The sequence below is a fragment of the Actinomadura sp. NPDC049753 genome (genome assembly GCF_040674655.1).
Taxonomy (GTDB): Bacteria; Actinomycetota; Actinomycetes; order Streptosporangiales; family Streptosporangiaceae; genus Spirillospora; species Spirillospora verrucosospora.
This window is the reverse complement of record NZ_JBFARL010000025.1, coordinates 1-56,278: the sequence shown is the minus strand read 5'-3', so window position 1 is coordinate 56,278 and position 56,278 is coordinate 1. Positions and strand designations below refer to the sequence as shown.

Below are 56,278 nucleotides of genomic sequence, written 5' to 3'. Positions count from 1 at the left end.
GTCCGCACGCTGACCCCGACGAAGGTCCCGATCCAGGCGAGGCTGAAGGCGAACACCTGGAGGAACAGCAGCGCGAGCACCACGCCGCCCAGGCCGCCGTCGGGGCGGAACCCCAGCGCCAGGCCCAGCAGCAGCGGCACCACCGACGCCACCGCGTACCGGACCACGTCCCCCAGCATCGCCCCGACCAGCACCGACGACTGCCACACCGGCAGCGAACGCACCCGGTCGAACACCCCCTGGTCGACGTCCTGGTTCAGCACGATCCCGGTGTACGCCGTGGTCAGGGCCACCGCCATGACCATGACGCCGGGCAGGAAGAAGTGCAGGTAGCGGCCGGGCGACCCGGCGATCGCGCCGCCCACCAGGTAGGTGAACGAGAGCGTGAACATGACCGGGAGCATGAGGGCGTCCACCAGCTGGTTCGGCGAGTGCTTGATCTTCAGCAGCGCACGCCACCCGAACGTCATGGACGCCGACAGCGCGCCGGCCCTCGGCGGGCGCTCGCCAGGCGCCGCCAGCGGCCCCCGCGCGCGCGTCATCGGCTGGGACGTCGTCATCTCGCCCTCCACCTCACTTGACCGTCTGCGTCTGGTCGTCCGCGGCCTCGTCCTTCTCCGCTCGCCCGCCGTCGGCCACCGGGCGGCCGGTCAGGGCGAGGAAGACGTCGTCGAGGCTCGACTGGGCCATCGAGAAGTCGTCGAGGGCGATCCCGGCGTCGGCCAGCGCGGTGACCGCCCGCGCCGCCTGCTGGGCGTCGCCGACCCGTACCGACAGCCGGTGCGGATCGGAGTCCGCGCCGGGCTCCACGGTCAGCTCGCGGGAGAGCATCTCCGCCGCCAGGGCGCGCTGCCCGGGATCCTGGAGCCGCAGCTTCAGCGCGCCGGTGCCGACCTGGGACTTCAGTCTCCCGGGCGCGTCCTCCGCGATGACCCTGCCGTGGTCCAGGACCGCGACCCGGTCGGAGAGCCGGTCGGCCTCGTCGAGGTACTGCGTCGTGAGCAGCACGGTCGTGCCCCCGGCCACCAGGGCGCGGATGATGTCCCACACCTGGTTCCGCGCCCGGGGGTCGAGGCCCGTGGTCGGCTCGTCCAGGAAGAGCAGATCCGGGGTGACGATGATGCTGGCGGCGATGTCGATCCGGCGCCGCTCGCCGCCGGAGCAGGTCTTCACCGGACGGTCCGCCACCTCCGACAGCTCGAAGGCCTCCACCAGGTCGTCGGCCCGCTGCCGCGCCGCGGCCCCCCGGTGCCCGAGCAGCCGCCCCACCATCGCGAGGTTCTCCCTCCCGGTGAGGTCCTCGTCGATCGAGGTGGACTGGCCCGTGACGCTCACGCGCGAGCGCACCGCGTCGGCCTCCCGGACCACGTCGTGGCCGAGCACCCTGGCCGTGCCCTCCGTCGGACGCAGCAGCGTCGTCAGGATCCGGAGGAACGTGGTCTTGCCGGCGCCGTTCGGCCCCAGCAGGCTGTGGACGATGCCGGTGGGGACGGCCAGGTCGACGCCGTCCACCGCCCGGGTCTCGCCGAAGGTCCTGACCAGCCCGGTCGTCTCGACAGCGAGGGTCGAATTCGATCCCACGGTTGTGCCTCCCGTCGCCACCAGAAGATCAAGCTCATCCTAAAGCAGCAGCTTATATAAGTCAATGCCTAAGGACTCGGTCGGATGGCGCGCGCGTGCCAGGTGATCACTCCCTTGCTAACTTGAAAAAACCATAGTAGTGTCCGTTTTCATGGCTCATCTCGCCCGATCCGGGGAATCGTGATGCGACCACGCCACATTCTTTTCGCCGTCACCGGCGGGTCCGGGCACATCCGCCCGACCTACGGCGTCCTCGACGAGCTCTCCGCCCGGGGGCACCGGCTCAGTTTCGTGACCTCCGGCGACTACGTCGACGACCTCGCGGAGGTCGGGGCCCGGCAGATCCGCCACCGGTCGATATTCGAGGACGGCGTCGACCTGCCGGAGATCGTCGAGCAGGAGGACGCCGAGGCGCTGACGGTGAGCGCCTTCGTCAACGAGAACCTCGCGATGCTCAGGGCGGCGGAGAGCGCTCTGGACGACGATCCGCCGGACCTGGTCGTCTACGACATCTTCCCCTTGATCGCCGGGCGCCTGCTGGCCGCCAGGTGGCGGCGGCCGGCCGTGTGCATCAACGGGGGCTTCGCCTCGAACGAGCACTATTCGGTGTGGGAGGCGCTCAGCGCGGTGCACGGGCACCGGCCCATAGTCGAGACCGAGACCTTCCAGCGGATGATGTCCGAGCTTCTGCCGGAATATCGCATCGACCGTTCCCCGACGGAGTTCTGGAACGCGATCGAGGATCTGAACGTCATCTTCCTGCCGCGGTCGTTCCAGGTGAAGAGCGAAACATTCGACGACCGTTTCGTCTTCGTCGGGCCGAGCTTCTCGCAAGGGCGGCTCCGGCCGGGATGGCGCCCTCCCCGCGAGGACGCGAACGTGCTCCTCGTTTCCCTGGGCTCGACGTTCAACGGGCATCCGGAATTCTTCCGCAGTTGCGCGCAGGCGTTCGCGGGCACGCCGTGGCATGTCGTCATGGTGACGGGCGACGGCACCGACCCGAAGGCGCTGGAGCCGTTGCCGCCCAACGTCGAGGTCCACCAGTACATCTCGTTCATGGAGGTCCTGCGTCACGCGAAGGCGTTCCTCCTGCAGGGCACCCTCGGCGCGACCATGGAGGCCGTCCACTGGGGCTGCCCGATGCTCTTCTTCACCGAGTACGCGGTCGAGGCCAGGCCGTTCGCCGAACGGTCCGTCGAGCTCGGGCTGGGCCATGTGCTCCGGCCCGAGCAGGTCGACGGCGGCGGCCTCGTCTCGGCGGTGGAGAACCTGGTCGCCGACGACGGCGTCCGCCGGCGGATCTCGCGGATGCGCGCGGAGGCCCGCGACGCCGGAGGCGCCGCCCGGGCCGCGGAGGCGATCGACTCGTACGCGCGGCGGGCCGGGACCCGGTCGGGCGGCGCGTTCGGCGCCGTCCGCTGACAGGACGATGGCCGCCCCGTGCGAGGCGGCCGTGGCGAAGGGCGGAGGACCGATGGCGGTCGTGGTCACCGGCGGCTGTGGCTTCATCGGCAGCCACCTCGTGGAACGCCTCGCGCGCCAGGGCGAGGACGTGGTCGTCTACGACCCCGCGGCGCCGCCGCCCGACCTGGACTGCGGCGAGGGCTCCGTCCGCCACGTCAGGGCCGACATCCGGGACGAGCGGGCCCTCGCCGGCGCCATCGGCCCGGACGTGCACACCGTCTACCACCTCTGCGCGCTGGTCGGGGTCGACCAGTACCTCGACGACCCGCTCGAAGTGATCGACGTCGCGGTCTCCGGCACCCGCAACGTGCTGCGCGCGGCGGCCGCCGCCGGCGTGAAGGTCGTGGTCTCCAGCACCAGCGAGATCTACGGCAAGAACCCGGCGGTCCCCTGGTCGGAGGACGCGGACCGGGTGCTGGGCAGCGTCGCCGCCGACCGGTGGTCCTACTCCGCGAGCAAGGCCGTCGCCGAGCACATGGTCGTCGCCTACGCCCGCCACCGGGGCCTGCGCGCCTCGGTCGTGCGGTACTTCAACGTCTACGGGCCGCGGCAGCGCCCGGCGTACGTGATCAGCAAGACCGTCCACCGGGTGCTGCGCGGGCTGCCCCCGCTGCTGTACGACGACGGCGCCCAGACGCGCTGCTTCACCTTCGTCGAGGACGCGGTGGACGCCACGCTGCGGGTGGGCGCCCGCGAGACCGCCGACGGCCAGTGCTTCAACGTCGGCAGCGACCGGGAGACCTCCGTGGCCGACGCCGTCCGGCTGGTGACCCGGCTGGCCGGGACGGACTTCGCCCCGATCCGCGTGAGCACGGACTCGGCGCTCGGCAGCGCCTACGAGGACATCCCCCGGCGGGTCCCGGACGTCGGGAAGGCCAGGGAACTGCTCGGCTGGCGCAGCCGCACCCCGCTGCGGGCGGGCCTCGCCAGGACGATCGCCTGGGCGAGGGAGAGCCCGTGGTGGCTGGACGCCGTCGCGGGCGCGCCCCGGCGGTCGCTGGTACCCACAGGCGTCACGACGGCCGCGGACGGCCGGAAAGCGAGGGGACATGACATCGGGTGAGACGGCGGAGACGGCCGCGGGCACCGGCGCCCTGCCCGCCCCCGCCGCCTACATGTGCGGGCTGACCTGGGACGGCGCCCTGCTGTGGCATTCGGACCAGGACGCGGAGAAGATCTTCGCGATCGACCCGGCGACCGGCGGGGTGAGCAGGACGTTCGGCTGCGACAGGGTGCGGGCGGACCTGGCCTACGACGGCGCCCGCCTGTGCCAGGTCGGCGGCCGCCCGAAGCGGATCGTCCTGATCGATCCGGAGGACGGCCGGATCACCGGGGAGAAGGAGGTGCTCCCTGCGAGCGGCAGGCTGACCGGGATCGAGCACGGGCCGGAGGGCATGTACATGTGCCTGCGCGGTCCGACGGTGGTGCAGGTCCGCGACTACGACACCATGACCGTTCTGCGGGAGTTCCCGGCGGCGGGGGAGTCGCCCTCCGGGCTCACCTACGCCGACGGGGTGGTCGTCTACGGCGACTTCGACGACGCCGTGCTCCGCGCCATGGATCCGAAGACCGGGGAGCACCTGGGGGCCCTGCCCGTCCCGGGCCGTCCGACCGGGCTGACGTGGGACGGCCGCAGACTCTGGTACTGCGACTTCCCCGCGCGCGCGATCCGTCCTCTGGAACTGTCGGCGGTCCTCGCCGGCTGAGCGGGGCCAGCGCGCGGACTTCCTACTTCGCCTTCTTCCTGCCCACCACTTCGTTGATCCAGATAGGCACGTACGGAGACGTGCAGTTCGGGGGAGTGGGGTAGTCCTTGAGCACCTCCAGGCGCTCGCCGATCTCGATCGCGCGGACGCGGTGCTCCTCGTGCTTGATCCCGATGTTGCCCAGGCAGTCGTTCATCGCCCACTGCAGGCGATCCGGGGCGCCCTTCATCTCCGCCTCGATGACGTCGAGCAGCTTGCCGAGGTCGAGGCCGCCGGGCTTGCGCATCACGCGCTCGGTGGTCAGCGCCCATCCGGCGCTCGCGATCACCGGATCCGCGTCGTCGAGCCACGCCAGGCGCAGATCCTCGGAGTGCGGGCTCTTCTTCACCACGTAGTTCACGAGCCAGTCCTGCACCTTCGGGGTGCGCGCCTCGCGCAGCATGGCGTCCAGTTCGTCGCGCTCGAACTCCTTGGGGCGGCAGACCAGGGTCGCGAGCAGCCGCGCCGAACTGTCGCCGGTCTTCCAGAGCTCGCGCGCGAGGTCCTGCTGCGTCTTCAGCCGCTTCGCGAGCGCGCGCAGCTTGCCGAGGTTCACGCCGTGGTCGTCGCCGCGCTTCTCGTTCACCTCGCGCGCCTTGGGGTCCTCCAGCTCGGCCAGCTCGGCCATCACGTCGGCCACCGCGGTCCCGGCCATCTCAGCCTCCTGTGCCTCGAATCACGAGCGTCTGAGAATATATGCTTAGTTGACTAATTGTCGCAATAACGAGCTTAACATGCGGCGTGTTTCCATTCAACTCTCCCGGACTCCGTGGAGAGGAATTTCGCCTTGCTTATGCGAAGCGGTTGCTATGCAGTGGATCGCGGCGTATCTGCTGATCTCATGCCGTTTTGGGAACGGCGAGGCGGCCGAGACGGCGCGTGCTCCCTGACCGCCGCGCCCGCCGGATGGGACCGAACCGCGCGCGCCGGCGGGTTCATTATCGTAGAGTCCGATATGGAATTGACCCATGCCGCCCACGGACTCGAAGGGGCCAGTGATGAGCGACGACGAGCCGGAGATCGCGCCGATGTGGCCGGTCGGCACGAGCCGGGAGTACATCGACGCGCGGATCGAACTGGCGAAGGCCGAAAGGCGGCTACGCGACCGGGTCGAGGAGGTCGCCGCCGCGCGGCGCCGGATGCCCCGGGGCGCCGAGCTCGGCGACTACGCCCTCACCGAGGGGCCGGCGGATCCGGAGAAGGACGAGCCGACCGCTTCGGTGTCGCTGCGCGACCTGTTCGGCGACCGCGAGACCCTCGTCGTCTACCACCTCATGTTCCACCCCGACGACGAGGCGGCGTGCCCGATGTGCTCGATGTGGGTGGACGGCTTCAACGGCGTCGCCGCGCACCTGGCGCAGCACACCGCCTTCGCCGTCGTCGGCAAGGCGCCCCTGCCGAAGCTGCGCGCCTGGGCGCGGCGGAGAGGGTGGGACGCCGTGCGCGTCCTGTCCAGCCACGGCACGACGTTCAACGCCGACATGCACGCCGAGCGTCCGGACGGGGCGCAGCGGCCCATGATCAGCGTCCTGGTCCGTGAGGGCGGGCGGGTCCGCCACTTCTACACGCTTCCGGCCGACTTCCTCGACGGCGCCCAGCGCGGCATCGACCTGCTCTCCCCGGTGTGGAACGTGCTCGACCTGCTGCCCGGCGGCCGCGGCGACTGGTACGCCGGAAACGCCTACGCCGGGCGCGGCTGAGCTCCGGCACCCCGCCGGTCGATCGGAACGCCCCCCGATTCTCGGGCCAACTCGGTATATGTTTTCATAGTACCGAGCTGATCGGGGGTCCCGATGACGAGTCAGCCCGCGCCCGACGCCGGCGTCTTCCCCGTCCCGCGCGCGTGCCCGTTCGCCCTGCCGCCGGAGTACGAGCGGCTGCTGTCGGGGAGGCGCGCTGCCCGCGCCCGCATGGCCGGGGGGAACTCGGCGTGGCTGGTCGCGCGGCACGAGGACGCGCGGAAGGTCCTCAGCGATCCGAGGATGAGCGTCGATCGCCGCCGCGAGGGCTTCCCCCGGTTCGCCCCCGTCACCGAGGAGGAGCGGCAGGCGTCCTTCCGCGGCTTCCGGCCGCCGATGAACTGGATGGACCCGCCCGAGCACACCGCCGCCCGGCGGTCCGTCCGCGCCGAGTTCTCGCCCGCGCGGACGGAGGCGCTGCGCCCGCGGGTCCAGGAGATCGTCGACCGGCGGCTGGAGCTGATGGCGGCCGCCCCGCGCCCGGTCGACCTGGTGCGCGAGCTGGCGGTCCCGGTTCCGTCGCTGGTGATCTGCGAGCTTCTCGGGGTGCCCTACTCCGCGCACGGCCACTTCGAGGAGCGCACCGGGCGGATGTTCAGCCACGCCACCCCGGCCGCGGAGCGCACCCGGGCGGCGCACGAGATCCGGTCCCTGCTGGCCGAAGTGGTGGCGGACAAGGAGCGCGACCCGCCCGACGACCTCCTCGGCCGCCTCATCGCCCGGGGGCGCCGGGAGGGCGCGGCCGACCGCGAGGCGGTCGTCAGCATGGCGTTCGTGCTGCTCGTCGCCGGGCACTCCACCACCGCCGACATGATCGCGCTCGGCGCCCTGACCCTGCTGGAGCATCCGGACCAGCTCGCGTCGATGCTCGCCGACCCCGCCAGGACACCGCTCGCCGTCGACGAGCTGCTGCGGTACCTGACGGTCGTCAACGCCTCGACCGCGCGCACGGCGCTGGCCGACGTCGAGGTGGGCGGCGTCACGGTGCGGGCGGGGGAGGGCGTGGTGGTGCTGGGCCCGGCCGCCAACCGCGATCCGGAGGTGTTCGAGCGGCCGGACGAGTTCGACGTCGGGCGCGGCGGCGGGCGGCACCTGGCGTTCGGCGCCGGCCGGCACCGGTGCCTCGGGCACCGCCTCGCGAGGATGGAGCTGCAGATCGTGTTCGACGCCCTCTTCCGGCGCCTGCCGGGCCTGCGGCTGGCGGTCCCGTTCGGGGAGCTGTCGTTCAAGGAGAAGGCGAACATCTACGGGGTGCGCGAGCTCCCGGTCACCTGGTGAGCCGCCCCCGCCTCCGCACCGCCGCGGATATTGAACGAGCGAAGATCGTAGTTTAAGTTCATATAGTGAAGTCCGCGTGCCGCGGCGCCCGCTCCGGGTGCCGTCCGGTCCCGTCGCGGACGGGGGCACCGGTAGAAGGGATCTTCCGGATATGCGCGTGATGTTCTGCTCTCACCCAGGTCTCGGTCACTTCTTCCCGCTCGTCCACCTCGCCTGGGCGTTCCGTACCGCGGGCCACGAGGTGATCGCCACGATCGCGGGGCCCACCGAGGGCGCGGCGGGCTCCGGCGTGGAGATCGTCGACGCCGCTCCCGGCTTCAGCATGGAGGCCGTCAACGAGCGGCTGGCCCGCGAGCACCCGGAGTTCGTCCGAACGGTCGCCACCAAGCCGGCGATCAACCTCGACGAGTGGGGGCCCGGGTTCGCCGCGATCAACCGTCCCCTGATCGACGGCATGGTGGCGCTGGCCGACGACTGGGGCCCGGACCTGGTGGTCTACGACCAGGGCACCACCGCGGGCCTGTTCGCGGCGGCCCGCGCCGGGGCACCCGCCGTGCAGCGGAACGTGAGCGCCTGGCGCACCCGGGGCATGCACGAGGCCGCCGAGGCCTACCTCCCCGACGTCTGCGAGCGGTACGGCGTGTCCATCTCCAAGCCGGCCGTCACCATCGAGGAGTTCCCGCCCAGCATGCTGGCCGGCGAGCAGCCCGAGGGATGGTTCATGCGCTGGCTGCCGCACAGCGGAGGATCGGTCGTCGGAGACCGGCTGCCCCAGCCCTCCGGGCGGCCGCGGATCGCCGTGAGCATGGGAACGGTCGAGCTCCAGATGCTGGGCACCGGGACCATGCGCACGATCATCGACGCGGCCGCCGGCGTCGACGCGGAGTTCGTGCTGGCGCTCGGCGGGGTCGACATCGGCTCGCTCGGCCCGCTGCCGGACAACGTCAGCTCCGTCGGCTGGATCCCGCTGCACTTCCTGCTGGGCACGTGCACCGCCATCGTCCACCACGGCGGCGGAGGGACGGCCCTGACCGCGATCGACGCCGGCATCCCGCAGCTCATCACGCCCGACCCCAGGGACCTTTTCCAGCACACGACCCTGGAGGCGGTGCGGAAGCGGGGCATCGGGTTCGTGAGCGAACGCGAGGACGTCGACGCCGACCTGCTGACCCGCCTGATGACCGACGAGGGCGTCCGCGCCGCCACCGCGGAGGTTCAGCGGGAGATGGCGACGCTGCCCACGCCCGCCGCCACCGCCCAGCGCATCATCGAGTACCTGTTCTGAGGCCCGGAGAGCTCGCGGATTCCAGGTCCGCGCGCAGGTCGGACGGCAGCAGCGGCTCGTCGAGAAGCCTCTGGTAGCGCTCGACGAGGGACGTCCGGCCCGTCCCGGCGCCGAGCCACGCGCCCACCAGTCGCGGGCCCTCGATGTAGGTCACCGAGTAGGCGCGCCAGAGCGGGTCGGTGAGGAACCGCGTCATCCGCCGGGCGTGGTCCGGAGGCACCAGGAGCCACCGTTCCAGATAGTCGGTGACCTGGTCGGGGTCGGCTCCGCGGTCGTGGAGCATGATGGCCGCGTCCTGGCGGGCGGGCATCAGCAGGCGGATGAGCCGCAGGATCTCCTCCACCAGCTCGCCCTCGACCCGGACGCCCTCGCCGGCCAGGATGTCGGCGGTCCAGCGGCCCCAGCCCGGGCCCGGCACCGCCGCGTCGGCCATCTCGGCGGTCCCCTCCGCCATGAGGCACTGCGGGGTGTTGACCAGCGAGATCAGGTGCTCGTCGTGGCCGGCGCCGCCGACGAGGCCGGCCTCCTTGCGGCAGTGCTCGGTGTGGTGCCCGGGGTAGGCCTCGTGGATCGCCAGCAGCGGCAGGGCGGCGACGGTCCGGCCCGCCTCCGCGTTGAGCTCCACCCTGGAGCGGAAACCGCCGAGGTAGCGGTTGAAGGCGTTCCACGGCTTGTCGTGCACCACCACGTACTCGACGCTCTCCTGCTCCGGCAGGCCGAACACGGTGCGGGTCATGGCGCGCAGCTCGCCGGACACCGCCTGGACGGCCCGTGCCAGCCGGTCCGGGGGGACGGCGTTGCGCTCGTAGAACGCCGCGGTCCGGGCACGCAGGTCCCCGGAGCCCGGCAGCAGCGCGCCGATCGCGTCGTGGATCTCCGCGTAGCGGTCGGGTTCGCCGGGTTCGATGTCGACCTCGAAGTACGTCCGGACCTCGTCCCGGAAGGGGATCTCCTCCCCGGCCATCCGGCGGGCCGCGCAGTTCAGCGCGGCGAGCTGCGCGGACAGGAACCGGCGCCGCGGCTCGGCCAGGCCGCTGTCCGGGAGGGCGGCCAGCAGCCGGGCCGACCGGGCCGCCAGCCCGGACGCGTCGGGCCTGGGTTCGGCGTCCACCCGGCGGGCCAGCTCCGGGTCGCCGTACCAGGAGTCGACGAACCCGTCGGCGAGCCGGCCGAACCGCAGCCCGAGGCTGAGGTACTCGGTCACCACCTCTTCACGCATTGCGCGCTCCCTGGATCGCCGCCGTGCGGTCCGCCACTGTCATCCCGCAGGGGTGTCCGGCGGGTCGGCCGGCGGGTCGAGCCAGACGCCGGCGAGGTCGTAGGCGTGGCCGAACGCGGGCATCGGGACCGCGCCCCGCACCCGCGGGCCGCGCAGGCACGGGACGGCCGGCCGCTGGAACAGGATGGGCACGACCGCGGCGTCTTCCAGCACCGTCCGCTCGGCCTGGTTCCAGGCTGCCGTCGACCGCGCCGGCTCCTCGATCGTGGCGAGGGCCCGCTCGATCAGGCGGTCGACCTCCGGACGGCGGTAGCGGCCGAGGTTCGCGGAGTTGCGGGAGTCGCCCGACTGGAACATCGGCTGCAGGAAGACCCGGCCGTTGGCGGGGTACCAGTCCGGCGACCATGACGCGGCCGCGAGGTCCCACGCGCCCGCCGCAGCGCGCCGCGGATCCCCGAGAAGGGCGTCCCGGGCGTCGTGGTCGAGCGCCATCAGCCGGACGGTGACGCCGGCCTTCTCCAGGTCGGCGGCGTACGACCGCGCGACCGCGGCGTCCAGGCCGGTGTCGAGATGGACCGCGGTGAGCGCCAGGCCGCTCCCGTGGCCCGCCTCGGCCAGCAGCGCCCGGCACTTGGCCGCGTCCCCCCGGCTCCCGGGGGTCGCGTAGAGGTCGAGCTCCTGGCGCGCGTCGTTGCCCGGCGGCACGACGGAGCCGGCGATCCGCACCAGCGCACCGCTGCCGGACCGCCGGTACAGGTCGGCGATCGCCGCCTTGTCGATCGCGTACGAGAGCGCCCGGCGCACCCGGACGTCGGCCAGCGCGCCGCCCGCGGCGGGGCTCTCGACGTTGAAGACGAGGTACGGGTCGAGGGAGAGGCCGAGGCCGTCGCCCGGATCGCCCGGCTCGGCGTCGTGCGGCTCGGCGATCCGCACGCCCCAGGGCAGGTCGGCCGCGCCCGACGCGACCCGTGCGGCGACGTGTTCGGGCGCCGCGTCCCCGACCGTGATCTCGATGCCGTCCAGATGCCGGCGCCGGAGCGGGTCGGACTCCTGCCGCCAGACCGGGTTGGGTTCAAGCCGCAGCTCGCGGCCGGGGACCAGATGGACCGGCCGGTACGGCCCGTTGCTCCGGAGGTTGCGGTGCAGTTCCGGGCTGCCGGGCAGGAACGCGTCGTACTCGACCGGCACGGGCGACGCGCACGGCAGGGCCATGATGGCGGCGAAGTCGATGGCCGGCCGCATGAGCTCGATGACCAGCGACTCGTCGTCCAGGACGAGGACGCCGGGGATGTCGTGGGAGTTCTGGAAGGCGGCCAGTTCCTCGGCGGTCGGGTCGTCGCGGCGGATCGCCGCGGCGTAGTCCTCGCAGTACCGCGCCATGCCCCTGATCGTGCTGGTGAAGTAGGGCAGAGCGGCGGGCCTCGTGAGCGGGTTGGCCAGCCGCTTCAGCCCGCGCACGACGTCGTGCGCCGTGACCTCCCGGGCGGGCGCGGTGTCCCAGAACACGCCGCGGCGCAGGTGCACCACGTAGTTCGTGTGCCGCGCGCCCATCCCGGTGTTGTAGGTGGACGGGACGTCGGTCGCGAGGTCGGGCGCCGGGGCGATGGCCCGCCAGTCGCGCAGGTCCGGCGCGGGGGCGTAGCCGAACAGCTGCCGGGCGAACAGCCTGATGACCTGGTCGGCGGGCGCCTGGTGGGAGGCCGAGGGGTCGAGGCGGTGGACGGGGGCCGGGCCGTGGAGGCGGAGCGTCCCGCCGGGCCGCGGCAGGTCCTCGCTCCACCGGGCGGCCTGGGGCCGCTCGGACACGGTCATGACATCTCCTCGCCGAGGCGGGCCATGATGCCGATGGCCCGGTCGATCTCCTCGCGGGTGTTGAACAGGTGGGTGCAGACCCGCGCCGCGTAGTGCTGGTGCGGCGAGCCCGGGACGTCGAACTCGGTCCACCGGATCCAGATGCGGTGCTCCCGCTCCAGCCGGTCGGTGAACGCGGTGAACTTCTTGATGTTCCAGGCGGCCTCGGGGTCGCGGAACGGGTTGAAGGCGATGAGGGGGGACTTCAGCAGCGGGTCCTCGCCGGGAGAGAAGATCGACTCCTTGCCGAAGGCCTCCACGAGGCGCCCCCGGGCGTGGTCGCCGAGCTCCATCGCCCGCCTCTCGATGCGGTCCCGGCCGATCTCGTCCCAGATCTCGCAGGCCCGCGCCAGCGCGGCGCCGCGGGCGATGCTGGCGCTGCCGGCGCTCTGCACGTACAGGGCGGTGTCGTCGCTCTCGACCCTTGTCCTCGTCCGCGGCGGAGGACTGCCGATCATCGGGTACCAGGTGGAGATCACCGGCCAGAACGTCGGCAGCGGAAGCGGGTTGTACTCCGGGAAGACCTTGTTGCGGAGGTAGAGGATGCCGGTTCCCAGCGGGCCGCACTGGAACTTCGACCCCGAGCACGCGATGAAGTCGGCGCCGAGCGCCCGCATGTCCAGGTTCACGAGGCCGGGCAGCAGCGCGCCGTCGATCACGGTGGTCAGGCCGTGCCGCTGCGCCAGCTCGCACAGCCTGCGCATCGGCATCATCGTGCCGGTGAACAGGGTGATCCCGGCGAACGCGAGCACCTTGGTGCGCGGGGTGATGGCCGCCTCGAAGAGATCGACGATCTCGTCGGCCGTGACGCCGTAGCCGGTCGGCATGGTCAGCGTCTTGATCGTCAGGCCGTACCGGTTCCGGACGAGGTTGAAGTTCGAGAGCACCGAGTAGCACTCGTGGCTCGTGGTGACCACCTCGTCGCCCTCGTGGAGGTCGAGCCCCTGGATGATGCGGGCGACGCCCTCGGTGGCGTTGTGGCAGATCACGATCTCGTCCTGGTCGACGCCGAACGCCCGGCCGATGAGGGCGCGGTGCTCGTAGTACCCGGACGGCTTGTAGACGTCGGCGAGCCCGCCGGTCCACTCGCGGGTCACCCGGTCCATCGTGTCGAGCACCTCGTAGGGCATCGCGCCGACGGTGCCGGTGTTGAGGTGGATGGTGGTCGGATCCAGGGCGAACATCTCGCGGATGCTCTCCCAGGGCGCGTCGCGGAGCCGCCGCGGCGCTCCGCCGTCCGCCGCCCCGGCCGGGTCCGGGACGCTGCGCTCGCCGGGCTTCACGGACTGTGTCACGAGTGACCCCCTCCACGTGCGGATGACCAGTCTCCCTCACAATACAATATGTTTTTGAAGTTACTCGCCCAATGAACCCCGGATGAGGGCATTCCGTCCGCTGGAGCCCGGGGACTGCACCTGACTTCGTCCGCCTGGGCGATGGCCGCCATGAACGGAGGTGAGCGCGGAGGCCGGGTGGTGTGGGGGAGGGCGATCGGCCCGGTCCAGGGGGAGCGGGGGAGAGGCGTGAGCGGGGGATGACCTCCCTATTGTGCTTTAAGAAACGATGGTAATCTCCGGCGTGGGACAGGTGGGGCGCCGGCGTCGGCCGCGGGGCCCGGTGACGCGCAGGGAGGGTGATCGGTGTGGAGCCTCGTTACGGCGGTACTCTCCGCTACTTCGGACCGGGCGGAATGGACCATGTCGATCCGGCCTGCGCCTATTACGCCTTTTCGCATCAGATCATCAGGCTGTTCGCCCGGCAGTTGTTCGGCTATCCGACGGCCGTGGACGAGAGCGCCCTGACCCCGGTCCCCGATGTCGCCGCGGAATCGCCGACGGTCGCCAACGGCGGGATGAGCCCGGACGGGCTGGTGTACCGGATCCGCCTGCGCCCGGGCGTCATGTGGGACACCGACCCGCCGCGCGAGGTGACGGCGGAGGACTTCGTGCGCGGCTTCAAGCGGATGTGCAACCCGGTGGCCGGGGCGGGGGCGATCGCCTACTACACGAGCACGATCAAGGGGATGGCCGAGTTCGCCGAGGGCTACCGGCGGGAGTTCGCCGGACGGACCCCGTCGGCCGCCGACCTGGCCGGTTACCAGAACGCTCACGAGATCGCCGGGTTGCGGGCCGACGGCGACCGCACCCTGGTCGTCGAGCTCGTGCGGCCCGCCAACGACCTGCTGAACCTGCTGTCGATGATGTTCGCGTCCGCCGCGCCGCGCGAGTATGACCAGTTCATCCCGGACAGTGACGAGTTCATCGCCAATATTCGCTCCAACGGCCCGTACCGCCTCACCGGCTATGAGAACGGCCGTTTCCTGACGATGGAGCGGAACCCGGTGTGGCGGCAGGACACCGACCCGCTGCGGCACCAGTACGTCGACGGCCTGGACGTGCGGATGGCGCGCGTCGACGACGACCGGGTGCGGGAGGCGATCCGGAGCGGGGAGGCCGACCTCTCGTGGGGCGCGCCGGTCATCAGCGAGGACCGCCGCCCCCCGGACGCGGACCGGCATCTCGGCTACGCGATGAACCCGTATCTGGTGTTCAACATGAAGAGCCCGAACGAGGGCGGGGCGCTGCGCGACGTCAGGGTGCGCAGAGCCGTCGCGTACGCCGTCGACAAGGCCTCCATGGTCAGGCTGCTCGACGACATGGACCTCGGGACGGTGACCCAGACGGCGCACACGGCGATCCCTCCGGGCAACTTCGGGCACCGCGAGTACGACCGCTATCCCACGCCGGGCGACCACGGCGATCCGGCGAAGGCGCGGGCGCTGCTCGCCGAGGCCGGGTACCCCGACGGCCTCACCCTCAGGGCCCTCTACCGCGCCGACGCCCCCCACGCCGACATCGCGCGGTACTACGCCGCCGACCTGGAGAAGGCGGGGTTCACGGTCGAACTGCGGTTGATCAGCCAGCCCGACGAGTACTACCGGTTCCTGCAGAACCCGGCCATGGCCGAGGCCGGCGAGTGGGACATCACGGCGGCCGCGTGGACGCCCGACTGGTTCGGCAACAACGGCCGTGCCTACGTCCAGCCGATGTTCCAGTCCAACTTCGCCGCCGGCACCAGCAACTACGGCGGCTACCGCAACCCCGAGGTCGACCGCCTCATCGAGGAGGCCCTGTCCGAACAGGACCCGGCGCGGGCGGAGGAGCTGTGGCACCGGATCGACCGGCAGGTCATCGAGGACGTCGCGATCGTGCCCGTCCTGGCGTGCGAGCCGACCATCCCCCACATGACCAGCGCGCGCGTGCGCAACGGCCTGCCGCTGCCGCAGGTGGACCGCTGGCTCGACGCGGCCTGCATCTGGCTGGACCCGCCCGACTGACGCCCCGGGCGGCGGTCAGCGCGGCACGCCCTCGGCGATCGACATGACCGAGGCGGTGGGCAGGACGCGGGCGAGCCGCAGGCCGGCGGCCTCGAACAGCGGGTGCAGTTCCGCCTCGGTGCGCTCCTGCCCGGTGCGCGCCGCGAGCATCATGAAGTCCATCGGCTTGCTCTGGTGGGCCTCGTTGCCGGCCGGGATGATCGCGTCGACGGCGAGGACCCGCCCGTCCGGCTTCATCGCCCGGCGGCAGTTGCGCAGGATCGCCACGCACTTCTCGTCGTCCCAGTTGTGCAGGATCCGCTTGATCAGGTAGACGTCCCCGGTGGGGACGGAGGCGAAGAAGTCCCCGTCGGCGATCTGCCAGCGGCCGGCGATGTCGTCGCCGCCCAGCAGGTGGTGGCCGAGCACGTGCTCCTCCCGGTCGAGCAGGACGCCGTGCAGCCCCGGGTGCTTGCGCAGCACGGCGCGCAGGAACCCGCCCTTCCCGCCGCCGACGTCGACGACCGTGCCCGTCGGGGGGAACGCGTAGCTTCCGGCGACGAGGGCGTTCTCGGCCTCGGAGACCGTCGCCATGCCGTCGTAGAAGAGCGCCTCGGTGTCGGGGTTCTCCGCGAAGTAGCCGCCGATCGTCGTGCCGAAGAGCTGTTCGAACGTCGTCGCCTCGTCCCGGGCGACGGTCGCGGCCTCGTGGGCGACGCTCCAGAACATCCGGTCGGTGAACATCAGGATCCCGGCGCGGGCGGACATCGGCGCGCCGGCGCGCAGCGCGTCGCCCCTCGCGGTCAGCCGGAACCGCCCCGGCTCGTCCTCGTGGACCACGTCCCGCGCCGCGAGCAGGCGCAGGATCCGGTACAGCGCGCCCTGCCCCGTCCCGGTGGCGGCGGCGAGCTCGGCCGTCGTGCACGGGCCTTCGGCCAGGTGGTCGGCCACACCGAGTTCGGCCGCCGCGCGCAGCGCGGCCGAGTAGGTGAACCCCATCGCCTCCTCGAAGAGGAAGAGCGCGGACTGCTGCGCGTCCATCGGCCTCTGCTCCCTTCCGACGGCAGCCCGCCGTGGTCCGTCCTCGCCAGAGAGTTACTCTATGAATATAAAGTAACTTGGGACGTGTGCAACGGGGGTGGATCAAGGTTGACGCCAGGAGACGCACCGATGGGCTACGGAGCGGCGCACGCCGAACTCTACGATCCCGTGTTCCGCAGCCGCGGGAAGGATTTCGAGGCGGAGGCCGAGGGGCTGAACCGCCTGGTCCGGTCCCGGCTGCCGGGAGCGCGGTCCCTGCTCGACGTCGCGTGCGGCACCGGAGCCCATCTGGAGAACCTCGCCAAGCACTTCGACCACGTGGAAGGCCTCGACCACTCGCCCGCCATGCGGGAGGTCGCGCGGGGGCGGCTGCCCAGCGTCGCGGTGCACCCCGGCGACATGCGGGATTTCGAGCTCCACCGGACCTTCGACGTCGTCACCTGCATGGGCAGCGGCCTCGCCGAAGCCGAGTCGCCCGAGGAGATGGCCGGCTCGGTCGCCCGGATGTCGGCGCACCTCGCTCCGGGCGGGGTCCTCATCGTCGAGCCGTGGTACTTCCCTGACAACTTCCTCGACGGGCACGCCGCCGGGCACCTGTTCCGGGAGGACGGGCGGGTGGTCTCCCGGATGACGCACTCGGCGAGACGCGGGGACAGGAGCCGCGTGGAGATCAGGTTCATGATCGTGGACTCGTCCGGGTTCCGGGAGTTCACCGAGGTGGTCGTCAAGTACCTGCTTCCCCGGGAGCGGTACGAGGCCGCCTTCGAGCGGGCCGGCTGCACCGTCGAGTTCGTGCCCGGCTTCTCGCTGGCCGACGGCCGCCCGAACAGCCCCGGGCTCTTCGTCGGAGTCCGTGCGGGGGAGCCGACCGGACCCGACCGTCACGCTTGACTTTCATATAGTCAAAGCTTGATGCTACCGCCATGCGGAGCGCAGCGGCCCACCGAATCGCCCTTGTCAACGTCGCCAACCACGGCAGCGTGCTTCCCACCCTTCCCGTGGTGGCGGAGCTGGTCCGGCGCGGCCACGACGTCGGCTACGTGACGTCGCCGGAGTACGTCGGGATGGTCGAGCGGGCCGGCGCGACGGCGATCCCCTACGAGTCGGGGGCCTCCGGCGCGGCCGAGGCGTTCGCGGACGACGACCCCGCCCGGCCGCACCTGCTGTACCTCGCGGAGAACGAGGCGATCCTGCGGGCGGCGCACGCGCACTACGGCGAGGACGCGCCGGACCTGGTGCTGTACGGGGAGGTGCCGATCATCGCCGGCCAGGCGCTGGCGGCCGTCTGGAAGCGCCCCGCGTGCCGGATCAACCCGGGCTTCGCCTCCAACCACGCCTACTCCTACTCGCGGGAGATGATCGAGGAGACCGGCGGCGTCGACGAGCGCACGCGGGGCGTCGTCGACGCGAAGCTGGCCGGCCTCCTCGCCGGGTACGGCCTGCGCGACCGGGCGGGGGAGTTCGCCGAACGCGTCGAGGGCCTCAACCTGGTCCTCATCCCGCGCGAGTTCCAGATCGCGCGGGACACCTTCGACGAGCGGTTCGCGTTCGTCGGGCGCTCGTCCGCGCCAGAGGACCGGCCCGGTGCGTGGCGGCCCCCGGAGGACGGCTCGCCGGTGGTGCTGATCTCGCTGGGGACGACCTTCAACGACCACCCCGACTTCTACCGGCAGTGCGCGGAGGCGTTCGCGGGCACGCCCTGGCATGTGGTGATGGCCCTGGGGGACCGGGTCGGGGCGGGCGATCTCGGCCCCCTTCCCCCGAACGTCGAGGCGCACCGGTGGGTCTCCCTCCCCGCCGTGCTCGAACACGCGAGCCTGCTCGTCACCCACGGGGGCATCGGAGCCGTGATGGACGCGCTGACCGCGGGCCGGCCGATGGTCGTCGTGCCGTTCACGTTCGACGTCAAGCCGATGGCCCGGCGGGTGGGCGAGCTCGGGCTCGGGACGGTGGTCCCCGCGGCGGAGTTCACCGGCGCGCGGCTGCGCGAGGCGGTGGAGGACCTGGCGGGCGACCGGGCCGCGCTGGAGCGCGTGCGCCGCATGCGCGAGCACGCGGCCCGGGCCGGCGGCGCCGCCCGCGCCGCCGATGTGCTCGAGGCCTATCTCGCACGGGAGCGTTGACCGGGGCGAAGGCCGCGCCTTAACTTTAAAATTAGGTACTAAATACGGCCGGGCGTCGTCCCGAAGAGAGGGAGTCCGCGATGATTCCGCTGTTCAAGGTCGCGATGGCGCCGGACGCGCTCGGCCGGATCTCCGAGGTGCTCGACAGCGGCCGCCTGGAGCACGGGCCCAAGGTGGCCGAGTTCGAGAAGGCCCTGGCGCTGCGCCTCGGCAACCCGCGCGTCCTCGCGGTCAACTGCGGCACCTCCGGTCTCCACCTCGCGCTCAGCATGGTGGCCGACCCCGACCGGTTCCCCGCGACGGCCCAGCCCTCCAGCGACGACGGCGGGCCGGGCGAGGTGCTGAGCACGCCGCTGACCTTCGAGGCGACGAACTGGCCGATCCTGGCCCACGGGCTGCGCGTGCGCTGGGTCGACGTCGATCCGGGCACGCTGACGATCGACCTGGACGACCTCGCCGCGAAGATCTCGCCGGCCACCCGCGCGATCGTCGTCGTCCACTGGCTGGGCTACCCGGTGGACCTGAACCGGCTGCGCGAGATCGTCGACCGGGCCGAGGAGGCCCACGGGTTCCGCCCCGTGGTGATCGAGGACTGCGCGCAGGCGTGGGGCGCGACCTACCGGGGGGCGCCGCTCGGCAACCACGGGAACGTCTGCGTGTACAGCTTCGGCGCCATCAAGATCCTCACCGCCGGGAGCGGCGGGCTGATCGTGCTCCCCGACGACGACCTGCACCGGCGGGCGCGGCTGCGCCGCTGGCTCGGCATCGAGCGGCAGGCCGACCGGGTGCACGGCGACTACGACGTCGCCGAGTGGGGCTACCGCTTCCCGATGAACGACGTCTCCGCCGCGATGGGGCTGTCCAATCTGGAGATCGTCGACGGGCTGCTCGCGCGGACGCGCAGGAACGCCGCCTTCTACGACAAGGAGCTGTCGGGGATCGCGGGCGTCGAGCACACCGAGCGGGCCGACGACCGGGAGCCCTCGTTCTGGGCGTACCCGCTGAAGGTGGAGGACCGCACGTCCTTCATGCGGAAGATGGCCGACGCCGGGATCATGACGAGCGTCATCTCCCGGCGCAACGACGCCCACAGCTGCGTCGCCGCGGCCCGGGAGGAGCTGCCGGGCCTGGACGGCGTGCACGACCGCGTGGTCTACGTGCCCGTCGGCTGGTGGCTGTCCGAGGAGGAGCGCGCCCACATCGCGGACACGATCAGGTCGGGCTGGTGACCGCCGCGGCGGGCCGGGCCCGGCGGGAGGCCTAGCCTCCCGCCAGCGGCGGAATGATCTCGACGCGGCTGCCGGGCGCCAGCTCGACGTCGTCCGGCGCCGTCGTGCGGGGCACCTGCTCGCCGTCGACGAGGAACAGGTGGTAGGGCAGCAGGTCGCCGGCGGGGGAGTAGAGCCGGTAGCCGGCCTCCGGGTGCGAGCGCACGAACGTCTCCAGGAGCTCGCGCAGGTTGGCCGCGGGCAGCTCCGAGCGCACCTTGCCGGAGGTCACGTTGTGCCAGCTGCCGGGGACGATGAGATGGGGCATGGGGCATCCTCACGGGTCGCGGACGCATCGGAAACCACTGGCGAAGCAGGCCCATCCGGTGGGGTCGCCGTGCAGGCGCTCGCTGGTGCGGGCCTGGAAGCGCAGGTTCATCCAGGAGCCGCCGCGGATGACGCGGAACCGGCCCATCACGCTCAGCAGCGACTCGTCGCAGTCGGGCGACGGGCCGTAGAGCCGGCTCGGCGAGGCCGTCCACTCGTAGACGTTGCCCGCCATGTCCGCCACCCCGTAAGGGCTGTCGCCGTGCGGGCTGAAACTGCCGACCGGGGTGGTCAGGGGGATCGGGCCCTGGTCGTTCTGGAGCTCCTTCCACCACGCGCGCCATTCGGCGGCGCTGCGGGCGGCGTCGCCCAGCCGCAGCTCGGTGGTGTTGGTCAGCTCGCGGGACCACTCGTCGCCCCACGGCCACAGCCGGTACTCGGGGCCGCGTGCGGCCAGCTCCCACTCCGCCTCCGTCGGCAGCCGTCCGCCCGCCCACGCGGCGAAGGCCTCGGCGTCCTCGACCGCGATGTGGACGGCGGGGTGGTCGTCCGGCGGGACGTACCCGGAGTCGCGCCCGGCCGGACGGCGCCAGGACGCGCCGGGAGTCCCCTCCCAGTAGTCGGCCCCGTAGACCAGGCTCCAGCCGCGGCGCTCGGCGACCGTTCGGTACCCGGTGGCCTCCACGAAGGCCGCGTACCGGCCGGAGGTGACCGGGTGGCGGTCGATCACGAACGGCGCCACCTCCACGAGCGTCTGCGGGGTCTCGTCGCGGAACCAGGGCGTGGGGAAGGGCTGGTTCTGTTCGGCCAGCCAGTCGAGGACCCACTCGGGTGATCCGAGCCGGAAGGACGCTCCCTCGATGAGGACCGACTCCCCGGCCACCGCCCCGCCGCGCAACGCCGCCTCGTGGTCTGCCACAGCGCCATCCCGTAGATCAGGGTTCTCATCGAGCAGAAACTATATAAACATATAGCATTTGGACACCGCTCGCGTCACGGCTCACCGCCCGATCCCGCGGTAGCCGAACCCGAGGTCGCGGAGCCGCTGGATCGTCTCCGCCCGGTAGTGCATGCGCCCGTCGAAGACCAGGCACGGCATCGCGACCAGCCGCCGCAGCCTCTCCAGGTCGATGCCGTGGAACCGCCGGTGCCCGGCGAGGAAGGCGACGGAGTCGGCGCCCTCCACCGCCTGGTCGAGGTCGTCGGCGGGGGAGCCTCCCACCTCCGCCCGGATCCGCTCCCTGTCCGCGAGGGGGTCGAAGACCCGGACCTCCGCGCCGGCCGCCTGGAGGGCTCGGACCACCCCCCTGGCCGGGGTGTTGCGCAGGTCGCCGGTGTCGTTCTTGAAGGCGGCGCCGAGAACGGCGATCCTCGCCGACGCCAGGTCCTTGCCCAACTTGGCCAGGCCGTCCCGGATGACCTCGTAGGCGTATTCGGGCATGGCGTCGTTGACGTGCCGCGCCGTCTCCACCGTCCGCAGCCGGACGCCGCGGTCGCGGGCGGTGCGCCAGGTCATCGAGGGGTCCTTGGTCAGGCACGGTCCGCCGACGCCCGGGCCGGGCCGCAGGATGTTGACCCGCCCGTCCCCCTTGGGGAGCGAGTTCGCCGCGGCGATCACCTCCATCACGTCGACCTCGAACAGGGCGCAGAACCGGGCGAGCTCGTTGGCCATCGCGACGTTCGCGTCGATCCACCAGTTGTTGGCCAGTTTCACGATCTCGGCGATGTCGGCCGTGGGCACGATCCTGACGGGCACGCCGAGCGCCGCCTTCCAGAACCGCGCCGCCGCCGCCGTGCCGCCGGGGCCGCACCCGCCGACGACGACAGTCAGCTCGCGCAGCTGGGCCAGCGCGTCCCCCTCGGCCAGCCGCTCCGGGCAGTAGGCGAGTCCGAAATCCCGGCCCTCGACCAGGCCGCCGCTCTCCAGCAGCGGAACGACCACCGTGCGCGTGGTCCCCGGGGCGACGGTGCTCTTCAGGATGACCAGCTGGCCGGCGCGCAGCCGGGGCGCGAGCTGCCGGCACGCCTCCTCCAGCTGCGCGGTCATCAGGGCGCCGTTCACGTCGACGGGCGTGCCGACCGTGATGAGCACGACGTCGGCGTCTCCGAGGACGTCGTAGTCGGTCGTGCACGCCAGCCGCCCGCTCGCGACCAACGGGGCCAGCGCCTCGGCGAGTCCGGGCTCGGGGATCGCGCACCGGCCGGCCCGCAGCCCGGCGATCATCGACGCGTCGCTGTCGACGCCGACGACGCTCATGCCGCGCTCGGCCAGCGCCGCCCCGAGGCACGTGCCGATGTAGCCGAACCCCAGGATCGCGATCCGCGGGCTCGGGGAATCAGACAGGAATTCCATGGCCGCCTTCCTCGCCGTTCTCCGCGCCTTCGGCGCTGCCGGGCATAGTTACAATATATTACTGAAGTGATGATGTCCCGGGCTGGCCTGCGAGACCACCGGTCGGCATGCTCGTTCTCTGGGGGCTTCCGGACGTGGTCGTTGGAGTCGTCCGATCAACTGCTATATGATAGTTAAGTGAGTGACCTCGCGCTCGTGACCTCCGGAACGGGAGATGGTGACCGAGGAACGCCCCGCCGGCGTCGACCTGTCCTCGCTGGCACAGCGCCATGTCGACCAGTGGGCCCCCGCGGGCGGGCGCGGCCCCTCGATCGCCCGGCTGGCCCGGACCGCCGTCCGGCTGGACGAGGACTACTGCCGGGCCGTGGCGGCGTACTACGACCGCGCACCGCTGCGCGGCGGCGACGCGGGGCTGCGCCGCCGCTACGACCGGTTGAAGCGCCAGAACCTCCGGCAGTTCCGGTCGATCGTCGAGGCCGGCATCGAGATCGTCCCGTGGCTCGGAGAGGGGCAGCCGTACAAGGGATCACGCGACCTGCGCGAGAGCGTGCACCGGACCGGACGTCTCCACGTCTACCTGACCAGCGCGGGCCACGGGCCGTCGCCGGCCGCCGGCGACCACCCGCTGTCCGGGCCGTCGGGCATCGTGGTCGACGGCGTGGAGTTCTGCCACAACGACCTGTTCCGGGCCGTGCACGACATCTTCGGGCACGTGATGCTCGGCAACGGGTTCGGTCCCAAGGGGGAGTTCCTCGCGGCCTTCTGCCACATGCACACGTACTCCCGGGACGTGCATCCGATCCTGTTCACCGAGCAGATCGGCCAGATCTGCTGGTTCTTCTACGGCCCGCACCTCCTGGACGGCGCGGGCAGGCTGCCGGGACCCGGCGACCCCGGCCACGTGCCGCCGGCCCGCCGCCCGTACCCGGAGCAGAAGGTCTTCGCGTTCCCGGTGCGATTCCTCGACGCGTTCACGAGCCTGTTCCAGCTTGAGAGGAGTCCGGATGACTGACCTGATGCCGCAAGGAGGAGGACCTCCCGTACGGTTCGCGGACCAGGCGTTCCTTCCCAGATCCGTCAGGGACGACTTCCCGATCCTGGCGACCTCGCGGGGCGGCGGGCCGCTGGTCTACCTCGACAACGCCGCGACGGCGCAGAAGCCGCGGGCGGTCCTCGACGCGATCGTCGACTACTACTCGACGGCGAACAGCAACGTGGGCCGCGGGTACTACCGGCTGAGCATGGCCTCCACCGACCGCTACGAGGAGGCGCGCGAGACCGTGCGGCAGGCGCTCGGCGCCGAGCACGCCGACGAGATCGTGTTCACCCGGGGCACCACGGACGCGGTGAACATGGTCGCGGACGGCTTCGGCGCCGGGCTCGTCGGCAGGGGGGACCAGGTCGTCGTCACCGGCATGGAGCACAACTCCAACCTGCTGCCGTGGCGGCGGCTCTGCGAGCGGGCGGGGGCGGAGCTGGTGGTGGCCCCCGTCGACGAGCGGGGCGCCGTCGACGCCGCGGCCTTCGCCGCCGTCCTCGGGCCCCGCGTCCGGATCGCCGCCGTCGCCCATGTGTCCAACGTGCTGGGCACCGTCAACCCGGTGCGCGCGATGGTCGCCGAGGCGCACCGGCGCGGTGTCCCGGTCGTCGTGGACGGAGCCCAGGCGGTGCCGCACGCGCCGGTGGACGTGCGCGGTCTCGACGCCGACTTCTACTGCTTCTCCGGGCACAAGGCCTACGGCCCGATGGGCACCGGGGTGCTGTACGGCAGGCGGGAGCTGCTCGCGGAGCTGCCGCCGTACCAGGTCGGCGGGGGGACGGTGAAGGGGGTGAGCCACACCGCGCCCGTCCGCTACGTCCCCGCGCCCGCCCGGTTCGAGGCGGGCACCCCGAACGTCGCGGGAGCCGTCGGCCTGGCCGCCGCGCTGCGGTACGTCCGCGATCTCGGCTGGGACGCCGTGCGGCGGCATGACGAGGCGCTGGTGCGGTACGCGGTCGAGTCGCTGCGGCGGATCGACGGCGTGCGGGTCGTCGGCGACCCGGCCGCGGCCCCGAGCGGGATCGTGTCGTTCGTCGTCGACGGCGTCCACCCCTACGACGTCGGCGGGCACCTGGACCGGCACGGTGTGGCGGTGCGGAGCGGCGTGCACTGCGCCAGCACCTTCCTGGACGAGATGGGCCTGCTCGGGACCGTGCGGATGTCGTTCGCCGTCTACAACACCGCCGACGAGATCGACGTCGTGGCCGCCGCACTGCGCTCGGTGCGGCCGGGCACCTGGACCGCCGACCACCCGACCACGCGTTTCCTCTGACATGCGCTTCGACACAAGGCTGGTCCACCTCGGCCAGGAATCCGACGCCGTCACCGGGGACGTGGTGCCGCCCGTCCATGTCGCGGCCACGTTCGAGCGGCGGGTCCAGGACCCGTTGCGCTACTTCTACTCGCGCGGCGAGAACCCGACGCGGGAGGCCCTCGAACGCTGCCTGGCCGGACTGGAGGACGCGCGCTTCGCCCTCGCCTTCGCCTCCGGGCAGGCGGCGGGGACCACGGCGCTGTCCCTGCTGCGCCCCGGCCGGAGGCTGATCGCCTCGGACGACGTGTACGGCGGCACCCGGTCGCTGTTCGCGCTGCTCGGCCGGCACGGCATCGCCGTGGACCACGTCGACCTCACCGACGCGCGCGCGCTCGACGCCGCTCTCGGCGACGACGTGGACATGGTCTGGGTGGAGGCGCCGACCAACCCGCTTCTGAAGGTCGCCGACCTCGCGGTGGTGTGCGAGCGGGCCCGGCGGGCCGGCGCCCGCGTGGTGGTGGACAACACCCTCGCCGGCCCGGCGCTGCAGCGGCCGCTGCGGTTCGGCGCCGACATCACCCTGTACAGCACCACCAAGTCGATCGCCGGCCACTCCGACGTCATCGGCGGCGCCCTGGTCTACGACGACGAGGACCTGCACCGCGAGCTGTCGTCCCACCGCACCACCACGGGGAGCGTGCCCGGCGGCTTCGACTGCTTCCTGGTGCACCGCGGGCTCAAGACGCTCTCGCTGCGCACGGCCCGGCAGGTCGGCAACGCGGAGGCGATCGCCGCCGCGCTGCGCGGGTGCGGGCGGGTGGGCGCCGTCCACTACCCGGGGCTGCCCGAGCATCCGCAGCACGAGGTGGCGGCCCGGCAGATGTCGGCGCCCGGGTCGATCCTGAGCTTCGAGTACCTCGGCGAGCCGGAGAAGCTCCTGGACCGGGTGCGGCTGTACGCGTGCGCGGTCAGCCTCGGCGGCGTGCGCTCGCTCATCGAGTGCCCCGCCATGATGACGCACGCCTCCGTCCCCCGCGAGGTCCGGGGGCGGCTGGGCGTCTCGGACAACCTCATTCGGGTGTCGGCGGGCATCGAGGACCCCGCCGACCTGGTGCGGGACCTGATGGACGCGCTCTGAACTGCGGAGGGATGGACACATGAACGACCTATCCGGGGCACGCCGGTCCGGAGGCGGCGGGCCCCTGTGGCTGGACGGCGCGACCGCGACCGAGCTGCAGCGCGCCGGCATGAGCGTCGACGGCCCGTGGTGGACCAACCGGGCCATGAACACCGAGGCGGACCGCACGCGGTTGCGCGGGATCCACCAGGGCTACCTGGGCGCCGGAGCGCAGGTGATCACCGCCAACACCTTCCGGTGCAACCTGCGGGCGCTCAGCCGCCTCGGCCTCTTCGACGCCGGCCTGGCCTGGATGGTGCACGCCGCCGTGGGCGTGGCCCAGTCGGCGGTCCGCGCCGTCCAGGACGGGCGGGCGGACGGGCCGCAGGACGCGGACCGCCCCCTGATCGCGGGCTCGGTGGGGCCGGTCGAGGACTGCTACCGGCCCGACCTGGTCCCCCCCGACGACGAGTTGCGGGCCGAGCACCGCTGGCTGGCGACGGAGCTGATGCGGGTGGGCGTGGACCTCGTGCTCGTCGAGACGATGAACTCCGAGCGCGAGGCGCGCATCGCGCTGGAGGAGGTGCGGCGGGCGGGCGCCCGCGCCTGGGTCGGCTTCGTGTGCGACGCCGACGCCCGGCTGCTGTCCGGGGAGAAGCTGGCCGACGCGGCCGCCGCCGCCGAACGGGACGGCGCCGAGGCCGTGCTCGTCAACTGCACCGCTCCCGCCGACAGCGAGTCGGCGCTGCGGGCGCTGCGGGACGCGTGCTCGGGCCCCATCGGCGCCTATCCCAACATCGAGGACCGTGCCGGCATCCCCCGTTCGGCGCACGTCGACCGGCACGTCCCCGCCGCGATGGGGCCCGAGGAGTTCGCCGATCTGGTCGCCCGCTGGGACGCGGAGTTCTCCCTCGACGTGGTCGGCGGCTGCTGCGGCACGACGCCGGACCATCTGGCCGCGGCCCGCGACCGGCTGCTCCGGAGCGGGCGGTGAGGGTCCGCGGCGCCCCCCGCCGGGCGCGGACCGGCTCATGAGGATCCTCGTGACCGGCGGCGCCGGATTCGTCGGGTCCCACTACGTGCGCCGGCTCCTCGGCCAGGACCGGGCCGGAGGCGGCGCGCACCAGGTCACCGTCCTGGACAAGCTCACCTACGCCGGCAACCCGGCCAACCTCGACCCGGTGCGCCGCGCGCCGGGCTTCGCCTTCGTCCACGGGGACGTCGCGGACGCCGCGGTGGTCGACGACCTCGTCGGCGCCCACGACGCGATCGTCCACTTCGCCGCGGAGTCCCACGTCGACCGGTCGATCCGGTGCGCGCAGGACTTCGTCGTCACGAACGTCCTCGGCACGCAGACGCTGCTGGAGGCGGCACGGCGCCACGGCACCGCCCCGTTCGTGCACGTGTCGACCGACGAGGTGTACGGGCCGATCGGGACGGGGCGGTGGAGCGAGCGGGACCCGCTGTCGCCGGGGAACCCGTACGCGGCGTCCAAGGCGGCGGCCGACCTCGTCGTGCTCGCCTGCCACCGGACCTTCGGGATGGACGTCCGGATCACCCGGGGGTGCAACACCTACGGCCCGTACCAGTTCCCGGAGAAGATCGTCCCGCTGTTCGTCACCGAGCTGCTCGACGAGGGGAAGGCGCCGCTGTACGGCGACGGGCTCCACGTCCGCGAGTGGCTGCACGTGGACGACCACTGCCGCGCCGTGCACCTGGCGCTGACGAGGGGCCGGGCGGGCGAGGTCTACAACGTCGGCGGCGTTCCGCTGACCAACCGCGAGCTGACCGGCCGGCTGCTCGCCCAGTGCGGAGCGGGGTGGGACGCGGTGTCGTACGTGGAGGACCGCAGGGGCCACGACCGCCGGTACGCGATGGACTGCACGAAGATCGCGAAAGAGCTCGGGTTCCGGCCGCGCCGGGACCTCGCGGCCGGCCTCGCGGAGACCGTCGCCTGGTACCGGGACAACCGCGAGTGGTGGGAGCCGCTCACGATGCACGTGCCGCGGGACGTGGAGGTGAACTCGTGACGGCCGCGGACATCGACCCGGCCGCCGTCAAGCAGGCGCAGCGGGCCTCATGGGACGCCCTCAGCGCGAACTGGGCGGCGGCGCAGGAGAGGTTCGAGCTCGGAGCCGCCGCGGTGACGCGGCGGCTGCTCGACCTCGGCGGCGTGCGGACGGGCCACGCGGTCCTCGACGTCGGGACCGGCCATGGGGAGCCCGCCCTGACGGCGGCCCGGCGGGTGGGGCCCACCGGGCGGGTGACCGGAGTGGACATCTCCCCGGCGATGCTCGACCTGGCCAGGCGCCGGGCCGAGGGCACGCCGAACATCGCGTTCGCCGAGGCGGACGTGGAGTCCATCGACCTGCCGGCGGGCTCGTTCGACGTCGTGCTCAGCCGCTGGGGGCTGATGTTCGCGGTGGACCGCGTCGCCGCCTTCCGCGGCCTCGCCCGGCTCCTCGCCCCCGGGGGCGTGCTCGCCGCGGCGGTCTGGAGCGAGGCGTCGAGCGCGCCGGCGATCTCGCTGGGCTTCCGGGTGCTGAGCGAGCGGCTCGAACTGCCGCCCCCGCCGCCCGGAACGCCGGGCCCGTTCAGCATGGCCGACCCGGAGCGCCTCGCCGCCGAGGTGGCCGCGGCGGGGTTCACCGACGTGTCGGTGACCGAGTTCGTCGTGCGGTTCCCGTTCGACTCCGTCGAGCAGTGCGTCGCGTTCACCAAGGCCGTGACGCCGCCGATGCTGCTGCGGAAGGTCGCGGAGCGCTTCGGGTCCGCGGACGACCCGGGCACGTGGGGGGCCTTCGCCGACGCCACCGGGCCCTACCGCTCCGACGGCGAGCCGTTCACGCTGCCGTCGACGGCGCTGATCGTCCGGGCCGTCGCGGCCGCCCGGGACTAGCCCGCCGGCTCCGCGCCGGGGCCGGCGGTGTCACGGTGCGGGCGGCGGGCACCGGCGGGGCAGCACGACCCTGCCCGGGGCGTGCTCGAAGCTCGACATCACCAGCCACTCGTCCAGCTCGGGGTCGTACAGGTTCTGGACGCCGAACTGCAGCACCTGCCAGAAGGTCGTCGGATCGCGTTGGTCGACGTAGACGTCGCCGAGCGCGATCGGGAGCCTGAGGTACTTCCCCGGAGGCAGCTGCGGAGCGACGACACCGACCCGCCAGTGGTCGACGTGCCGCTGCGGCCTGCGCTGCAGGATCTCCCGGCCGACGAACCGTGCCGTCCGGAGTTTCCGGTTGAGGACGCCGAGGTCGAACCCCGGGATCCGCGAGCACCGGTGGTCGCGGAGGCCGGGCCATTTGTAGGTCAGGGTGTAAAGGGAATTCTTGTAGATGAGGTTCGTGAACCAGATCGGGTATCGCGGGCCGCCCGCGATCATCTGGCTGTTCCCGTCGCTTCCCGTCCAGGTGAACGGGACCGTGATGCCGAGATCCCGGACGATCCATTTCCCCTTCCCGTGGAAGTCCCGCGGGAGTTGAGGCGGCGAGGGCGTGTGCGGGCCGGCCTGCTTCGCGGCCGTCGCATCGCCCGACGGGCGAGGCCCGACCGGGGAGGCGGCCCGGGCGGGTCCCACGGCCGCCGGGGCCACGGCGATCGATCCGGCGAGCGCCCCCAGCGCGGCCGTCCGGCGCGAACGTGTCCAGTTCATGATCCTCCTGGCGCCGCGTCGCGCGCGGGTTCCGGCGCGGCATGTCGAACGCGGCGATCATCCCGCTCCCTCCCCGGCGCCGGAAGGGCGAAGACCACAGGCAGGTCAGGGTCTGTTCCCGGCCCGGTGAGGGAGCGGGCGGCGTCGCGGCGGGGCGGTGGCCGGGCCCGGTCAACCGGCCGGGCGGTCGCGGCGGGCGTGGCCGCCCGGGGACGGCCGGGCGCCTGACATGGGGTTTTCGAGGAAACGGCGGTGTCAAGGGCGAAGACCGCCGCACGGCGGCACTTCGTAAATGTGGTGATTCGCCATAGGTGAGTGGTGTAAGCGCTGATTGTCTCTAGAGCGGCCGGGCGTCCCCTCCGGCCATCCCCCGAGAACGGGCCGTCGGCCCGCCTCCAGGAGGCAATGGTGCCCAGGACGCGCTGGACCGCCGTGACCGCTCTGGCGGCCACCGGAACACTCCTCACCGCCGGCCTCGCGGCCCCCGGACGGGCCGAGCCGCCGCCTCCCCGACCGCGGCCGCCGGGAGAGCAAACCGAACCGGCCGACAAGGACGCGCGGCCGGGGCGGCTGGCCCCGACGAACCGCCAGGTGGGCGCCGCCCGCGGCGTGACCGTGCGATGGAACAAGCTCGGCACACCCGCCTCGGTGACCGATTCCGGGCCCTTGGCCGGCGGCCTGCCCCGGGATCCGGAGAAGGCCGCCCGCGCGTACCTGGCCGGGCACCGGGACCTGTTCGGCCTCGACGCCGCCGCCGTCGGCGCCCTGGAGAAGGTCGCCGTCAACCCGGTCGGCGACGGCGCGGCCGTGCTGCTGCGCCAGCGGTTCGGCGGCCTTCCCGCCGGCCACGACGGGCTGGTGGCGGTCGGGGTGACCGGCGGCGAGGTCGTCTCGGTCACCTCGACCCTCTCCCGGGACGGCGCCGCCCCGGCGCCCGCCACGCTCTCCCCGCGGGACGCGGTGGCCGCGGCGGGGCGGGACGCGGGAATCCCCGCCTCGGCCGGCGACCCCCGCAAGGCGCGGCTCGTCGCGGTGCCCACGGCCGAGGGCGTCCGCAGCGCGTACCAGGTCACGCTCATGGACGCCTCCGGGGCGGAGCCGAAGGCCGTCACCTCCCACGTCGACGCCCGGACCGGCTCGGTGCTCGTGCGGGAGAACCTCGTCGACCACGACAGCGACGACCCGCGCTGGGCGGTGTTCCCGGCGACCCCGCCCGGCGACTACTCCTCCCGCGACACCCGGGAGGCCTGGTGCTTCGCGCCCGCGGCGGGGTGCCGCACCGTCGGCGGCGACCCCTCCAGCGGGCGGCCCTGGGACGTCGACCCGGCGATCGGCGCCTCCAGCACGACGACCGTGGGCAACGCGGCGAGGGCGTACGAGAACCGCGCGAGCAGCGACCCGTTCACGGTCGGGACGCGCACCAGCGCGCCGAGGCCCGACCGGAACTACACCTATCCGTGGACCAACCAGTGGCACACGAGCAGGTGCGACCCCGCGACGCTGGACAGCCCGCAGGAGGCGGACCTGGAAGCGGCCATGTCCAACCTGTTCGTCCAGCACAACCGGATGCACGACTGGTCGTACCGGCTCGGCTTCACCGAGTCGGCCTGGAACATGCAGTCCGACAACGGCGGGCGCGGCGGGCTCGGCGGCGACCCCGAGCAGGGCAACGCGCAGGCCGGCGCGCGGTTCCCGGCCGTCCGCGACAACGCCAACCAGATCACCCCGCCGGACGGGATTCCCGCCATCACCAACATGTACCTGTGGCAGCCGATCGCGGGCTCGTTCTACCCGCCGTGCGCCGACGGGGACTTCGACATGAGCGTCATCGGCCACGAGTACACCCACGCCATCTCCGGCCGCATGATCGCCGGACCGGACGCCGGGTGGAGCGGGCCGCAGGCGGGCGCCATGAACGAGAGCACCTCCGACCTGTTCGCCATGGAGTACCTCAACGAGTACGGGTTGCGCCAGCCCGGCCGCACGCCGTACGTCATCGGCGGGTACGTCACCGGAGACCGGCGCGCCGGGATCCGCAACTACGACATGAGCCGGAGCCCGCTGAACTACGCCGACCTCGGGTACGACCTCGTGGGAACCCAGGTCCACGCCGACGGTGAGATCTGGAGCGCCACCCAGTTCGACCTGCGCGAGGCGTTCGTCCGGCGGTACGGCGACGGCGGCGCCGCGTCGCAGCGCGCGTGCGCCGACGGCGCGGTGCCGGTGGCGAAGTGCCCGGGGAACCGGCGGTGGGCGCAGGTGTCGTTCGACGCGCTGCTGCTCATGGCCGGCGGCGCGGTCAGCTACGTCGACCACCGCGACGCCCTGCTGGCCGCCGACACCCTCCGCTTCGGTGGCCGGGACCACGAGATGATGTGGAAGGTCTTCGCCGAGCACGGCCTCGGGAAGGACGCCGCGAGCAACGGCCCCGCCGACGCCGACCCGACGCCGAGCTTCGCCTCGCCCCTGTCGCGCAACGCCCGCGTCCGGCTGACGCCCCTCGGGGACGCCAGGGGCGGCAAGGTGCGCCTGTACGTGGGCGACTACGAGGCCCGCGCGGTCCCCGTCGCCGACACCGACCCGGCGACCCCGCTCGGCGACACCGTCGCGCTCACCCCGGGCCGCTACTCCTTCGTCGCGGTGGGCGCGGGCTTCGGGCACCGGCGGTTCACCGCCGTGATCGGCGCGTCGCAGCGGACGCTGCCGGTGGCGATGTCCCGCAACGAGGCCGCGGGCGCCAACGGCGCGACGGCGACCGGTGACGGCGCGTCCCAGGCCGCGCTGCTCGACGAGACGGAGGCGACGAACTGGCAGTCGGTGACGGCCCCGGTCGCCGGACGCCAGGTGACCGTGGACCTGGCCGGCGATCGCCCGGTCAGGGTCGGCCGTGTTCAGGTGAGCGCGATGCTGCGCCCGTCGGTGGCGGGCGATCCGGAGGGCGCGGGCGGCACGCAGAACCGGTTCACGGCGCTGCGCGCCTTCCGGCTGCTGGCCTGCGACGCCTCCAAGGCCGACTGCGCTCAGAACGCCTCGTACCGCACCGTCTACACCAGCCCGTCCGACGCGTTCCCGGCCGACCGGCCGCGGCCCACGGCGCCCGACCTGATCATGCGCTCGTTCGACCTGCGGGACGTCACCGCGACGCACCTGCGGCTGGAGGTGGTCTCCAGCCAGTGCACCGGCGCGCCGGCCTACGCGGGGGAGCAGGACGACGACCCGCGGTCGGCCACCGACTGCGGCACCGCGAGCCCGAGCGCGGGCATCGTGCGGACCGCCGAGCTCCAGGCGTTCGCCCGCTAGGAGGGGCCGGGCCGGGCGGGGGGCGGAGAGCATCCGCCCCCCGCCTCGTTTTGCGCCGCGGGCCCCGCCGGGCCCGCGGCTTTGCCATGCCTGCCAGGGACTTGTCTCCGCGTGCCCGACCCCGGGCGGTCCTGTTGACGGAGCGGCACGGCGACGCGACCTTCTAAAAGGAAAGTTTCCTTAGAGTTGGCCTCCGGGCCGGCTCCCCTCCGCCTTCGGGTACGCCGTACCTCCCCCCGCCAAGGAGACGCAGGATGCCAAGGAAGACCAGCCTCGCCGTGGCCGCCGCCGTGACCGCCGGGCTGCCGCTGGCGCTCGCCGTGCCGGCCTGGTCCCACGGGTACACCACCTCGCCCCCGAGCCGCAGCTACCTGTGCGGGACGCACCAGGTCCGCAACTGCGGCCAGGTCCAGTGGGACCCCGACGGCGTCGAGGGGCCGAAGGGCTTCCCCCAGCGCGGACCGGGCGACGGGAAGATCTGCGCCGGCGCCGACGGGCGCTGGGCGCCGCTCGACGACCAGCGCGGCGGGACGGGGTGGCCCGCGACGAAGGTGACGGGCGGCCAGTCGTTCAGCATCAGCTGGCGGTTCACCGCGGCGCACGCCACCACGTCCTTCCGCTACTTCCTCACCAAGGACGGCTGGGACGCCGCCAAGCCGCTGACCCGCGACGCCCTGGAGCTCACGCCGTTCCTCCAGCAGAACTACAACGGGCGGCCGCCGTCCGGCCAGACCACCCACACCGGGACGCTCCCGCAGCGGCACGGCCGGCACCTCCTGCTCGCCGTGTGGGACATCGCCGACACCGGCAACGCCTTCTACCAGTGCTCTGACCTCGACTTCGGCTGACCCGCCGGCGGGCGGCCGGCCCGCGGCGGGCACGCCTCCCCGCCGCGGGCCGGCCGGTGTTGTCACCGGGTAACACCCCCGGATACCGTGCTGTCATGACGAGTGCGGCGGGCCGGCCGGGGCCCGGACCACGGCGAGACCCCGGCCGCCGCCGTGCCCTGCTGGAGGCGGCCGACCGGGTCATCCAGCGCGAGGGGCCCGAGGCGTCCATGGCCGCGATCGCCGCGGAGGCGGGGATCAGCAAGCCGATCCTGTACCGCCACTTCGGCGACAAGAGCGGCCTCTACCAGGCGCTGGCCGAGCGGCACACGCGCAAGCTGATCGAGGGCATCCGGGACGAGTTCTCCCGCGGCGACCCGATCCGCGACCGCACCCGCTCCACCATCGACACCTACCTGGCGACGATCTCCAAGAACCTCAACCTCTACCGGTTCCTCATGCACCGGGCGAGCGCCGAGGACACGGCCACGCACAGCGCGATGAGCACCATGATCCGGGACGTGAGCCGGGAGCTGGCCGAGGTGATGATCGCCGAGGGGGAGATGGCGGACCGGACCCGCGCCTACGTGTGGGGGCACGCGATCGTCGGCATGGTGCAGACGGCCGGCGACTGGTGGCTGGACCACGCCGACGACGTGCCGCGCGAGGCCGTCGTCGACGGCCTCGTCGACCTCGTCCTCGGCGGGCTTCCCGCCGCCGCGTCCGAAGCCCGCGGCCCCCGCCCGTCCGACGACCCGCGATCCCCGAGGTGACCGTGCAGACCGACGTGCCGACCGGCGCGCAGCCCCAGGCCCACGGCGACCCGCGGCCCGCGCCGGCCGTGCGGACCGAGCGGCGGCCCTGGGGCCGCTTCGAGCGCTTCACCCTCAACGAGCCGTCCACCGTGAAGATCATTCACGTGGAGCCGGGGCAGCGGCTCAGCCTCCAGCGGCACCGCGACCGCGACGAGCTGTGGGTCGCGCTCGACCCCGGCGCGGTGTTCGAGGTGGCCGGGCGCCGCATCCTCCCGGAGGTGGGGGAGCGGGTGCTGATCCGCGCCGGGGAGACCCACCGGCTCGGCTCGGACGGCCCGGCCGTGCGCGTCATGGAGATCGCCTTCGGCCGGTTCGACGAGGACGACATCGAGCGCCTCGAAGACGCCTACGGACGCGCCTGACCCTCGCGGGCCCCGCCCTCCGGCGCCCGTCCCCGCGCGGGCGGGGCCGTCGTCCCGGCGCCGTCGGCGAAGTGGCAGGCCACCGCCTGGGGCAGCCCGTCCCGCGGGACGAGCGCGGGCGTCTCCCGCTCGCAGACGTCGGCGGCCATGTAGCAGCGGGTCCGGAACCGGCATCCGCTGGGCGGCTCGGCCGCCGACGGCACCTCCCCGCGCAGTACGATCTCACCCGCGTCGTCGCCGGGCCGGTCGTGGACGGACGGCGCCGCCGACAGCAGCGCCCGCGTGTAGGGGTGCTGCGGGTCGCCGAACACCTCGGCGGCCGGTCCCCGCTCCACGATCGTGCCGAGGTACATGACGGCGACGTCGTGGGCGATGTGCCGGACGACGTCCAGGTCGTGGGAGATGAACAGGTACGCCACGCCCAGCTCGGACTGCAGGTCCGCCAGCAGGTTGAGGATCTGCGCGCGGACCGACACGTCCAGCGCGGACACCGCCTCGTCGCACACCAGGAGCTTCGGCCGCAGCGCCAGGGCGCGGGCGATCGCGACGCGCTGGCACTGGCCGCCCGACAGCTGGTGCAGGTGCCGGGGGCCGTGCTCGGGGCCGAGGCCCACGAGATCGAGGAGCCGGGCGACCTCGGCGTCCTCCCGGGCGCGCGGCACGATCCCCCGGTGGACGCGCCAGCCCTCGGCGACGACGTCGGCGACGGTCATCCTCGGGTTCAGCGACGTGTAGGGGTCCTGGAACACCATCTGCAGGTCGCGGCTCATGCGGCGGCGCCGGCGGGGCGGGACGGACGCCAGGTCCGCGCCCGCGAACTCGATCGACCCGGCGAACGCGGGGCGCAGCCCCACCACGGCCCGCGCCAGCGTCGACTTGCCGCAGCCCGACTCGCCGACGACGCCCAGCGTCCGCCCGGCCCGCACGGTCAGGTCGAGCCCGGCGACGACGGGCACCCGCCGCCGCCCGAACCCGTGGCGGCCGGGGCGCTCGTACCCCGCTTCCAGGCCGCTGACCCTGAGCACGACCTCGGTGTCCTGCGCGGTGGCCGTCATCGGGGCTCCTCGCTGTGCTGGGAGGCGACGACCTCCGCGGAGTGGTGGCAGGCGACGGCGCGGTCGCCGTCCCCGGTGAGCGGCGGGTCCTCGGTGCGGCACCGGTCGGTCGCGAACGGGCAGCGCGGGTGGAACGCGCAGCCGCCGGGACGGTGCCGCGGGTCCGGCGGGACGCCGTCGATCGGCTTGAGGCGACCGCCGGACCCGGCGTCCGGCATGGCCTCCAGCAGCCCGAGCGTGTACGGGTGGGCGGGGCGCGTGTAGACGGCGTCCAGCGGGCCCCGCTCCACGATCCGCCCGGCGTACATCACCGCGACGTCCTGCGCGACCCGCGCCACCACACCGAGGTCGTGCGAGACCAGCAGTGTCGCGAGGTCCGCCTCGCGCTGCCGCCGCGCGAGCAGCCGCAGGATCTGCGCCTGCACCGTGACGTCGAGCGCGGTGGTCGGCTCGTCGGCGAGCAGCACCGACGGGCCGAGCGCCAGCGCCATCGCGATCACCGCGCGCTGCCGCATGCCGCCGGAGAACTCGTGCGGGTGGTCGCCGTAGCGGGACTCGGCGGAGGCGATGCCGACCTCGCGCATCAGCGCGACCGCCCGCTCCCGGGCCTCCCGCCGGCCGAGGCCGAGGCGCCGCCGGAAGGGCTCGGCGATCTGCGGGCCGACGGCGAAGCCGGGGTTCAGCGCCGCCATCGGATCCTGGAAGATCATCGCGACGCGGCCGCCGCGGGTCTCGCGCCAGCGCCGGGCCGAGAAGCCGCCCGTGTCCTCGCCCTCCAGGACGACGGCCCCGGAGGTGATCTGCGCGCCGGGCGGCAGCAGCCCGATGAGCGCGAGCGAGGTCAGGCTCTTGCCGCTGCCCGACTCGCCGACCAGGGCGAGGACGCGGCCGCGCCGCAGCCGCAGGTCGACGCCCCGCACGACCGGCGTGACCTGCCGGCCGGAGCGGAACCCGATGTGCACGTCGCGCAGCTCCGCGGCCACGTCCCCGGAGGCCGGGGCGTGCGCGTGATCGACGGCTGGAACGGTCATGTGCGCCTCCATGGGGATGTGCGCCATCAGATCTGCGAGCGCGGGTCGGACAGATCGCGGAAGGCGTCGCCCACGAGGCCGACGCCGGTGACGACGGCGGCCAGCGCGATCGCCGGCATCGTGGAGATCCACCAGGCCGAGCCGAGGTAGTCGCGGCCCGCCGAGACGGTCGCGCCCCACGACGCCTGGTCCGGCGGGATGCCGAGGCCGAGGAAGCTCAGCGACGCCTCCGCCACCATGACCAGGCCGATCTGCACGGTCGCGGCGACCAGCAGCGGCTGCCAGCACGACGGCAGCACGTGCCGGAACAGGATCCGCGCGTGCCCGGCGCCGAGCACCCGCGCCGAGTCGACGAACTCCAGGTCACGGGTCGCGAGCGCGGACGCCCGCACCACCCGGGCGAAGATCACCCAGCGGGTCACCGCCAGCGTGATGACGATGTTGGTGACGCTCGGGCCGAGGACGCCCGCGATGAGGATGGCCAGCAGGATCGACGGGAACGCCAGCTGCACGTCCCCGAACCGGGACAGGACGGCGTCGGTCCAGCCGCCGAAGTAGCCGGACACGAGCCCCGCCACCAGGCCCACGGCGCCGCCGATGAGCACGGTGGCGGCGCCGACCAGCAGCGACACGCGGCTTCCGGCGAGCAGCGCGGACAGCATGTCGCGCCCGACCTGGTCGGTGCCGAGCCACGCGACCGACCCGTCCCCGAGCCGGGCGCCCGGAGCCAGCAGCCGGTGCGGCAGGTCGGTCGCGGCCGGGTCGTAGGGCATCAGCATCGGCCCGAACACGGCCGCCAGGACGAACAGCCCGACGATCGCGAGGCCCGCCCACGCCCGCGCGGGCAGCCTCCTGCGCCGCCGGGCCGCGGGGACCGCGACCGCGGCGGGTGCGATGGCACTCATGCTTCCTCCTTGCGGGGGGCGATCCCCCACGCCCACTGCTTCGCTGCGCTCATGCGTTCTCTTGGTGGGGGGGCGACCCCCCACGCCCCCCGGTTCGCTGCGCTCATGCGTTCTCCGGGGTGAGACGTGGATCGAGGGCGACGCACAGGACGTCCACGAGGAGGTTCAGCGCGATGTAGGAGACGGTGATCGTGACGATCGCGGCCTCGACGACGGCGTAGTCGCGGTTGGTGATCGCGTCCACCATCAGCGAGCCGATGCCCGGCCACGAGAACACGACCTCGATGATCACCGCGTTGGCGATGAAGTTGCCCATCAGCAGCCCGAGGACGGTGACGACGGGCAGCGCGATGTTGCGCGCCACGTGCACGTACATCACGGCGCCCTCGCCGGTGCCCTTCGCGCGGGCGGTGCGGACGTAGTCCTTGCCGCTCTCCTCCAGCGCGCCGTTGCGGACGAGCCGGGCCAGCCATCCGACGAACGGCAGCGCCAGCGTCACCGAGGGCAGGATCACCGCCTCCGGGCCGCCGCCCGCGGTGCTCGGCAGCCAGTTCAGCTGCCGGGCGAACAGCAGGATCAGCACGATGCCGAGCCAGAACGACGGCACCGCCTGCCCGACCAGCGAACCCGTGGAGACCAGCAGGTCGAGGATCCCGCCGGGCCGCCGCGCGCACATCATGCCGAGCGGGTAGCCGGCGGCGAGGGTGATGACCAGGGCGAGCACGGCCAGCGTCAGGGTGGCGGGGAACCGGTCCAGGACGGCGCCCATCGCGCCGCCGCCGAGCCGCCACGAGTCGCCGAAGTCGCCGCGCAGTATCTCGCCCATGTGCGCGAGGTACTGCCGCCACAGCGGCTCGTCCAGCCCGAAGTCGGCCCGGACGGAGGCGAGCTGCGCGGGACTGGCGTCCGGCCCGAGGATCAGCGTCGCGGGGTCGCCGGGCACGACGCGCACGACGAGGAACACGACCGTGACGGCGCCCCAGGCCACGATGAGGGCCTGACCGGCGCGCCTCAGCAGGAACCGTCCCATCAGCGGCCTCCGTTCGCGGTCCGCGACGAGGCGCGGACGACCAGTTCCGCCGGCAGCAGGGTCTGCCGCGGGGAACCCGCGCCGGACTCGCCCGACATCCGTTCGAGGAGCCGGTCCACCGCGGCGGCGCCGACGTCGGCGGCCGGCAGCCGGACCGTGGTGAGCGGCGGCGCGAGGTAGGCGGCGAACGGGTGGTCGCCGTGCCCGGCGACGCGGACGTCGCCGGGGATGCTCAGCCCGTGCTCGGTGAGCGCCCGGTACACGCCGAGCGCGAAGTAGTCGTTGCCGGCCAGGACGGCGGCGCCCGGCCCGACGCGCGTGGCGAGCTCCCGCCCGATCTCGTAGGAGTCCACCGGGTCCCACGGCTGCGAGCTGGCCTCGCGGCGCCGGGTCGGCACCTTCACCATGTGGTCGTCGCGGACCGCGATGCCGTGCTCGTCGAGCACGGACCGGAACCCCCGGATGCGTTCCGCGACGGGCGAGATGTCCAGGTCCTCCTCGACCAGGTACAGGTCGCGGGCCCCCTCGGCGACGAGGTGCTCGGTGGCGCGCCGCGCGCTGTCGTAGTAGTCGACGCCGACGAGGTCGGTGTCGAGCCCCGGCAGGTCGCGGTTGACCAGGACGACCGGCGTCCCGGACTTGCGGAGCCGGTCCCAGTGGTCGATCCCGTGCTGGACGGGGACCGCCAGGACGCCGTCCACGCCCCAGCGCATCAGCTCGTCCACGACGCGCCGCTCGTTGTCGACGCTGTCCTCGGTGACCATCAGCATCAGCGAGTAGCCGCGGATCCGGCCGCGCTCCTCGATCGCGCTGATCAGACGCGTGTAGAAGGGGTTGGACGGGTTGGTGATGACCAGCCCGAGGGTCATCGCGTTGCCCTGCACGAGGGACCGCGCCATGGTGTTCGGCACGTACCCGAGGCGTTCGGCCTCGGCCCGCACCCGCTCGCGGGTCTCGGGGCTGACCGCGTCCTTGCCGGCCAGGGCGCGGGACACCGTGTTGACCGACAGGTCGAGGGCGGCGGCGATGTCCCGCAGGGTGGCCCTGCGGCGGGGTGTCATGGGTTCCTCCTGACCGTGGACAGGTCCGGCTGGTTGTTCGCCGCCGGGGTGAAGCCGGAGAGCCCGGTCCGCAGCCCGTAGGCGGTGGTGAGCGCGGCGGGGAAGATCCCGACCGCGTCGTCCCAGATCGTCTTGCAGGCCCGCGCGTACAGCTCCTCGCGCCGCCCCGGATCGGCGGCCTGCCCGGCCTCGGCGAGCACCGCGTCCAGCCCGGGGTCGCGGTAGCCCATCCGGTTGGCCTTGGACGTGTAGAGCCGCCCGAGGGTGAACGCGGCGTCGCCTGTGGTCACGGTGTTGGTCTGCAGCTCCATGTCCCAGTCGAGGGAGTTGAGGCGCTGCAGCCACTGGGCCTTCTCGATGCTCTGCGGCCTGACCTCGACCCCGATCCGCGCCCACCCCGAGATCATCGACTGGGCCAGCTCCCGGGCGAGGGGACCGGTGGCGTCGAACCACATCATCGTGGTCTCGAAGCCGTCCCCGAGGCCCGCGGCGCGCAGTGCCGCGCGGGCCGCGGCCGGGTCGTACCGGTAGGGCGCCTGCTCGGCGTAGCCGAAGACGGTCGAGGGGATCGGCGCGCGCATCCGCTCGGCGCCCGCGCCGAACAGCTTCCCGACGATCTCCTCCATGTCGAGCGCCTGCCACATCGCGCGCCGGACCCTCGGGTCGGTGAACGGCTTGCGGCCGCAGTTGAACCAGGTGAGGTAGTAGGTCCAGCTCGGCACCGTCCGGACGCTGACGCCGCGCCGTCCCCGCACCTCGCCGAGCTGGTCGGACGGGACGGGCCACAGCAGGTCCACGTCCCCGTTCCGCAGCGCCGTGATCGCGCTGGAGGTCTCGGCGATGAACGGCATCGAGATGCCGGGCAGCCCGGCGCGGCCTCCCCAGTACCCGTCGAACCGGGCCAGCTCCACGTTGGTCGACGGGGTGAACCCCGTCACGCGGAACGGGCCCGAGCCCACCGGGCGGCGCTTCTGCGCCGGGTCGGCCACGCGCCGGGCCGGCACGATGAACAGCAGGGTCAGGTTCACCGGCAGCGTGCCCATCGGGCCGTCCGTCACGAACGTGACGCGGTGGTCGCCGTCGGCCCGCGCGGACTTCACGGTGGCCCACAGCGCGGACTGCGCCGACTTCACGGCCTTGGTGCGCTCCACGCAGGCGACGACGTCCCGCGCGGTCAGCGGGCTCCCGTCGTGGAAGCGGACGCCGGGGCGCAGGTCGAACACCCACGTCGTGTCGTCCGTCCGCCGCCACGACGTCGCGAGGCCGGGCGCGAGCCGCCCGCCCTCGTGGCGGACGAGCGTGTCGAACACCAGCCGCTTGACGATCAGCGACGCCTCGTCGACCGCCGTCCCCGCGTTGTAGGGGTCGAGGTCGGTGACCGGCTGCCCGAACGCGGCGCGCAGCGTTCCGTCCGGCGCGGCCGCCGCCCCCGGCGCCGCGCAGCCGCCGAGCGCCACGGCGGAGGCGGCCAGGCCGGTCAGGGCGAGGAACTCGCGCCTGCGCACGTCCATGACGGCTCCTCTCAGCTCTTCAGCGCGAGGTAGATCATGACCTTCGCCGACGCCTCGCCGCCGTCGGCCTCGCCCTCGACGGAGCCCTTCAGCCGCAGCCAGCCGCCGAAGCCGGACGACTCCCAGGTGGCGAGGTCGCCGGTCACCTCCCGCTCGGGGTCCAGGTCGCACCAGTGCAGGCCGTCGGGGGAGACCTGCGTGGTGACCCGCATCAGGGTGCCGGTCCCGGTCCGCTCCAGCGTCCGGACGAACCAGCGGGCCTCCGCGGCCCACGCCACCTCGTACGGTTCCGTCGCGAAACCGCCCGCGAGGGTGCGGTTGCGCTCCAGGACCGCCGTGAACGACTCGCGCATGTTCCGGGGGCTCCTCACCAGTCGACCGAGATCAGGACGGAGTCCAGGTACAGGAAGTTGCGCACGTCGGTGTGCGTCCTGACCGAGACGTAGAAGTTCAGCAGGTTCTGCAGGGAGCCGTACTCCTCGTCGTACGGCGGCACCGGCACGTCGCGCATGTCGTAGACGGTGTCGTTGACCTGCAGCTCGATGTTCGAGCGCGTGCTGGTGTCGATCATCCAGCGCACGTAGTGCCAGTTCACCTTGGTGGGCACTTCGTTGTAGCAGAGTTCCTGCGGGCCGCCGAACGGCTTCCAGTCGTCCGGTTCCGGGGCGGTGAAGTCGGCGGTCGGCGGCAGCTTGATCTTGCCCTCGAAGTGCTCGCGCGGGGTCGGCTCGGGCACCGTCGGGTACACCCACTCGCGCCGCAGCCGGTTCTCCAGGTCGGTGTTCAGGTAGCGGGCGACGCAGTGGTAGCGGACGCCGTCGCAGATGTCGGTCGCGATGGTGAACGCGCCGAACTGCTGCTCGGACGGGTGCAGGTTCGCGTCCCACTCCCCGGCGCCCGCCTTGTGCGCCGCCTGGTTCTCCTCCGACGCCGCCTCCGTCTTGAACGTCAGGTACGCCTCGAACTGCACGCGCCCCCGGCCGGCCATCGTGAGCCGCCGGATGGCGACGCCGGTGTGCCCGGCCACCGGGCGCGTCGCGACCTTCAGCGCGTACGTCCCGGACATCGCGCCGTGCGTGCCGACGTCGAAGAAGTTGCAGGAGCTGAGCTGCGGCGGCCGGAAGTCGCGCATGTGGTCGTCGACGGTGTCGAGGTTCCCGTGCCCGTCGTAGTTGCCGAGCAGCTCGATCCAGCCGTGCGTGCCGGTGTTGAACTCGTCGTGGACGAGGATCCGGTCGAGCGGGTTGAAGCGGGACAGGGCGGGGTCGGCCCGGCGCAGTTCGGCGGCCAGCGACCGCTCGCTCGCGGGGGAGGTCATCGAGTGGGCTCCTGAATCCTCACGGTGGCGTGCACCATGTTGTGGTCGGACCGCAGCAGGTCGCGGGGCTCGCCGGCCTGGGCGGTGGTCTGCGGGACGAGCGTCCACTGCAGGACGCGCGTGCCGTTGCGGACGAAGATGTGGTCGATCTTGTCCTCGGACCTCGGCAGCGGGATCCTGCCGCCGTTGAACGAGGCGTACTCGGCGCCGGTGCGGCGGTTCGCGGGCGCGGCCTCGAACGAGTCGGCGTAGCCGGCGTCGGAGAAGGCGTCGTAGGCGCTGTGGCCGTCCTCCTTCGACGCCGAGTTCATGTCCCCGGCGAACACGATCGGCAGCCGCCGGGTGTAGGCGTTGTCCCGGGTGAGGTACTCGGCCGTCCGGCGCGCGTCGAGGTAGCGGACCTCGTCCCAGTTCTTGGTCCAGCCGTTGGGGTCGGTCGCGCCGTTCTTGCGGTACTCCAGGTGCATGTCGACGACCACGAACCGCAGCCCGGTGCGCAGGTCGCGCAGGGTGTTCCAGGTCATCGTCTTGCCGTAGATCTCGGTGGAGTCCGGCAGCCACAGCAGGTCGTGGGGGAGCGCGCGGCCGCGCTCGTCCAGGTGGGAGAACCTGCGGGCGTCGTAGTAGGTGAAGCGCCCCGCGCCGGACTTCAGCGGGTAGCCCTCCTGCGGATGCCTGGTCCCGGTGTAGTCGGCGGGGGCCTCGGCGTACCCGCGGGCGGCCATCGCCTCGGTCAGCGGGGCGCGGAACGACTCCACGTCCACGCCGGGCTGCGTCGGGGTGGCGTTGTTGCCGATCTCCTGGGTGACGACGACCCCGGCACGCGCGCGGACGATGTCGTCGGCGACCCGTGCGGCCCGCCGGTCGGCCCAGGGCTCGAGCTTGGTGGCGCAGTCGCGTCCGATGGTGTCCACGCAGGCCTGCGTGGTCGGCAGGCATCCGTGCCCGCAGGTGTTGTAGGTCGCGATCCGCAGGTCGATCTTGCGGTGCGGGCCCTGCGCGGCCTGCGCGCCCGCGGCGGGCACGAGCAGCGCCGCGGCGGCGAGGGCGGCCGTCAGGGCCGCGAGGGGGCGGGCGGGGGGACGCGGTGTCCTCATGCGAGGAGGCCTTCCGTTGTCGGGGGCGTCACATTAACGTTAACGTGATCGTTCACACACCTTCGATGTTCACCTATTCGCCTGTCAAGAGCCGAAAAGAAAACGACCCGGCCGTCCGCGTGAGCGGACGACCGGGCCGTCGCCGTGCCGGTCGGGAGGCGATCGGGTTACTGGAGGGGGGCCCAGTGGCCGGGGTCGCGGCCGGGTTCCCCGCCGGAGCCGTCGCGGGTCGCCCGGAAGAGTTCGCCCTGGTGGCTCACCAGCGCCCCCGCCTTGTAGCCCGCGCGGTTCCGCCAGGCCGGGACGCCGACGGGGGAGATGCGGCTGGTGCGGCCGTCCGCGCTTCGGGTCCGGGTGAGCGCGGACGCGCCGACCCGCACGGGCCCCGTGTACGGCCGCCAGTTCGCGCCGTCGGTGGAGTACTCGACCGCCAGGCCCGGGTCACGGACGTTCGCCGCCAGCGTCCCGTCCGAGATCTTCGCGCCGGGCAGCGGGAGCCGGTAGTTCACCCCGGCGCCGCTCAGGCCCACCGGCTTGTAGAACGACAGGAGCGGGAACGTCTTCTGGCCGAGGGTGTTGCTGAAGACGTTCCAGGCCGCGTCCATCTCGTCCGGCGCGGGGGTGTCGCGGTTCCAGGCCCGCTCGGCGGCGCCGAGCAGCTTCGGGAACGCCTGGTATTCGCGGATCCCGGGAGCCTTGCCGTTCTCGGCCCACAGCTGCGCCTCCAGGCCGAGGATGTTCTTGCGGCCCTCGGCGGTCAGCCTCGTCCAGGACGGGTTCGGCGTGACCGGGTTGCCCCAGCGGTCCTCGGTCGCGTTGGCGTACACGTCGAACGGCTGGTAGGTGAAGGTGCTCTTCTCGTCCACGTAGGCGGCCCAGTAGTAGCCGGGCTCGTCCGGGTCCTTGTTGTAGGCGAGGTCCATGTAGAGGTTCGTGGCGTGCGCGAGGATCACCGGGGTGCCCTCGTTGGCGAACCGGTAGGCCCAGTCCTCGCGCCCCCAGCCCCAGACGTTCTGCCAGGGCAGCGGCGTGAATCCCTTGAGGCGGAACGAGCGGGTCGGGTCGGTGATGTCCTCCCAGCCGGCGGTCGCGGGGGCGTACTTGTGCGCGATGGCGTTCCAGCGGGTGAAGAACAGCTCCTTCAGCTCCTCACCGGACCTGCCGGCCGTCTCGGGCGCCTTCTGGCACGCCGGGGACCCGGACCACCACCCCTCGGGCGGGCCCGGCGGCTCGTCGCCGCCGAGGTTGAGCCGGTTGAGCGGGGCGCCCGCGCGCTCGTACATCTTCGCCACCTCGGAGGCGACCTTGTCCAGGAAGGCGTAGGTGCTGGGCAGGCACGGGTTCGCGAGGTTGTCGGTGTAGTACTGGACGCTGGTGTGCCGGCTCGTGTCGGCCGGGTCCAGCAGCCGGTACGCGGAGTCGTGCGTCCGCTGGTACCGGCGCTCCATCGACTGGACCGCGGCGCGCGCGTGCGCCGGGAAGTTCAGCTCGGGGACGACCTCGACGTGCCGCTCGGCCGCGTACCTGAGGATCTCCTCGAAATCCCGGACGGAGTAGAAGCCGCTCCCCTTGCCGACGAAGTTGAGCGTGCCCTGCTCGAACCCCTGGTAGGCGGGCTGCCGGCCGAGGTTGGCCTCGGCCTCGCCGGCCGCCTTGCCGGAGATGCCGTCGCCGGGGGCGAGGTCGTTCGCCGACCCCATGCCCTGGTGCAGAGCCCCCGTCTCCTTGAGGTCGAAGGCGCGGCCGGAGCCGAACCCCGTCAGCTCGGGCAGCCCCGGGATCTGCAGCCGCCAGCCCTCGTCGTTGGTCAGGCCGAGGTGCAGCCGGTTGAGCTTGGTGAAGCTCATCAGGTCGAGGAACTTCTCGATGGTCTGCTTGGTCTCGAAGTGGCGGCCCACGTCGATCTGCAGGCCCCGGTAGCCGAACAGCGGCGCGTCGGCGATCCTCGCGCGCGGCACCCCGACCGTGGACGCGGGGCGTCCCCTCGCCGCCGCCGCGTAGGCGCCCGCGGGAACGAGCTGCCGCAGCGTCTGGACGCCGTAGAGGACCCCGGCACGGTCGGCGCCGACGATCCGGACGCCGCCGCCGTCGGCGGTCAGCGTGTAGCCCTCGGGGTCGGGTTCGCCGTCGCGGTCGGCGTCCAGCCTCGGATCGACGCTCAGGGCGACGGGCGCGCCGCGCCCGCCGGCCACATCGGTCAGCGCGGAGCGCAGGTAGCCCGCCTCCCGGCGCAGCGAGCGCGGCGCCGAGACGGGCGACCCGCCGCCGATCGCGACCGTGCCGCCGGAGGCCTCGGCCGACAGCGGCTGCGGGACGATGCTCTGCCGCAGCGTGAGGTCGAGTTTGCGCGCCGTGTTCTCGGCGTAGCGCGACGCGGCGGTCTGCACGGGCCGGTGGTCGCCCGAGAACGCGGTGGTCTGCTTCGGGTCCGCCGGGTCCAGCAGCGCCTTGGCCGGGACCCACGACGGCCGCCCGCCGCCGAAGGCGATCGTCCACCCGGCGGGCGCGTCGGACTTGTGGACCGCCCACAGCTCGAAGTCGACGTCGATCGCGCGCCGCTCGCCGGGCCCGACGGGCGCGAAGCCGTCCCCCGGCCTGAGCGTGTAGAAGTCGCCGCTCCGCGCGGCGTCCGCCCGGGTGATCGCGAGGCCCTGGCCCGCGAGCCGCGCGCGGGCGGACTCGCCCGCGGCCCCGTCCAGGACGGCGGCGGGCCGGCGGACGGCGTTGAAGTACATCGCCCATCCGCCGGCGCCCAGCGCGCAGCGGTCGTCGTGGTTGTCGATGGTCAGCCGCGCGCGGTGGTACTGCGCGTCGGCGACGGTATGGTCCACCGGCTGGTAGGTGACCATGAGATCGCGCGCGTCCGGGCGGCAGGCCGCGGCGGCGGCTCCCGGCGTGACGATCGCCGCGAGGCTCGCGGCGAGCGCGGCGGCCGACAGCACGGCCGCGGGTCGGTTCGGCATGAATAGGAAAGTAACCTAATAATTTGCCGCGGGGCCGCGCCTGATCCGGCCACCGCGGAAGGCGCAGGCGGCGCCGCCCGTCCGCTCCCGGTCAGCCCGGGGATCTTGACGGGGCGGCGCCGCCGGTGGCCGGCCGGCCGGATCAGGTGCTCGCCTCCAGCTCCAGATCCTTGACCCGCGGGTCGCCCTCGTCGGCGAGGTAGTCCGCCGCGCGCGTCCCGTCCTCGCCGTCCGCGAGCTTGGCGGCCCTGAAGACCAGGGTGCCGGCGACCGCGACGACCACGTTGACGGCGAGCGCCAGCATGCCGACGTACACCGTCGTCTTGGTGTCCAGGCCGAGGTCGCTCAGCGGGTAGGCCGAGCCGCCGAAGTGCTCCTTGCCCTTCACCGGGTTCGGGATCCGGTACAGCATCCACAGGCCGGCCGCCATGCCGGCGGCCCAGCCGGCGATGAGGGCGCCGCGGTGGAACCAGCGGGTGAGGAGGCCGAGCCCCACCGCCGGCAGCGTCTGCAGGATGATGACGCCGCCGATGAGCTGCAGGTCGATGGAGAACTCGGGGTCGAGCGCGAGGATGCACACGACCGCGCCGGCCTTGACGATCAGCGAGACCAGCTTGCTGACGGTCGCCTCCTCCTTGGCGTCGGCGTCGCGGCGGATGTACTCCTTGTAGATGTTGCGGGTGAACAGGTTGGCCGCCGCGATCGACATGATCGCCGCCGGGACCAGCGCGCCGATGCCGACGGCGGCGAACGCCACGCCGGCGAACCAGTCGGGGAACATGTGGTCGAACAGAAGCGGGACCACGGTGTTGGTGTCGGGCTTGCCGTCCGTGGTGACCGGCTTCACGCCCGCCGCGATGGCCATGTAGCCGAGCAGCGCGATCAGGCCGAGCACGAAGCTGTAGGCGGGCAGCGCCGCCATGTTCCGCTTGATCACGTTCCGGTTCTTGCTGGCCAGCACGCCGGTGATGCTGTGCGGGTAGAGGAACAGCGCCATCGCGGAGCCGAGCGCCAGCATCGCGTAGTTCAGCTGCCCGCTGCCGGCGATGGTGATGCCGTCTCCGGGCGCGGGGGACTTGTCGAACTTGGCCTTGGCCGCGTCGAAGATGTCGCCCCAGCCGCCGAGCTTCGCCGGGATGTACAGCACCGCGACGATGATGACCAGGTAGATCAGCACGTCCTTGACGAAGGCGATCAGCGCGGGGGCGCGCAGCCCGGACTGGTAGGTGTAGGCCGCGAGGATCACGAACGCGATGATGATCGGCCAGTGCCCGTTCACGCCCATCGCCTTCAGCACCGCCTCGATGCCGACCAGCTGCAGCGCGATGTAGGGCATCGTGGCGACGATGCCGGTGATCGCGATGACGAGCGCCAGCGTCGGGGAGCCGAACCGGGCCCGGACGAAGTCGGCCGGCGTCACGAAGCCGTGCACGTGCGAGACCGACCAGAGCTTGATCAGTACCAGGAACACCAGCGGGTACACGACGATCGTGTACGGGACGGCGAAGAAGCCGGCCGCGCCCGCGCCGAACACCAGGGCGGGGACGGCCACGAACGTGTAGGCGGTGTAGAGGTCGCCGCCGATCAGGAACCAGGTGACCCAGCTGCCGAAGCTGCGGCCGCCGAGGCCCCACTCGTCCAGGCTGTGCATGGAGTCGGGCCGCCGCCACCGGGCGGCGACGAAGCCCATCCCGCTGACCAGCAGGAACAGGACCGCGAAGATGATGATCTCGGTGAGGTGGTCGCGTGCCATCGGCTCAGCCCCGCTTCTTCGTCATCTGGTACACGAGGACGGTGCAGGCGACGCCCAGCGGGATGAAGGCCAGCTGGATCCAGTAGAAGGCGGGGAAGCCCGCGAGGCGGGGCTCGTCGCTGTTGTAGAGCAGCGTGAGCAGCGGGAGCACGACGGGAACGATCAGGAGCCAGTTCCAGTGGCTCCGGTCGGTGCGGTCGGCGCCCGGTGAGGGTGGCTGGGTCGGAGTCGGTTCCCGGGAGTCGTCGGGAGTCATGGGGTCCTCCTCGTATGGCCCGCGCACGGTTCGCCCGGATCGCGCGACGGGACCGTGCCGGGGGTGCGGCCGGGCGAGCCTACACACGCCCTGGTCACAGCCCGATATCGGCCGCGCCACGACTTCGGTGGATCGCTCCACACCGGGAAGCGCCAGGTAGGGAACCGTGCGCCCGTGGTAGCCTCGCCGCATGCGAACCGCAGCCTCCCGGTGGTGGTGGCGCCGCTGAGGCGGTGCCGGTTCGCGCGTGTTCACGACCAGGCGACCGCCCTCACCGGCGGTCGTTTCCTGTTCGCGACGCCCGGTGGGGGCCCGACATGAGGGGCCACCGCGGTGGAGACCGTCTCACGACAGCCGCTGACCAGCGAGTTCGTCACGGCCGGGGGCGTACGGGTGACCCGTACCGCCGTCCCGGTCGACTCCGAGCGCAAGTCCGACGCGCTGAACGTCCTCGTCGCCGCCGTGGGGGAGCGGCGCGGCGGCGTGCTCAGCTCCGGCATGGAGTATCCGGGCCGCTACAGCCGCTGGCACATGGCCTACGTCGATCCCTGCCTGGAGATCGTCGCGCGCGGCCGGACGGTCGCCGTCCGGCCCCTGAACGGGCGCGGCCGGGTCGTCCTGCCCGCGCTGGCGGGCGCGCTGCGCCAGGTCGGCGAGGTGCGGACCGACGAGCCCGGCCTGTTCGAGGTCTTCGTCCCGCCGGCCGAGGGCTTCTTCGCCGAAGAGGAGCGCAGCCGCCAGCCGACCGTCTTCACCGCGCTGCGCGCCGTCGTCGACCTGTTCCGCTGCGACGACCCGCACCTCGGTCTGTACGGGGCGTTCGGGTACGACCTGTCGCTGCAGTTCGAGCCGCTGCGGACGCGGCTGGAACGCCCCGACGACCAGCGCGACCTCGTCCTGCACCTGGCCGACGAGATGGTCGTCGTCGACCGCAAGCGCGAGACCTCGCACCGGATCTCCTACGAGTTCGAGGTCGACGGGTCGGGCACCGCGGGGCTGCCGCGCGGCACCGGGACGACGCCGGTCCGGCGGCGGGCCGACGTCCCGGCGCAGCCCGTCCCCGGCGTGTACGCGCAGATGGTGCGGGACGCCAAGGACAAGTTCGTCAGGGGCGACCTGTTCGAGGTGACGCCGGGGCACGCGATGTACGGGCGCTGCGACGCGCCCGCCGCGTTCTTCGAGCGGCTGCGGGAGTCCAATCCGGCCCCGTACGAGTTCCTGTTCAACCTCGGCGAGGGCGAGTTCCTGGTCGGCGCGTCGCCCGAGATGTTCGTCCGGGTCAGCGGCGACCGCGTCGAGACCTGCCCGATCGCCGGGACGATCAGGCGCGGCGCCGACCCGCTGGAGGACGCCGAGCAGATCCGCACGATCCTGTCCTCGGCGAAGGACGAGTCCGAGCTGACCATGTGCACCGACGTGGACCGCAACGACAAGTCCCGGATCTGCGTGCCCGGCAGCGTGCGCGTCCTCGGCCGCCGGCAGATCGAGATCTACTCCCGGCTCATCCACACCGTCGACCACATCGAGGGGCGGCTGCGCCCGGGCTTCGACGCGCTCGACGCGTTCCTCACCCACATGTGGGCGGTGACGGTCACGGGCGCGCCCAAGACGTGGGCGATGCAGTTCATCGAGGACCACGAGGACTCGCCCCGCCGCTGGTACGGCGGCGCGGTCGGCTGCGTCGGCTTCGACGGCTCGATGAACACCGGGCTGACGCTGCGGACCGCGCAGATCCGCGACGGTGTGGCGACCGTGCGGGCCGGGGCGACGCTGCTCTACGACTCCGACCCCGACGAGGAGGAGCGCGAGACGCACCTGAAGGCCAGCGCCCTGCTGGGCGCGCTCGCCGCCGCGCGGAAGGGCGCGGGGGTCGTGCCGCAGGAGGCGCCGCTCCCCGCGCAGCCGGGCGAGGGCGTCAGGGTGCTGCTCGTCGACCATGAGGACTCGTTCGTCAACACCCTCGCCGACTACTTCCGGCAGCACGGCGCCTCCGTGGTGACCCTGCGGCACGGGTTCCCGCTGCGGCTGCTGGACGAGCACGCGCCCGACCTGGTCGTGCTGTCGCCCGGCCCCGGACGCCCGGAGGACTTCGGCACCCGCACGCTCCTGGACGAGCTGGACGCCCGGAAGCTTCCGGTCTTCGGCGTGTGCCTCGGGCTGCAGGCGATGGTGGAGCACGCCGGGGGCGAGTTGTCGCTGCTGCCCGAGCCGTCCCACGGCAAGCCCGGCCGGGTGGAGGTGAAGGGGGGCGACCTGTTCGAGGGACTGCCCGAAGAGTTCACCGCCGCCCGCTACCACTCGCTGCACGCCACGCCCGACCGGGTGAAGGGGTTCCAGGTCACGGCGTTGACCGGGGACGTCGTCATGGCGATCGAGGACCCCGGGCGGCGGCGCTGGGCCGTGCAGTTCCACCCGGAGTCGATCCTCACCGCGGCCGGGGGCGCCGGGCACCGCATCGTCGCCAACGTCCTCCGCCTGTGCCGCTCCGGGGGCTGACGCCACGGTCGGGGCGCGGGTGATCGCCGTCCTCCCGAGGAGGGGGAGGGCTCGACCCGAGGAGGGGGAAGGCTCGGCCTTCCCCCTCTGTAACAAAACGGGTAATTCGGTCATCCGCAATGAGATTGTGGTTTCTTGGGTCTCCCTGGGGGGACGCCGGGGGCCATGATGACAATCCTGTGGCTCATCGCGGTCATCCTGGTGATCGCCGGCATCTACGTGATCCTCGCGCGGCGCGACCTGCTCTGGGGCATCGTCCTCATCGTCGTCGGCCTCCTCGTCGGCCCGGGCGGGGTGAGCATCTTCACCTGACCGAAAACCCGGCCGACCGAGGCGAAACCCTGACGTGAACTGTCAGGTTTCAGTGCCAGTCTCGTCCCCATGAGTCGTGCACTGACTGGAAAGATCGCACTGGTCGCGGGCGCCACGCGCGGAGCGGGACGGGGAATCGCCGTCGAGCTCGGCGCCGCGGGCGCGACCGTCTACGTGACGGGACGGTCCACCCGGACCCACCGGTCGGAGATGGACCGTCCCGAGACCATCGAGGAGACCGCCGAGCTGGTCACGGCCGCGGGCGGCGAGGGAGTCGCCGTCCAGGTCGACCACCTCGACCCGGCGCGGGTCGCCGCCCTCGTGCGCCGCATCGACGAGGAGCGCGGGCGGCTGGACGTCCTCGTCAACGACATCTGGGGCGCGGACCGGCTCTTCGAGTTCGGCAGGCCGCTGTGGGAGCAGTCCCTGGACGACGGCCTGCGCATGCTCAGGCTGGCCATCGACACCCACGCCATCACCAGCCACTGCGCCCTGCCGCTGCTGATCCGCGAGCCGGGCGGCCTGGTCGTCGAGGTCACGGACGGGACCGCCGAGTACAACGCGGCGTACCGCAAGGAATGCGGCTACTTCTACGACCTCGCCAAGTGCGCCGTCCTCCGGATGGCCCTCGCCCAGTCCGAGGAGATCGCGTCCTACGGCGCGACGGCCCTCTCGCTGACGCCGGGATGGCTGCGCTCGGAGGCGATGCTCGACAACTACGGCGTGACGGAGGAGACCTGGCGCGACGCCACCACGAAGACGCCGCACTTCGCGATCTCCGAATCGCCGGCCTTCGTGGGACGCGCCGTCGCCGCCCTGGCCGCCGACCCGGACCGGGCGCGCTGGAACGGGGCGTCGCTGTCCAGCGGCGGGCTCGCCCAGGTCTACGGGTTCACCGACGCCGACGGCAGCCGCCCCGACGCCTGGCGCTACGTCGTCGAGGTGATAGAGGCGGGCCTTCCCGCCGACGTCGCCGGCTACCGGTAGCCGGCGGGCCCGCCGTACCGGTTTGAGGGCGCGCTGACCGGTTATCCGGCGTGGAGACTCGTGAAAGGAGGAGCCATGCCGATGACGGGCAAGAGCGGCGAGCCGCGGAAGGAGGAGCTTCCCGGCACGCTTCAACGCTCCCCGAAGGAGGCCCAGGAGACCTTCGCCAAGGCCCACGACTCCGCCGTCGAGACCTACGGCGAGGGCGAGCGGGCGCACCGCACCGCGTACTCGGCGCTCAAGCACAAGTTCGAGAAGCGCGGGGACCGGTGGGTCCCCAAGGGGCACAAGGGGCCGTCCGACCCGCGGGCGAAGAACCCCGACGCGCGCCACGGCAAGGGCAGGAGCTTCGGCGGCGTGGACGTCGAGGGCAGCAGCAAGCGCGAGCTGTACGACCGCGCCGCCGCCCTCGATGTCCAGGGCCGCTCGAAGATGACCAAGGAGGAGCTCGCCGAGGCGATCGCGCGCAAGCAGGACTAGCCGGGCGGCCGGTCCGCCGTCCGGTACAGCTCCGCCAGCCGGGCGGCCGCGTCCGCCATCCGCTCCCGCAGCTCCGGCGGGGCGAGGACCTCGACCTCGGCTCCGAGCCGCATCAGCTCGGACGCCGCGACGGCCGCCGACTCCACGGGCAGCGTGGTCACCACCCATCCCCGCTCGTCGGGCCCGCCCGCGGCGGCCGCCGCCTGGCGGGCCGCGTACGGCTCGACGGCGTGCCGCAGGAGCCGCAGGCCGGCGGGGGACAGGCGCACCACGGCCTCCTCGCGCAGCACCGACCGCACGAAGGCGGCCGCCTGCCCCCGCCAGTGCCCGGCGAGGTCGAAGTCCTCGTCGCGCCGGAAGAACTCCCCGGTGGGGCGGACGGCGGCGACGCGGTCCACCCGGTACGTGCGGTGCCCGCCTCCGGCCCGCGCGACCAGGTACCAGACGCCGTTCTTGAGGACGAGCCCGTATGGCTCGGCCGTCCGGGTGACCTCGGAGTCCTTGCGGCGGTAGCGCAGCTCCACGGTCTCGTCGTCCCACACCGCGCGGGCGAGGTCGCGCAGCAGCGGCGGCGGCCCGCTCTCGCCGAACCAGCCGGGCGCGTCGAGGTGGAAACGCTGGTTCGCGCGGGCGGGCGCGTCGCGCAGCGCCTTCGGCAGCGCGGCGAGGACCTTCAGCTCGGCGGCCGCGAGCGCGTCGGCGCGCCCCATGTCACCGGCGGGGCCGGGCAGCCCGGACAGGAACAGCGCCTCGGCCTCCTCCCGGGTGAGCCCGGTGAGCCGCGTCCGGTAGCCGCCGACCAGCCGGTACCCGCCGCCCCGCCCCTGGTCGGCGTAGACCGGCACCCCGGCCGCCGACAGCGCCTCCATGTCGCGGTAGACGGTGCGCTCGGACACCTCCAGCTCGCGCGCCAGCTCGGCGGCGGTCATCGTCTCCCGGGACTGCAGCAGGAGCACGGCGGAGATCAGTCGGGCGGCGCGCACGGTGCCCATCCTGCCGAACGGGAGGGTTCCTGACAATTTCGTGGGAGGTTCGCCGGGTTCGCCTGTCCCGGCAGGTCGGATCGCTGTTAATTTCGCGGCGTGCCTACCGACAACACGAGCATCGCGGCGTTCATCGACGCCCTCCCGAAGGTCGAACTCCACGTCCACCTCGTGGGCTCCGCCTCCGTCCCGACCGTCCTCGAACTCGCCCGCCGCCACCCGGACGGGCCCGTCCCCGTCGACGAGCGCGAGCTGCGCGCCTTCTACGAGTTCCGCGACTTCCCGCACTTCGCCGAGGTGTACGAGTCGGTGTCGAGCCTCGTCCGCACCCCGGAGGACGTCGGCACGCTCGTCTCCGGCATCGCCCGCGACCTCGCCGCGCAGAACGTCCGGTACGTCGAGTTGACCGTCACGCCCTTCACCCACCAGAGGGCCGGGATGCCGATGCCCGCGGTGACCGAGGCGCTCGACCTCGCCGCCCGCGAGGCCCGTGACCGGTTCGGCCTCGGCCTGTCCTACATCTTCGACATCCCCGGCGAGTTCGGCGCCGAGGGCGCCCGCGGCACCCTCGACCACGCGCTGCGCCACCCGCCGGAGACGCTCGTCGGGTTCGGGATCGGCGGCGTCGAGCAGGCCCGTGCGCCGTTCCGGGACGCGTTCCGCGACGCGTTCGCCGCCGCCCGCGCCGCCGGCCTGCGCAGCGTCCCGCACGCGGGGGAGATGACCGGCCCGGAGACGATGTGGGAGGCCGTCGAGGGGCTCGGCGCCGAGCGCATCGGCCACGGCACCAACTGCCTGGACGACCCCCGCCTCGTCGCCCACCTGCGCGAGACCCAGCTGCCGCTGGAGGTGTGCCCGACCTCCAACGTCTGCACCGGCCAGGTCGCGGACCTCGCCGCCCACCCCCTGCCGCGGATGCTGGAGGAGGGGCTGTTCGTCACGCTGAACAGCGACGACCCGCCGATGTTCAACACGACCCTCACCGGCGAGTACCGCGTCGCGGCCGAGGCGTTCGGGCTCGGCCGCGCCGAGCTGGCCTCCCTCGCCCGCAACGCCGTGACGGCCTCGTCGCTGGACGAGGAGGGACGCAAGGCGATCATCGCCGAGATCGACGCGCTGGTCTGAGCCGGGCGGTCAGCCCCAGGCCATGCGCCGCCACGGGCTGCCGGGGTCCTCGGCGAGGATGCGGTGGCCGGTGAGGGAGCGTTCGTACCATTCGCCGAACTCGCCCTCGTCGAACCGCAGCATCCGGCCGAGAACGTACCCGGCCGAGAACTCCTGCCACGACGCGTACGTCTGGTGGGCGCGGTGCCCGGCCGTGAGGACGCACTTCTCGGCCTCCTCGGCGTCGCAGTACCCGGCGTTCAGGCCCCAGCGGGCCATGTTCACCGCGCGCCCGAGGTCGTAGCCGAAGACGCTCTCGACGCGGCCGTCGGGCGGGAGGAGGCCGTCCGCCCGGAACCGCGCCTCGTAGCGCAGGACCGCCTCGGAGAGGTCCAGGACCTCCCGGACGGTCTGCTCGGAGATGTCGCGCTCGCCGCACCAGGCGACGATCGCGTCCTGCCAGGCCCGCTTGCCGGTGCCCCTGCCGCGCCGGTCGAGCACCATCTGGATCGCCGGGTCGCTGTTGCGGGCGTCGAGCAGCGCGTCCATCTGCTCGCGCCAGCTCTCGGAGCCGGTGATGCCCCAGTCGCGCTCCAGCAGCACCCTGTCGTCGCGGGCGCTCTCGTGGTCGGCCAGGCTGTTCCAGGCGACGCCGTTGCCGACGGCCAGATGGGCGCCGACGGCGAGGGCCGCGGCGAGCCGCCCCCAGGCGGCGCTGCCGGGGTCGGTGACGAGGACGTCGTGGTCGCGGTCGGGGCGCCGCTCGGCGTCCGCGAGCAGCTGGGCGACCTGCCGGTACGCGTCGCCGCCGGGCGGCATCCGCGCCAGCAGCTCGCGCAGCGGCCGCAGCGCGCCGCGCGGGCCCGCGTCCTTCAGGATCAGCCGTGCGGCGTGCGCGCCCGCGGCTCCGGCGCGCTTGGGGTCCTGCAGCGACCCGAACCCCGACATCGCGGCCCAGGCGCGCCGAGCGGCCTCGCCCGTCCGGCCCGCGGCGGCCAGGACGTGCGCCGCCTGCGCGTCCAGACCGGCCCGGACCTCG

50 protein-coding genes (1 of these 50 cut by a window edge) are annotated in these 56,278 nt (G+C 72.9%); 25 read left to right on the top strand and 25 right to left on the bottom strand.

The annotated features are described in order from the left end of the window. Together AB0K37_RS09925 and AB0K37_RS09920 are read right to left on the bottom strand one after the other, a co-directional pair. Positions 1–560, bottom strand: partial view of an ABC transporter permease gene (locus tag AB0K37_RS09925; protein WP_363977562.1) — the 5' portion only. The gene continues 268 nt to the left of window position 1, outside the view; 560 of the gene's 828 nt are visible here — the first part of the coding sequence; the start codon lies at positions 558–560; its stop codon lies off the left edge, out of view. Between the two features lie 13 nt (positions 561–573). After that, on the bottom strand, positions 574–1,581 hold the full coding sequence (locus tag AB0K37_RS09920; RefSeq protein WP_363977559.1) for an ATP-binding cassette domain-containing protein: 1,008 nt from the start codon (positions 1,579–1,581) through the stop codon (positions 574–576). 183 nt (positions 1,582–1,764) lie between these two features. On the opposite strand from AB0K37_RS09920, the gene AB0K37_RS09915 reads away from it, so the two are divergent. The 3 genes from AB0K37_RS09915 to AB0K37_RS09905 are packed head-to-tail and all read left to right on the top strand — an operon-like array spanning position 1,765 to position 4,751. Continuing rightward, positions 1,765–3,003 carry a macrolide family glycosyltransferase gene (locus AB0K37_RS09915; protein WP_363977556.1) on the top strand — a complete coding sequence of 413 codons (1,239 nt, stop codon included), beginning with the start codon at positions 1,765–1,767 and terminating at the stop codon, positions 3,001–3,003. Positions 3,004–3,055: 52 nt separating this feature from the next. Next, on the top strand, positions 3,056–4,108 hold the full coding sequence (locus AB0K37_RS09910) for an NAD-dependent epimerase/dehydratase family protein (protein WP_363977553.1): 1,053 nt from the start codon (positions 3,056–3,058) through the stop codon (positions 4,106–4,108). Next, positions 4,095–4,751: a hypothetical protein gene (locus tag AB0K37_RS09905; RefSeq protein ID WP_363977551.1), complete on the top strand. Its 657-nt coding sequence runs from the start codon at positions 4,095–4,097 to the stop codon at positions 4,749–4,751. Before AB0K37_RS09910 ends, AB0K37_RS09905 begins: the two co-directional genes overlap by 14 nt. Before the next feature lie 22 nt (positions 4,752–4,773). Here AB0K37_RS09905 and AB0K37_RS09900 read toward each other — a convergent pair whose 3' ends face one another. Then, positions 4,774–5,445, bottom strand: coding sequence for a DNA alkylation repair protein (locus tag AB0K37_RS09900; protein WP_363977548.1), 672 nt, complete (start codon positions 5,443–5,445; stop codon positions 4,774–4,776). 343 nt (positions 5,446–5,788) lie between these two features. Between AB0K37_RS09900 and AB0K37_RS09895 the strand changes: the two genes are divergently transcribed. The 3 genes from AB0K37_RS09895 (at position 5,789) to AB0K37_RS09885 (ending at position 9,092) form a co-directional block, all read left to right on the top strand. Then, positions 5,789–6,490 carry a DUF899 family protein gene (locus AB0K37_RS09895; RefSeq protein ID WP_363977545.1) on the top strand — a complete coding sequence of 234 codons (702 nt, stop codon included), beginning with the start codon at positions 5,789–5,791 and terminating at the stop codon, positions 6,488–6,490. 93 nt (positions 6,491–6,583) lie between these two features. After that, positions 6,584–7,807 (top strand): cytochrome P450, encoded by a 1,224-nt coding sequence (locus tag AB0K37_RS09890; RefSeq protein WP_363977542.1) that lies wholly within the window; start codon positions 6,584–6,586, stop codon positions 7,805–7,807. Between the two features lie 160 nt (positions 7,808–7,967). Further along, entirely contained in the window at positions 7,968–9,092 is a 1,125-nt protein-coding gene (locus tag AB0K37_RS09885) for a nucleotide disphospho-sugar-binding domain-containing protein (protein ID WP_363977539.1), read from the top strand. Here the strand turns inward: AB0K37_RS09885 and AB0K37_RS09880 are convergent. Genes AB0K37_RS09880 through AB0K37_RS09870 form a run of 3 tightly spaced genes read right to left on the bottom strand, consistent with a single transcriptional unit; the run spans position 9,073 to position 13,457 of the window. Continuing rightward, a complete protein-coding gene (locus AB0K37_RS09880) occupies positions 9,073–10,311 on the bottom strand; it encodes a DUF885 domain-containing protein (RefSeq protein WP_363977536.1) in 1,239 nt (412 codons plus the stop codon). The genes AB0K37_RS09885 and AB0K37_RS09880 overlap by 20 nt on opposite strands. A 39-nt stretch (positions 10,312–10,350) precedes the next feature. Beyond that, positions 10,351–12,123, bottom strand: a complete 1,773-nt coding sequence (locus AB0K37_RS09875; protein WP_363977533.1) for an ABC transporter substrate-binding protein — start codon at positions 12,121–12,123, stop codon at positions 10,351–10,353. Next, the gene (locus AB0K37_RS09870; RefSeq protein ID WP_363977530.1) at positions 12,120–13,457 is read right to left on the bottom strand and encodes an aminotransferase class V-fold PLP-dependent enzyme; all 1,338 of its coding nucleotides are present in this window, start codon (positions 13,455–13,457) and stop codon (positions 12,120–12,122) included. Before AB0K37_RS09870 ends, AB0K37_RS09875 begins: the two co-directional genes overlap by 4 nt. Before the next feature lie 347 nt (positions 13,458–13,804). Between AB0K37_RS09870 and AB0K37_RS09865 the strand changes: the two genes are divergently transcribed. Continuing rightward, positions 13,805–15,499, top strand: a complete 1,695-nt coding sequence (locus AB0K37_RS09865) for an ABC transporter substrate-binding protein (RefSeq protein ID WP_363977527.1) — start codon at positions 13,805–13,807, stop codon at positions 15,497–15,499. A 15-nt stretch (positions 15,500–15,514) separates the two neighbouring features. Here AB0K37_RS09865 and AB0K37_RS09860 read toward each other — a convergent pair whose 3' ends face one another. Continuing rightward, the gene (locus AB0K37_RS09860) at positions 15,515–16,519 is read right to left on the bottom strand and encodes a methyltransferase (protein ID WP_363977524.1); all 1,005 of its coding nucleotides are present in this window, start codon (positions 16,517–16,519) and stop codon (positions 15,515–15,517) included. 129 nt (positions 16,520–16,648) lie between these two features. On the opposite strand from AB0K37_RS09860, the gene AB0K37_RS09855 reads away from it, so the two are divergent. The 3 genes from AB0K37_RS09855 (at position 16,649) to AB0K37_RS09845 (ending at position 19,871) form a co-directional block, all read left to right on the top strand. Continuing rightward, entirely contained in the window at positions 16,649–17,410 is a 762-nt protein-coding gene (locus AB0K37_RS09855) for a class I SAM-dependent methyltransferase (protein ID WP_363977521.1), read from the top strand. Positions 17,411–17,442: 32 nt separating this feature from the next. Continuing rightward, a complete protein-coding gene (locus AB0K37_RS09850) occupies positions 17,443–18,642 on the top strand; it encodes a macrolide family glycosyltransferase (RefSeq protein ID WP_363977518.1) in 1,200 nt (399 codons plus the stop codon). 80 nt (positions 18,643–18,722) lie between these two features. Next, complete coding sequence (locus AB0K37_RS09845; RefSeq protein WP_363977515.1) at positions 18,723–19,871, top strand: DegT/DnrJ/EryC1/StrS family aminotransferase; 1,149 nt, start codon at positions 18,723–18,725, stop codon at positions 19,869–19,871. A gap of 31 nt (positions 19,872–19,902) precedes the next feature. Here the strand turns inward: AB0K37_RS09845 and AB0K37_RS09840 are convergent, their stop codons facing one another. The 3 genes from AB0K37_RS09840 to AB0K37_RS09830 form a co-directional block, all read right to left on the bottom strand. Next, the gene (locus tag AB0K37_RS09840) at positions 19,903–20,178 is read right to left on the bottom strand and encodes a MoaD/ThiS family protein (RefSeq protein ID WP_363977512.1); all 276 of its coding nucleotides are present in this window, start codon (positions 20,176–20,178) and stop codon (positions 19,903–19,905) included. Between the two features lie 9 nt (positions 20,179–20,187). Next, the gene (locus tag AB0K37_RS09835; protein ID WP_363977509.1) at positions 20,188–21,096 is read right to left on the bottom strand and encodes an SUMF1/EgtB/PvdO family nonheme iron enzyme; all 909 of its coding nucleotides are present in this window, start codon (positions 21,094–21,096) and stop codon (positions 20,188–20,190) included. Between the two features lie 81 nt (positions 21,097–21,177). Further along, entirely contained in the window at positions 21,178–22,530 is a 1,353-nt protein-coding gene (locus tag AB0K37_RS09830; protein WP_363977506.1) for a nucleotide sugar dehydrogenase, read from the bottom strand. 217 nt (positions 22,531–22,747) lie between these two features. Between AB0K37_RS09830 and AB0K37_RS09825 the strand changes: the two genes are divergently transcribed. Genes AB0K37_RS09825 through AB0K37_RS09800 form a run of 6 tightly spaced genes read left to right on the top strand, consistent with a single transcriptional unit; the run spans position 22,748 to position 28,840 of the window. Then, the gene (locus AB0K37_RS09825; RefSeq protein WP_363977503.1) at positions 22,748–23,542 is read left to right on the top strand and encodes a crotonobetainyl-CoA--carnitine CoA-transferase; all 795 of its coding nucleotides are present in this window, start codon (positions 22,748–22,750) and stop codon (positions 23,540–23,542) included. Continuing rightward, entirely contained in the window at positions 23,535–24,842 is a 1,308-nt protein-coding gene (locus AB0K37_RS09820; protein WP_363977500.1) for a cysteine desulfurase, read from the top strand. Before AB0K37_RS09825 ends, AB0K37_RS09820 begins: the two co-directional genes overlap by 8 nt. A gap of 1 nt (position 24,843) precedes the next feature. Next, positions 24,844–25,962, top strand: coding sequence for a PLP-dependent aspartate aminotransferase family protein (locus tag AB0K37_RS09815; RefSeq protein ID WP_363977497.1), 1,119 nt, complete (start codon positions 24,844–24,846; stop codon positions 25,960–25,962). Positions 25,963–25,981: 19 nt separating this feature from the next. Next, the gene (locus AB0K37_RS09810) at positions 25,982–26,935 is read left to right on the top strand and encodes a homocysteine S-methyltransferase family protein (RefSeq protein WP_363977495.1); all 954 of its coding nucleotides are present in this window, start codon (positions 25,982–25,984) and stop codon (positions 26,933–26,935) included. Positions 26,936–26,972: 37 nt separating this feature from the next. Next, entirely contained in the window at positions 26,973–27,971 is a 999-nt protein-coding gene (gene rfbB, locus AB0K37_RS09805; RefSeq protein WP_363977492.1) for a dTDP-glucose 4,6-dehydratase, read from the top strand. Next, positions 27,968–28,840, top strand: coding sequence for a class I SAM-dependent methyltransferase (locus AB0K37_RS09800; protein WP_363977490.1), 873 nt, complete (start codon positions 27,968–27,970; stop codon positions 28,838–28,840). The genes rfbB and AB0K37_RS09800 overlap by 4 nt, the downstream gene beginning before the upstream one ends. 30 nt (positions 28,841–28,870) lie before the next feature. Here AB0K37_RS09800 and AB0K37_RS09795 read toward each other — a convergent pair whose 3' ends face one another. Then, the gene (locus tag AB0K37_RS09795) at positions 28,871–29,593 is read right to left on the bottom strand and encodes a hypothetical protein (protein ID WP_363977487.1); all 723 of its coding nucleotides are present in this window, start codon (positions 29,591–29,593) and stop codon (positions 28,871–28,873) included. Between the two features lie 405 nt (positions 29,594–29,998). Between AB0K37_RS09795 and AB0K37_RS09790 the strand changes: the two genes are divergently transcribed. The 4 genes from AB0K37_RS09790 to AB0K37_RS09775 all read left to right on the top strand — a co-directional run bounded on the left by AB0K37_RS09790 (position 29,999) and on the right by AB0K37_RS09775 (position 34,897). After that, on the top strand, positions 29,999–32,893 hold the full coding sequence (locus tag AB0K37_RS09790; protein ID WP_363977484.1) for a M36 family metallopeptidase: 2,895 nt from the start codon (positions 29,999–30,001) through the stop codon (positions 32,891–32,893). A gap of 254 nt (positions 32,894–33,147) precedes the next feature. Further along, positions 33,148–33,741, top strand: coding sequence for a lytic polysaccharide monooxygenase (locus AB0K37_RS09785; protein WP_363977482.1), 594 nt, complete (start codon positions 33,148–33,150; stop codon positions 33,739–33,741). A gap of 95 nt (positions 33,742–33,836) precedes the next feature. Continuing rightward, complete coding sequence (locus tag AB0K37_RS09780) at positions 33,837–34,493, top strand: TetR family transcriptional regulator (protein WP_363977479.1); 657 nt, start codon at positions 33,837–33,839, stop codon at positions 34,491–34,493. Beyond that, complete coding sequence (locus tag AB0K37_RS09775; RefSeq protein ID WP_363977477.1) at positions 34,490–34,897, top strand: phosphomannose isomerase type II C-terminal cupin domain; 408 nt, start codon at positions 34,490–34,492, stop codon at positions 34,895–34,897. Before AB0K37_RS09780 ends, AB0K37_RS09775 begins: the two co-directional genes overlap by 4 nt. On the opposite strand, the gene AB0K37_RS09770 is transcribed toward AB0K37_RS09775, so the two are convergent. From AB0K37_RS09770 to AB0K37_RS09715, 12 genes are all read right to left on the bottom strand, one after another. Further along, positions 34,882–35,952 (bottom strand): oligopeptide/dipeptide ABC transporter ATP-binding protein, encoded by a 1,071-nt coding sequence (locus AB0K37_RS09770; RefSeq protein ID WP_363977474.1) that lies wholly within the window; start codon positions 35,950–35,952, stop codon positions 34,882–34,884. The genes AB0K37_RS09775 and AB0K37_RS09770 overlap by 16 nt on opposite strands. Next, positions 35,949–36,983: an ABC transporter ATP-binding protein gene (locus AB0K37_RS09765; protein ID WP_363977471.1), complete on the bottom strand. Its 1,035-nt coding sequence runs from the start codon at positions 36,981–36,983 to the stop codon at positions 35,949–35,951. The genes AB0K37_RS09770 and AB0K37_RS09765 overlap by 4 nt, the downstream gene beginning before the upstream one ends. A 26-nt stretch (positions 36,984–37,009) precedes the next feature. Further along, complete coding sequence (locus tag AB0K37_RS09760) at positions 37,010–37,888, bottom strand: ABC transporter permease (RefSeq protein ID WP_363977468.1); 879 nt, start codon at positions 37,886–37,888, stop codon at positions 37,010–37,012. A gap of 103 nt (positions 37,889–37,991) precedes the next feature. Further along, positions 37,992–38,918: an ABC transporter permease gene (locus tag AB0K37_RS09755; RefSeq protein ID WP_363977465.1), complete on the bottom strand. Its 927-nt coding sequence runs from the start codon at positions 38,916–38,918 to the stop codon at positions 37,992–37,994. Further along, positions 38,918–39,979 carry a LacI family DNA-binding transcriptional regulator gene (locus AB0K37_RS09750; RefSeq protein ID WP_363977462.1) on the bottom strand — a complete coding sequence of 354 codons (1,062 nt, stop codon included), beginning with the start codon at positions 39,977–39,979 and terminating at the stop codon, positions 38,918–38,920. The genes AB0K37_RS09755 and AB0K37_RS09750 overlap by 1 nt, the downstream gene beginning before the upstream one ends. Further along, entirely contained in the window at positions 39,976–41,490 is a 1,515-nt protein-coding gene (locus AB0K37_RS09745) for an ABC transporter substrate-binding protein (RefSeq protein WP_363977460.1), read from the bottom strand. Before AB0K37_RS09745 ends, AB0K37_RS09750 begins: the two co-directional genes overlap by 4 nt. An 11-nt stretch (positions 41,491–41,501) precedes the next feature. After that, positions 41,502–41,843 carry a hypothetical protein gene (locus AB0K37_RS09740; RefSeq protein WP_363977457.1) on the bottom strand — a complete coding sequence of 114 codons (342 nt, stop codon included), beginning with the start codon at positions 41,841–41,843 and terminating at the stop codon, positions 41,502–41,504. A 14-nt stretch (positions 41,844–41,857) separates the two neighbouring features. Continuing rightward, on the bottom strand, positions 41,858–42,808 hold the full coding sequence (locus AB0K37_RS09735) for a DUF6772 family protein (protein WP_363977455.1): 951 nt from the start codon (positions 42,806–42,808) through the stop codon (positions 41,858–41,860). Further along, positions 42,805–43,905, bottom strand: coding sequence for an endonuclease/exonuclease/phosphatase family protein (locus AB0K37_RS09730; RefSeq protein ID WP_363977452.1), 1,101 nt, complete (start codon positions 43,903–43,905; stop codon positions 42,805–42,807). Before AB0K37_RS09730 ends, AB0K37_RS09735 begins: the two co-directional genes overlap by 4 nt. A 167-nt stretch (positions 43,906–44,072) precedes the next feature. Continuing rightward, positions 44,073–46,868 (bottom strand): family 20 glycosylhydrolase, encoded by a 2,796-nt coding sequence (locus AB0K37_RS09725; protein WP_363977449.1) that lies wholly within the window; start codon positions 46,866–46,868, stop codon positions 44,073–44,075. A gap of 142 nt (positions 46,869–47,010) precedes the next feature. Then, complete coding sequence (gene mctP / locus AB0K37_RS09720) at positions 47,011–48,621, bottom strand: monocarboxylate uptake permease MctP (protein WP_363977446.1); 1,611 nt, start codon at positions 48,619–48,621, stop codon at positions 47,011–47,013. 4 nt (positions 48,622–48,625) lie between these two features. After that, positions 48,626–48,877, bottom strand: coding sequence for a DUF3311 domain-containing protein (locus AB0K37_RS09715; RefSeq protein ID WP_363977443.1), 252 nt, complete (start codon positions 48,875–48,877; stop codon positions 48,626–48,628). Positions 48,878–49,210: 333 nt separating this feature from the next. Here AB0K37_RS09715 and AB0K37_RS09710 point away from each other — a divergent pair, with 333 nt between their 5' ends. From AB0K37_RS09710 to AB0K37_RS09695, 4 genes are all read left to right on the top strand, one after another. Then, entirely contained in the window at positions 49,211–51,373 is a 2,163-nt protein-coding gene (locus AB0K37_RS09710) for an anthranilate synthase component I (RefSeq protein WP_363977440.1), read from the top strand. 165 nt (positions 51,374–51,538) lie between these two features. Continuing rightward, positions 51,539–51,685, top strand: coding sequence for a GPGG-motif small membrane protein (locus AB0K37_RS09705; RefSeq protein ID WP_165959128.1), 147 nt, complete (start codon positions 51,539–51,541; stop codon positions 51,683–51,685). Positions 51,686–51,754: 69 nt separating this feature from the next. Beyond that, complete coding sequence (locus AB0K37_RS09700; protein WP_363977437.1) at positions 51,755–52,672, top strand: SDR family oxidoreductase; 918 nt, start codon at positions 51,755–51,757, stop codon at positions 52,670–52,672. 75 nt (positions 52,673–52,747) lie between these two features. Continuing rightward, positions 52,748–53,152: a ChaB family protein gene (locus AB0K37_RS09695; RefSeq protein ID WP_363977434.1), complete on the top strand. Its 405-nt coding sequence runs from the start codon at positions 52,748–52,750 to the stop codon at positions 53,150–53,152. Here AB0K37_RS09695 and AB0K37_RS09690 read toward each other — a convergent pair. Continuing rightward, complete coding sequence (locus tag AB0K37_RS09690) at positions 53,149–54,135, bottom strand: YafY family protein (RefSeq protein WP_363977431.1); 987 nt, start codon at positions 54,133–54,135, stop codon at positions 53,149–53,151. The genes AB0K37_RS09695 and AB0K37_RS09690 overlap by 4 nt on opposite strands. Positions 54,136–54,234: 99 nt before the next feature. On the opposite strand from AB0K37_RS09690, the gene add reads away from it, so the two are divergent. Further along, positions 54,235–55,260: an adenosine deaminase gene (add, locus tag AB0K37_RS09685; RefSeq protein ID WP_363977429.1), complete on the top strand. Its 1,026-nt coding sequence runs from the start codon at positions 54,235–54,237 to the stop codon at positions 55,258–55,260. Between the two features lie 9 nt (positions 55,261–55,269). On the opposite strand, the gene AB0K37_RS09680 is transcribed toward add, so the two are convergent. After that, positions 55,270–56,278: DUF1266 domain-containing protein (locus AB0K37_RS09680; protein WP_363977427.1), on the bottom strand; the 1,009-nt coding region annotated here is incomplete at its 5' end.

Excerpts from the sequence above, each read along its gene's own strand:
- AB0K37_RS09860 (WP_363977524.1), bottom strand. The coding sequence starts at position 16,519 with ATGGACGCGCAGCAGTCCGCGCTCTTCCTCTTCGAGGAGGCGATGGGG.
- AB0K37_RS09900 (WP_363977548.1), bottom strand. The coding sequence starts at position 5,445 with ATGGCCGGGACCGCGGTGGCCGACGTGATGGCCGAGCTGGCCGAGCTG.
- AB0K37_RS09895 (WP_363977545.1), top strand. The coding sequence starts at position 5,789 with ATGAGCGACGACGAGCCGGAGATCGCGCCGATGTGGCCGGTCGGCACG.
- AB0K37_RS09830 (WP_363977506.1), bottom strand. The coding sequence starts at position 22,530 with ATGGAATTCCTGTCTGATTCCCCGAGCCCGCGGATCGCGATCCTGGGG.
- AB0K37_RS09880 (WP_363977536.1), bottom strand. The coding sequence starts at position 10,311 with ATGCGTGAAGAGGTGGTGACCGAGTACCTCAGCCTCGGGCTGCGGTTC.
- AB0K37_RS09910 (WP_363977553.1), top strand. The coding sequence starts at position 3,056 with ATGGCGGTCGTGGTCACCGGCGGCTGTGGCTTCATCGGCAGCCACCTC.
- AB0K37_RS09905 (WP_363977551.1), top strand. The coding sequence starts at position 4,095 with ATGACATCGGGTGAGACGGCGGAGACGGCCGCGGGCACCGGCGCCCTG.
- AB0K37_RS09850 (WP_363977518.1), top strand. The coding sequence starts at position 17,443 with ATGCGGAGCGCAGCGGCCCACCGAATCGCCCTTGTCAACGTCGCCAAC.
- AB0K37_RS09700 (WP_363977437.1), top strand. The coding sequence starts at position 51,755 with ATGAGTCGTGCACTGACTGGAAAGATCGCACTGGTCGCGGGCGCCACG.
- AB0K37_RS09760 (WP_363977468.1), bottom strand. The coding sequence starts at position 37,888 with ATGAGTGCCATCGCACCCGCCGCGGTCGCGGTCCCCGCGGCCCGGCGG.
- AB0K37_RS09810 (WP_363977495.1), top strand. The coding sequence starts at position 25,982 with ATGAACGACCTATCCGGGGCACGCCGGTCCGGAGGCGGCGGGCCCCTG.
- AB0K37_RS09705 (WP_165959128.1), top strand. The coding sequence starts at position 51,539 with ATGATGACAATCCTGTGGCTCATCGCGGTCATCCTGGTGATCGCCGGC.
- AB0K37_RS09875 (WP_363977533.1), bottom strand. The coding sequence starts at position 12,123 with ATGACCGTGTCCGAGCGGCCCCAGGCCGCCCGGTGGAGCGAGGACCTG.
- AB0K37_RS09695 (WP_363977434.1), top strand. The coding sequence starts at position 52,748 with ATGCCGATGACGGGCAAGAGCGGCGAGCCGCGGAAGGAGGAGCTTCCC.
- AB0K37_RS09770 (WP_363977474.1), bottom strand. The coding sequence starts at position 35,952 with ATGACGGCCACCGCGCAGGACACCGAGGTCGTGCTCAGGGTCAGCGGC.
- AB0K37_RS09915 (WP_363977556.1), top strand. The coding sequence starts at position 1,765 with ATGCGACCACGCCACATTCTTTTCGCCGTCACCGGCGGGTCCGGGCAC.
- AB0K37_RS09855 (WP_363977521.1), top strand. The coding sequence starts at position 16,649 with ATGGGCTACGGAGCGGCGCACGCCGAACTCTACGATCCCGTGTTCCGC.
- AB0K37_RS09890 (WP_363977542.1), top strand. The coding sequence starts at position 6,584 with ATGACGAGTCAGCCCGCGCCCGACGCCGGCGTCTTCCCCGTCCCGCGC.
- AB0K37_RS09715 (WP_363977443.1), bottom strand. The coding sequence starts at position 48,877 with ATGACTCCCGACGACTCCCGGGAACCGACTCCGACCCAGCCACCCTCA.
- AB0K37_RS09755 (WP_363977465.1), bottom strand. The coding sequence starts at position 38,918 with ATGGGACGGTTCCTGCTGAGGCGCGCCGGTCAGGCCCTCATCGTGGCC.
- AB0K37_RS09765 (WP_363977471.1), bottom strand. The coding sequence starts at position 36,983 with ATGACCGTTCCAGCCGTCGATCACGCGCACGCCCCGGCCTCCGGGGAC.
- rfbB (WP_363977492.1), top strand. The coding sequence starts at position 26,973 with ATGAGGATCCTCGTGACCGGCGGCGCCGGATTCGTCGGGTCCCACTAC.
- AB0K37_RS09780 (WP_363977479.1), top strand. The coding sequence starts at position 33,837 with ATGACGAGTGCGGCGGGCCGGCCGGGGCCCGGACCACGGCGAGACCCC.
- AB0K37_RS09725 (WP_363977449.1), bottom strand. The coding sequence starts at position 46,868 with ATGCCGAACCGACCCGCGGCCGTGCTGTCGGCCGCCGCGCTCGCCGCG.
- AB0K37_RS09730 (WP_363977452.1), bottom strand. The coding sequence starts at position 43,905 with ATGAGGACACCGCGTCCCCCCGCCCGCCCCCTCGCGGCCCTGACGGCC.
- AB0K37_RS09820 (WP_363977500.1), top strand. The coding sequence starts at position 23,535 with ATGACTGACCTGATGCCGCAAGGAGGAGGACCTCCCGTACGGTTCGCG.
- AB0K37_RS09790 (WP_363977484.1), top strand. The coding sequence starts at position 29,999 with ATGGTGCCCAGGACGCGCTGGACCGCCGTGACCGCTCTGGCGGCCACC.
- AB0K37_RS09740 (WP_363977457.1), bottom strand. The coding sequence starts at position 41,843 with ATGCGCGAGTCGTTCACGGCGGTCCTGGAGCGCAACCGCACCCTCGCG.
- mctP (WP_363977446.1), bottom strand. The coding sequence starts at position 48,621 with ATGGCACGCGACCACCTCACCGAGATCATCATCTTCGCGGTCCTGTTC.
- AB0K37_RS09785 (WP_363977482.1), top strand. The coding sequence starts at position 33,148 with ATGCCAAGGAAGACCAGCCTCGCCGTGGCCGCCGCCGTGACCGCCGGG.
- AB0K37_RS09795 (WP_363977487.1), bottom strand. The coding sequence starts at position 29,593 with ATGAACTGGACACGTTCGCGCCGGACGGCCGCGCTGGGGGCGCTCGCC.
- AB0K37_RS09885 (WP_363977539.1), top strand. The coding sequence starts at position 7,968 with ATGTTCTGCTCTCACCCAGGTCTCGGTCACTTCTTCCCGCTCGTCCAC.
- AB0K37_RS09845 (WP_363977515.1), top strand. The coding sequence starts at position 18,723 with ATGATTCCGCTGTTCAAGGTCGCGATGGCGCCGGACGCGCTCGGCCGG.
- AB0K37_RS09745 (WP_363977460.1), bottom strand. The coding sequence starts at position 41,490 with ATGGACGTGCGCAGGCGCGAGTTCCTCGCCCTGACCGGCCTGGCCGCC.
- AB0K37_RS09815 (WP_363977497.1), top strand. The coding sequence starts at position 24,844 with ATGCGCTTCGACACAAGGCTGGTCCACCTCGGCCAGGAATCCGACGCC.
- AB0K37_RS09735 (WP_363977455.1), bottom strand. The coding sequence starts at position 42,808 with ATGACCTCCCCCGCGAGCGAGCGGTCGCTGGCCGCCGAACTGCGCCGG.
- AB0K37_RS09750 (WP_363977462.1), bottom strand. The coding sequence starts at position 39,979 with ATGACACCCCGCCGCAGGGCCACCCTGCGGGACATCGCCGCCGCCCTC.
- AB0K37_RS09840 (WP_363977512.1), bottom strand. The coding sequence starts at position 20,178 with ATGCCCCATCTCATCGTCCCCGGCAGCTGGCACAACGTGACCTCCGGC.